This is a genomic window from Bartonella sp. EBT8 (assembly GCF_055796165.1).
On the sequence record NZ_JBTTDJ010000012.1, the window covers coordinates 1 to 46,748 of the forward strand.

Below are 46,748 nucleotides of genomic sequence, written 5' to 3' on the forward strand. Positions count from 1 at the left end.
GTTAACCAGTGCCGGTGTTAACCAGTGCCGGTGTTAACCAGTGCCGGTGTTAACCAGTGCTTGAGATCTGGAAAAAACTTGTGAAGGAAAACGCAAAAGAAGGGATTGAAAAGTTTTATTAAGACTGGTAAACGAATCCTTAATGCATAAAGCTGTCAAATACTTGTGAATGGGCGTTGGCTGTTTTGTTTCATTGGGTGCAAAGAGCCAAGGGGTGCGAAAAGTTAGGGTGTTCGTGCTGAATTGGGTTCATGGCATTTCGTGCTGTTCATTGGTATGTGCGTGTTTTCTTATACATGTTGAATATGGGGGGAAAATCCGTGAAAAAGCTCTAGGCAAGTGTCTCGTAAGAGTTGGTTTGTAAAAAAAATGAAAAAAAGCGGAGTAATGTCAGCATGACAAATGAAAATATACCACCACAAGACAAATCACAAGCACAACGCGAATATGCCAAAACGCAAAAGGGCGCCGCAGCATATGGTAAGGGATCTAAGCTCTTGTCCTTCAAAGGGGATATGGTGCTTTCGATGAAAGATTATAAAATAATCTTGTGCATCGCTCTCGTTTTGTTGATCTTAGGGGCCCTTCGAGCCGTGTATCTGCCTATGTTTTTCTTCGGATTATTTGTTGGAGGAATTTATACTGGGGGCGAGGGCTTTATGGATTTCATAATCTTCTTGCCGACTTTTCTATGGGCGTTGGCTGTCATCTTCTTACCGGTTGTTTTGATCCTCCATTTCATCATTGATCGACGTTTGAAAGCAATGTTTCAGCAATTGGAAAAATCATCTGAACAGCAAAATGAATCTGCTGTTGCACAAACACGATAGGGGGAAAAAATGATTCTTATTACACTATTGTTGGGTATTCTTGCCTTTTTTGGTCTTATCATCATTGCTGTTTTAAATAGTATGGTTCTGGTCGGAATTTATTACTTTTTTGTCAAACGTTTAAGATTGTATCTTAGAATGGATGAAGAACTCAACAAGAAGAGTTAAAAAGTCATAGAAACAAAGATATGCTCGTAGAGTATGCTGATAAAGCGTCTTCTTGTAAAAGGCATGGTGAAAAGACATAATGAGAAGAGAAGGGGGAGAGCTCAAAATTGAAAAAAGAGCTTTGCTCCTTGCCTTCAAAAAAATGCTCCTTTCGGAGAAGAATCTAAGGAAAAGGTCGAAAGCGTCTTTTTCGTCTTTCGTTTTTTTTCTCTGAGGGTTGTAACAAGGGGAGGCGTTTTCAGAAATGCCGTTCTGAAAAGCGGTCATTTTGAAAAGAGATAATAAAGGGCTCTTTTGCACGGTAATCTTGCGCTCCACACGAAAATTGTGCTGCGTAAAGTGTGGTTTATCATACAAAGAAAGGGACTGTTCTTTTTATAAAAAGGATTCGTTTGCTTTGATGTGGGGTGATTGCTCTTAGTGTTGATTTCTTGGGCTTTGTATTGACGATCCAATCGACTGGGTGAAATCAAACTTACTTATGGGTCTAATAAAACTTATGGATGAAATAAAATGATCCTCTGTCTGATAAAGGTGTGAGAGGGCACCCTCTAAAGAGTGCTTGCTTAATTAATACATTGATTTATGAAGAGAATTCATCGTTTGCACCTGGAATGACAGGTTCGAAGAGCGTAAGATTCTTCTCTTTTAAACCCTTTTAATTGAATCCATCAAAACAATCTTCTTGCTCCTTATAAAGGGGATTGTTGTGGGGGGGGTAACTCTGGGCGAAAAGGCGTTGAAATGCCTCTCATGAATCGTCTTGATGCAAGGGCTCTCGCACCATTAGAAGTTGGCAAACAGACCCTTGGAAGCGAGAAAATATCATGATGATGCCGGCTTGTTCCTTGATTAAGTGAGAGATAGAGAGGGGCAAAGGTTTCTTCCTCTCGTTTTACGTTCTCTTTTTAGCAGGATTTAACGCTTTTTAATGCAATACAATTGGAAAAGTAAAGCGCATGGGGGCATCATCCGTGTTGTGGGTGAATGCTGCTTAGAGTATGTTTTGTCAGTGTTTCTCTGATTTGCTGGTCTGCATCCTTCTTGCTTTGTGAGGGAAAAGGGATTCAGCATTGAGAAAAAACAATAAAAATAATCAAAGGCAATTCGATAACAAGATGGCTCGATTATAAGGAGAGAGTCATTTCTCTGTAGAGTGCTAAAAAGGGAAAAGAATAGGAGAGGGGGAAAGTTATCAATGCGTTTCTCTTTTAAGTGTTTTACTTTTCCTATTTGGGGTGTTAAAGGAACTCCTTACTTTGACTGTGTTCGTTTATGTCATGTGATTCTTTTTAAAATGTGTGGCATTGTTCCTCGTTTTGTTGAGAAACTGAAAAGCATGATATGAGAGAAAGTGCATGGTTGTAAGAAGAGTTTTTAGCAGAGGCTTCACTTTGGTGAGCGTCTAAAATCTTTAAGAAGGGGGGAATCTCAGCGTGATGATAGATAAACCACACCAGCAATCTTTACAAAATCGTGGGGGGACGGCTTCTGTCCCTCAGGGAACGTTTGAGAGAGCGCAGCTTTTTGCTTTCAAAAAGAAGATGGCTTTCTCGGCAGAAGATTATATCCTCATCTTTTGTTTGGCTGTGTTAGTCTTGTTGGCTACTGTTGCTACATACTACATCAATCCTCTGGATTATTTTCACGTGATCTCTAATGAACAGCTTCAAGACATGGTTCAGACACAAAAGCAAGGAACGTTTCTGGAAAATCTTAAAGAAATATTCCAAGGACAGTTATCGTCAGATGGAAAGCATACAGAAGAATTGTGGCGTGCTGCGGGATGGAATGGCGTTTGGGCTTTTCTCTGTTTCTTACCACAAGCAATCCTTGGCTGGATTCAAATAATTTTTCCTAGCCTTTTATTCTTATTCATCATTTTAAATCGGAACTTGAAAGAAATGGTTCGGCAATTGGAAAAATCACCAAAATAGCCAAGAAAACCAATTGCTTTATAGAAGACCATAGGGAGAAAAAGGTGGATTTTTTTGTAATATCAACCGCAATAGTGTTCATTGTGTCAATGGGTATCGTTTACCTCATAGCGGGTGTTTGTGCTGTTATGGCAATTCTTGCACTTTATTATTCTTTTGTGAAGCGTGCTATGCGTTTGAGAGCGTTTTCTAAGTTCTTTAAGAAACTACAAAACAGGGAAACACTGGGCTTCAATGGGCATGAAACAGACAAAAGAGTGCAGACTATACTCTGTGATATGCAAACTAATCCCCTTGCATTTAAAGAGTTTTTGGCTCTTTCAGGAAAAGATTATAAAAGAATATTCATTTCCTCTTTGATTGTCTTTCTTATAATGTCTGCGCCCATCATAATCTCAGCTGTGTGGGTTGGGGTGGTGGGATTGATGGGAATGGACGTCAGTCAAGTGATGAAACAGTTTTTTCAAAGTCATCCTGTAGGGTTTTTCGTTTATGGCTTTACAGCTGTATTAATGGCTTTGGTTTGGGCTTTGTTTGCCTTCTCTTTACCGGTGATTCTGATACTCTACGCTATGCTTAATCAGAAAGTGAAAAAAATAATGAAAAGATTAGAACAGTTTTCTTAAGGTGCTGCTAGACTGATTAAGTCTATAGAATACGAGAGGGAAAAAAGTGCTTTTGTTTATCGGATATTGGGGTCTTTTAGGGCTCATCATAATGGCCATTTTATTCTTTATGGTTATCATCGGGCTTCCTTATTTTGTTATTAAACGTGCGAGATTGTATTTCAGTCTACTGAGAGAGATGAAAAAGAAGATGCCGCTAAGTTTTCAGGAGAGAGGAAAAATGAGCCAAAATTCAGCCCTTAATACAGGGTTTGGCTCCTTTTCTTTTATAGAATCTCTAGATTTTGGTCGTAAAAAATATAAAATGCTGTTGTTTATCTCTATTCTCTTTGGAATTTTACAGAGTCTACCCCCTTTCTTGAGCATGATTGGGGAGAGCAGTGATGCGAAGGCTTTTATAACCTTTCTTCCAAATTTTATAGCAGGGTGTCTGATGTTCTTCACACTCATTCTTGGGGTTCTCTGTCTAAGATCTCATGGCAAATTGAGAGAAGTCAATCAACAATTGGAAGAAGCAATTAAACAACGCGATAAAGCTCTCTATATAAAGGGTACGATAGGGGTAAACGATGACCAGTAGTTTTATAGCATTAATGACGTTACGTTTTTTGACTTCGACAATCGCCGGTGTTCTAACTATTATGCCAGCTTTGGTGCTTTTTTCCCTGTTGATCAAGAACGCAAAATTGTCTTGTAAAGCCAAACAGGAGCTCAAGCGCGTGCTGCAAGAACGCGATAGTGTGGTTGCAGAGATCTCAAGAAAAACAAGAGCAAGATAAACAAGATAAAAGAGTCTTCCATGTTTGATAAAGAACAGCTTTCTCTTTCTTGGCAAGATTATAAAAGAATATTTTATATCGCTGCAATCATGACGACGGCTCCGATAGCCATTGTTGTAGGATTTTTGAGTGCGTGGGGCTATGATTCCTTTTCCTTCACAATTTTACAGCCGCTTGCATGGATTCTTGGCTGTGCTGTTTTATGCTCTCCGATTATTTGGGTGCTCCAGCTTATAGTGACGCGTCAATTGCAAAAAATGATTCAGCAGTTAGAAGCAGAGAGCCAGCAGTCAGAAAAATAGGCGCTCTCGTCATCTTGCCCAAGCGGAGACCTGCCAAGTGGGGGACTGTAAGTAGTGGCAAGGGAAGCTTTTAAAATCAAACCTAAAGCGAGACTTGTTTCGTCGTTCTTCATGGCTGTTTTTTCGAGCCATCATTTTTGATTTGGTCGCTCGGGGGCGTTGTTGCGCTCTATGCTTCTTTTTTAAGAGGGAAGATCTATGGGGCAAAATCATTGGCGCAATGACTCCCTGTGATGGGAACCCCGTGAAGCATTTTCTTGCAGGATGCTTTATTGTCTTTTACGATTTTCGCTGTGCTTAGCGATGTTGAGATCCTAGAATTATTTTACCATAAAAGCTTTTTGAGAGGTCATCAACTACTTGATTTTAGTGGGAGTCTCTGTGATGAGAGTATCTTCAATGTCAATATTGTTTGTAGAGTCCTACCGATCTAGTCCTACCGATCTAGTCCTACGGGTATCGTCCTACCGGTGTAGTCCCTTACCAGTATCAATATTGGCTCTGCAAAGGTACCAAAAGCCATCTTGAATGTGTTTTGTGAGGGAAGAAGAGAGGAAAGGACAAAGCAAGTCTGTTACGCTTTGCTTGAAATGAGAAGCAGTCCGAGTGTTTATACAGAGTTGGTTTGCTCTCAGAACTGAGAAAGCCCTGCAATTCGTGTCAATAAAGAGTATATCGTTGAAAGTGAAAAGAACTGACAGTGAAAAGAACAATAAAAAAACAGGAATTTCATGGGGGTGATGAAGGAGCGCTCTTTGGTTTGAAAAACGCAAAAAATCTTGTTTTAATCTTTTCATGACGAAAAATGGGCAATTAAATTTATGGTTAGAAAGGGGGCGGATGCAATTACGTCTTGAGAAAAATAAATAACCCTTCTATAGAGAATAACTCTTTTATAAGAGATGAAAAGAAATTAGAAATTTGAGAATAAAAGATAGAGCGGGGGAAAATGAAGCAAAAAAATTTAGAACTTAAAAAAGAGCCACGCTTTTTTTTCTTCGAGCAAGCGCGTCTCTCAATGAGAGAGTATAAAGTTATCTTCTGCTTTACTGCTATCTCTGTGATGTTTATCGTGCTGCTCTGGTTAGGGTTGGACTTGACAAAGTGGCAAAATACGACTCTTGCTCTTGCTGGGCTTATTTGGGCCATTATAGCGGGATGTGTTGTTAGTCTGATACCAATTATGGTGGTGCTTCGTATTATATTGGGCGTTCTTTTGAAAAAAAATATCAAAAAACTGAAAGAAGCAATTCGGCAACGCGAAAAAATGAGTCAGGAGCAGTAGGGGAAATGGAAAATAATCTTGCAGCGATCATGTCCGTGATACGGCTCGTGGTTGACTTTGTATTTTTCATTAACATGTTCATTTTTGCACTTTATTACTCTGTCTTTAAGCGGGCAAGATTGTATTACCAGGTCAGAAAAGAACTGAAAAAAGTGCTTCATGATATAATGTTTGTGCCGCCCATAGGTGAGGGGAATAATTCAGCAGATGCGTGAAGAAGAAGTCCGCGAAGAGCTTTGTGAATATGATGATATTCTGGCTATGGAAGGTGCGATAGCGCTTTTAAAGAATTTGTGATTGGTGAATGAAATTGAGAAAATGAGAAAAAAGTGATCCTCTGGCACGCATGCATTGATCCGGTCGTGAAGTGTTGTATCTGTGTCATGATGAGAGAATGAAGAATTCTAAGGACGAGAAAAGAGAGGATTGTCGTGATGAGAAAGGGAAAGATAGCTCCAATTTGATTGTGGTTTGTGCGTTATGAGCGGTCTTCTTCTCATGATTTATGACACGCTTGATCCGAACAATTCTAAGATTTTGTCGGGATTTTAATGGGATTTTGTGGTGAAGGAATTGGAAACTTTTCAAGAAAGGTGCGTAGAGGGTGCTTGAAACCGGTGCTTGATGAAGCAAAAAGGGGTGGTGAGAAATTGCTTTTCATGCATTGCTGCGTTACTCATGGGCACCCCTCCCTTGGAAAAGGAGCCTTCTTTTAGGAAATTTCCTTTTTGGAACAAAGGCAAAATCAAGAGAGCCTCTTATGCTTAGTGGTATTTTGGGGGGCTTGCTTTACTTGGTGAGGTGGAGATTTGTGCTCTTACAGACAAAGCTTTGTGCAAAGAGAGCAATTTGGGGAAATTGACTTTGGAACTTGACTTGGAAAATCCGTTTGGGGAAAATCCGTTGGAGACAATCATCTTGGCTTTGAGAAAAAGAATAGAGAAATGCATCTTGAACGTGCTGTAATGGGAAAAGAGAGGGAAAAGACAAAGCAACTCAGTGATGCGTTGCTGGAACAGGTTGAAAATTGTTCCTGAAAGTGAAGTGCACTCAGACTTGCAGAGCGAGAGACTTAAGAGTTGTGCAATCAATAAAGGGGCGTTTACAATAAAAAGAGGGCTTGGCATAAAAAAGTTGTTGAGGAGAAAAACAACAATGAAGAGCACAAGGTTTTATTGTGTATGATGAGAAAATATCTATGAAGTGGATAACAAAGATACTCAGCACGATTGTCTCTTTTTGGGTGCTGATTGCGAAAGCAAAACGTTGAACAATGGGGCTGAGGGGTAACTTCCGCAATAAGGGATGGGGAATTATAATTTATGGAGGGTAAAAAGTGGAGGCTTAAAAAAACAGCTTAAAGCAGTCCAGTGTGGAGAAAAATAACAGCTCTTTTTTAGGCGATCAAGAAGAGGATAAAAACTTTAAGAACAATGAAAGGGTAACAAGTAGGGGAAAACATGAAGAAGAAAAATTCAGCATCTTATAAAAAATTGTCTTCTTTTTCATATAAAAAATTATCGGTTTTTTCTTTTAGAAATTATAAAATAATCTTACGCAGCTTTGTCATCATGTCCTGCGCATTTTCCATCATAATGGCTTTAGAGGTCCAAGCTTGTGCAAAGACTGCCATACAGATATTGCAGGGATGGAGTGGTGTGGGGCATGCTATTTTTCTTCTTCCGGTTTTAATTTGGCTCTGTCTTCTCACATCTTTTTCTATCCTTTGGGGAATTCACAGCATACGAGAGCGGAAATTGAACAAAACAAAACAGCAAGGAGAACAGGCAACGGAGCAAGATGAATCGGTTCAAGGATAAGGGCTATGGGATTAGCAACTCTGCTGCTTACAACACCGTTTACTTTGTGCCTGTTTCTTAATACCGTGGTCTTTGGCATCTTTGTTAATATGGTCATCGTGCTGCCTTATTATGCTTTTTTCAAGCGTTTGAGAGTGTATTGCCGCGTGAAAAAACAAAGGAATGGGGGGAAAGAGTCTCTCCAGTGCTTTTGTCATCTTGAAAGACGTGAAAAAAAGTCAGGGTGCCAAAATTCAATTCTCGAGACAGAGCAAAGGTCCCTTATATTCAAAAAATGGCTGGCGTGTTCTTGGAAAGATACGCTCATTATATCCTCCATTTCTCTTATCATTATAGTTTTTAAGGCGGGGCTTTATAGCGCTTTTTGGTGGGAACTGAATCGTCCTGTCAACAGTAAGGGGTTAGAAGTTTTTAGCTTGCTTTTTTCGCTGTTGTTTTTGATCTCGGCATGTGTTTTGCTAATGGTTCCTGTTATTTTAGTGCTTCGTGCCCTCTTAACATCTGAGTTGAAAAAAAAGATCCTGCAGTTGGAGGAATTAACCCGACAACAAGAGAAAATTCTTTAGCAAGAGAAAGGCTAGGAGGGAAAAAAATGACTCATCTCATGGGGAGGACTATGGTGGAATTAAACTTTCTCTTGCCTTTTGTGGCGATAATCCTTGATGTTTTTTTAACGATAGCCGTGATTGCGCTGTATTATTCTTTTCTCAAGCGTTTGAGGTTGTATTCTAAGGTGACTGGGTTATTAGACAGAGCGGTGAAAAAGCATAGAGAGTGCTTGGAATGTCAATAAAATGGACATGTCCTTAAAAATTGTGCTCTTGTAAAAAGTGTTTTATGGTAAAAAAACGAAGTCAAAAGTGAAAGGGGAATTGCGTTATGGTCAAAAAGAACAGAGGGGAAAGGGCAGGGGAAATGAAGCAGAAAAATCCAACATTTTATCATATACTGCGCTCTTTTTTCGAGGACTTCCCTTTTTCTCCGAGAGAAAATATCGTCATTTGTCTCCTCTCACTCATTATTGTGCTGGGGAGTAGAATCCTCTTTATGCCATCCTTGGCACAAGAGAAATTTATAATGGAGGGGGGATTTACAGCGTGGGAGGAGACTATGCTTCTTTCTCTCCTGATGTACTGGAAAGTTTTTGCCATCTGTGTTCTCGCTTCGATACCGATTATGATCATACTTTGCCTCATCTTATGGGGTGTGTCGAAAAGAAATATGCGGAAATTAAAAGGTGTCAATCAGCAATGGGAGAAAATACCCTGGCTTCAAAACAACGGGTGTAAAAAAAGTAACAGGGAGGATCACTACGAGATTGTTAGCATACTCTTTGCTATCGTGCTTGGATTTGTGACCGTGTATATTTCTCTTTTTACCCTGCTCCTTTTAGAACTTTCTTATGGTGTTTTTAAGCAGGCGAGACTGTATAGCCGCGTGAAAGGAGAACTGAAAGGAGCGTTGCAAGAACAGAAGACAACTTTTGTAAAGTCATGAGAGGGAGAGAGATATGCATGAGCAAAATGGCGGAGAAGAAGGATAAGAAGAGCTTTATGAGGTTGTTGATGATGACGAAGTTGTGACCATGGAAAGGGGGACAGCGCTTTTAAAGAGCTTGGAATGTCCGCAATCAATGTTTCATGGTAAAAAACGGGGTAAAAAAGCGGTAGGGGGAATTGCGTTATGGTCAAAAAGAGCCGAGGGGAAAAGCAGGGGAAATGAAGCAGAAAAATGCAGAATTTTACGACAAAAGGCGCTTTTTTATCGAGAAAGTTCTTCTTTCTCCGAGAGAAATTATCGTCATTTGTTCCCTCTCACTTATCATTGAGCTGTGGAATAGGATTCTCTTTATGCCATCCTTCGCAAAATGGAAATTTACAGTATGGGCGGAGACTACACTTTTTTCTCTCTTAGTGTATTGGCAAGTTTTTGCCGTCTGTGTTCTTGCTTTGATCCCGATTATGATCATACTTTACGTCATCTTATTGGTTTTGTTGGAAAAAAATGTAGGAAAATTAAAAGGAGTCAATCCGCAATGGGAGAAAATACCTTGGCACCAAAATAACCGGTATAAAAAGAGCAATAAGGGGCATAGGTACGAGACTGTTATCGCATTTTTTTCTCTCGTGCTTGTCTGTGCGGTAACGTATATTTCGCCTTTTAGCATGGCTATTTTATATTTTTATTATGGTGTCTTTAAGCAGGCGAGACTGTATAGCCGCGTGAGAGGAGAACTGAAAAAAGTGTTGCAAGAGTAGAATACAATCTTTGTTAAGTCATGAGGGAAAGAGATATGGATGAGCAAAATGGCGGAGAAGAAGGACAAGAAGAGCTTTATGAAGTTGTTGATGATGACGAAGTTCTGACCATGGAAAGTGCGACAGCGCTTTTAAAGAGCTTGGGGTGGTCGGTGGAAATCGAGGGACGAGGGGATCATTTGGCTACCCTCTTCTTGCCCGATCGCGAAGTGCAGTTTCTCTATAATGACGAACATGATGAAAATGACGAACATGACGAAATGAGCAAAGATTGCCCAAATTTTGATCGTGGGCTTTTAGTTATGACCGGTATTTTTGCCGCAGCTTGCCAGACCATTAATCCTGATAATTCTCAAATTTTGCCAGTGGTGCATTTGAGTTTTGTGGCTAGAGGACTAGAAATTTTCGAAGAAAGAGTGACGGGGAAGCGTTTAAAGCAGGAGCTTGATAAAACTTTACAATGGGTGATGGATGATACACGTCTTCAGGAAATGTTTCACTCTCGCTATAGTGCGCCGCCTTGGGAAAACAACACTATAATTTGGTCAACTGATGAATACGTGGATCAGTTAGCTGTTAAAACCAATGGGGCACCTTATGCTCTGGCGCATCTTGCAGCTCTTGCGCTGCTTGGTGATGGGAAGACTTTACGCTCTTATCAAAAACGCTTGGCAGCAGGCAATCGGCTTGGCTTTGAGGCTGAGAGCGAATCGGCAAATCTTGACGAAAGCCATCTTGAACGGGCTATGGTGATAGCACAAGAGGTGGCTAAAACAGAGCAGCTTAGTTACGCTGTTCTTGAACGGGCGGCAGATAAACTGTTCTTGAACGCTCATGAGTATCGGGATTTTAGATTTAGAGACCCAAATTTGTGCAATATAAAACGAGATTTTCAGAGAAAATGCGCCGAACGCAAAAGACAGGAATTAAGGGAACAAGGATTCATTGTGTATGATGAGGAAGCGATCTTTAAAGTTGAAGAGAAGAAGTACGGTTTCGATATCGTTTATATCAAGGATGGTGAACTAGAATTTCTCGATGTCAGCATTGATTAGTTGAGATGCTTCATGAGTGAGGAAAAAAGGCACTTCCTACAATCAAAAATTTTAAGGAAAATAAGAAAACAACACCATGCTTTAAAAAGTGCATTGAAAATTCCTTGAAAAATTTTGCTGGGAAAGAGTTGTAGCAAAGTGATTGCTCTATGGCTTTAAAGAAAAACTCATCCTTCCCTCGTGGAGGAAAAGATGATTGCTGTACAAAGAAAAGCTGTTGGGGCAGGTTTTCATTCTCTCTGTTTCCTTTTTGTTGAGAAGAGAAAACAAAGCAATCTTTTCATTGAGAGAAAGAAGTAAAGTAAAAATAAGGCCCCATCTTTATTGGGGCCTCTTCATTTTTATCTATGACGCTCTATGGGGGGCTTTAGAAAAGACTCCCTATTTTCTTGTAAAAAAGTATTTGTACGCAAACCATGATAGCAGAACGCAAAAAGTCAGTGAGCGCATAGAGTAAATTTTTTCCTGTATGATATAAATCATCTATTCCCCTCTCTTTTTTACAACAGTTACTTTTGTTTTTTAGTATATCCGATGTATCAAATGAGCCACTTGTTGGTTCGAGAAGCTGTAAATCATTTTTATCAACTTCATCAACAGTATAAGGAGAAACAATTGGTGCTTCTTCTTTATTAACTATACGATCAGAGTCTTGGAGTGCAAGAGCTAAGCCACTGGTGATTGCACTTGCTATGAAAAAATATCTTATATTCATAGTTTTTCTCCTATATTTATTTATAGAAATAAATATCAAAATGGATTATATATAAATTTTAGTTAAATACCTATAGTAAAAATGCAACAAACATGAAAAAGAAAGAAGTTTGTCTAGAAATTGACAAAATTAACCCTTAATTGCCTTAATGAATTCTTTCAGAATCTGTTTTATGGATGCATAAAGGTTGTTTTTAAGAGTCTTTACAGAGACTCATACAAAATGGGTGACAAAAAGAGCTGCTGAAAAAACGTCTTTTTGTGCCTATAGCCAAGGTGCTTATAAGCGCTGAGCATCCATAAGCGCTGCAAACACCCCGTAAGGGGTTGGGGTATATTCTATGAGGGGTAGGATACACTCTATGAGGGGCGGGATGCACTTTATGAGGGTCGGTGCATCCCGTAAGATTTGGGGTGCATCTTATGAGGGTTGGATGCACCCTATGAGGGGCGGGATGCACTTTATGAGGGTTGGTGCATCCCGTAAATTGGGGTGCATCTTATGAGGGTTAGATGCACCCCATAGGGATTAGATTTTCTTATCTTATATCGAGTGATTGGCGCAGTTTCTATAGAAACTTTATTCTGTATCCTCAATATTTGCGATGATTATCCTCAATATTGTGATGATTTTATGATAAATTGAGTAAGGTGCTCTCAGAGGAAAAAGCTGAAAAATCTCAAAGAATACGGGTCCTTTGCTGCTCTTATTAGGGCGTTTCTTGATCTTTTTTTTCATACAAGATTTAAGATTTATAAGCGATGTGCTTATAAAATTCTTGCATTAAAATAATAAACATAATGAGATATTAGACAGAAAAAAAAGAGAGCCATATTTGTTCTTTTTCTTTAAGCAATGCAGTAAAATATATTTTTATTCAAACACACATCCTATCAATAGTCTCTGTTATAGATATCGTTCTGTCGTTATAGAAAATACTTTTATTTTAAAATGAAATTTTGAAGAAAAAATAAGTTTGAAAATCTGCTTAGGGGTGAGAGCAGAGGGAAGGCTATAGACTCGATTGATGAGAACATGATCAGATAACAGATGAGAAAATTTGGGTAGAAAAGTCTGAAAAAATTGCAAATTTTTTTTAAAATGGAAAGCCTTCAGTAAGGTTAATTGTTGGTAAAGGAATTTGCGAGAGGATGAAGGATGGGGGGAGTGTGATTGCCAGTGAAGAGGTGTGCGATGGAGGGACTGTTTGGTGCGTGTGATTCCAGCCAAGGGGTACGATGGAGGGGCTGTTTGGTGCGTGTGATTTCCAGCCAAGGTGCGCGATGGAAGGGTGTCGATGGTGCTTGCTGTTGTTTTGATTCGTTTTGCGGGCTTGCGTCCTCTCTCTGATGTTTCGTTCTTTTACAATCTCACTGAGTTTTATTGGCTCACTGGGGTTTATTGGTTGTATGGAGGGATGTCTTCATTTGTTGTTGTGTTCTTTGTGGTGGAAGATGATACAGAGCTCTTTTGGTTTGCGTAGCCCCAATGAAATGCGAGTAAGTCTAAACAGTCTCGTAAATGATCCGCAAGGGAGTTTTGTTTGCGTTTTGAGTCGCTTAATTCTTTGATTGCTTGATCGTAACCAACAACCTTTTCTACAAGTGAATAGCCAAGAACACCAAGCAGAACTTTGACCTTTTGTAAATGCGTGGAGGCTTCTATCTGACGTTCAATAGGGTGTGTGTAACCTTGGCTGTTTGCAACCTTTTCACGTGTATAGTCAGGGCTCATGTGAAGATCTGCTTGAGTTTGACGCCAATAAAGATAAAATCGTTCTGCTGCCCTATATTGCGCTTTGCTCAGATGCCCTTTCGCATATAAAAGGGCAATCGGACGGCTTTTTGCATTGGCAATGGCTTTGATCGTGCGCGGATTGCTGGAGCTTTCTCGATGAGCCGGTTGAAAATAAGGATTGCTTGTTTCAACAGCAATTTCTTGTGTCTTTAGGTGGCCAATGTGCGGTTGCTCTTCGCCGTGGTTGGAGGAAGCAAAAGGGTGTGTGTTGTTTTTGTGGTCCTCTTGGTTGATTCTTTTCTCTTGATGGTTCATGTCATCTCCTCCAAAATCATCATTTTATTTTCTGTTCAAAAAAATCGGCTGTCAGTAGTTGTGGGCGCATGAGGGGGATAAGCTTTGGTTATTGTCTCCTTGGGGAATCCTTGGGAAAGTATTGGGTGTTAGGAAATTGAGGGGCTCTGTTTTGTTTGGATGTTGGCACTGATAGCTCGGTGTTTGAGGGGAATTTTTATGCACGCTTGCTTTTAAGCAGAAGGCGTTCTCAAAGGGGATGGTGTTTTGCCGCATTGTTGGCGGTGTCTTTCGTTTGTGCCTGTAAAGGAGCGGGGGGATCGCTGTTGTGTGGGGATTGTTCTTGCCGGTGCTGGTGGTGTTCGCATGGTTGGAGTTGTCCTTGTTTTTATTTCTGAGAGAGCAAAGCAGAGGTGTGTTTGCTAGCTCTGGTATTCAAATGAGAGGATGTTTCTCTTTATGATGGTGCTTTTCTTTTGTTCTCTTATGAAAAGTGATGTGTGTTGAGGGGCTATGGGCGTGGTTCTTGAAATGGAAGTGTTTTGCTGCATGATTGGAGCTATCCTTGGTTTATCAAGGGGAAGGCATAGAGGGGCGGGCGCATAAGGAGGCAAAGGGTGCGGGGGTACATGGGGTGTTGTTCCTTGAAGGGATTGGCGCTTTATTGCATTGTCGGCGGTGTCTTTCGTTTGTGCGTATAAAGGAGCGGGAATATCGCTGTTGTGTGGGGATTGTTCTTGTCGGTATTGGTGGTGTTTGCATTGTGGGAGTTGTCCTCGGTTTTATTTCTGAGGGAGGAAAGTAGAGAGGGGGATCGTTTGCTTTGGTGCTCAAATGAGTGAATGTTTTTCTGCATGATGGTGCTTTTCTTTTGTTCTCTTATGAAGGCGTGAGGGGTATTGAGGGGCTATGGGCGTGGTTCTTGAAATGGAAGTGTTTTGCTGCATGGTTGGAGTTGTCCTTGGTTTATCAAGGGGAAGGCATATAGAGGACGGGTGCATAAGGAAGCAGAAGATGCGGGGCATATGGTGTGTTGTTTTTGAATTGGTTGGCGTTTTACTGTATTGTTGGTGTTGTTGTTGATAAGGAGTGAGCTATGGCCATTACGTGGGGTGTATTTTTGGAGCGGTTGGCGTTTTGTGGCATTGTCTTTGGTGTCATCTGTGGTGCCTATGCTTTACTTTATAGAGTATCGAGGAGGTTTGGGGTTACGCGGGAATTGTTCTGGGTGTGTGCGGGGGCTAGCTTCATTCTTCCCCCTGTTGACGATTTTATTTGTAGGCAAACAGAGCGAATTGGTTTGGACTGGCTTTGGTTCTCGAATAAGTGGGTGTTTTCCTGCATGATGGGTCTTTTTCTTGGGGGTGCTTATGGGGGCGTGAGGTGGATCGTGTTATATTGGCTTGGTTCTCGAAGGTTGTGATGTTTTGCTGCATTGTTGGCAGTGTTCTTGTTTATAAAGGAGCGGTTTTTTTTGCTTATGACGCAGTGGGGTGAGCGTTGCGTGAAACGTGATTTTAAAAGCGTTGGTGTTTTGCTGTCTTGTGGGGGGCATTGTTGTTGCTTCTGAAGGAGTAGAGGGGTGTTTGATGGCTTTGGTTTTTGAGTGAAGGTGTTTCTCTTTATGATGGCACTTTTCTTTCGTTTTTCTGATGAAAGCATGAGGTGTATTGGGGTTATCGGGGCTCGGTTCTTGAAGGTTGTGATGTTTTGAGGCCGTGTTGGGGGTGTCTTTATTTTTCTTCATGGGGGAAGAAAGAGGCTTGGGGGGCGTGGGAAAGGTTCTGGAAGGTTGTGGGGTTGGCTTCATTCTTAGTGCTGTTAGCAATTTTATTGATGGGAAGCAGAGCGGATCGGTGTGGACTGGCTTTGATTTTTGAGTGTGTGGGTGTTTTTGCTTCATGATGGGCATTGCTCTTGGTGTTATCTCTATCGTTGTTCAAGGGGAGTCAAGCGTTGTGGTGTGATGTGGGGGGTGCATTGTTGGAACTATCCTTGATTTTGCTTCTGTGGGAATGAGGTGCCTTCGTGTCATGGGGGATTGGTTCTTGAAATGAGCAGCGTTTTGAGGCATTGTGCCTAGTGTTGTTTATAAAGGAGCGGGCGTATGGCTGCTATGCGGGGCGTGTTTTTAACGGCAGTGAAGTTTTGTTGTCTTGTCGGTTTTTTTCTTGGTTGGGTTTATGTAACTACGGGGATGCCCGTTGTGACGTGGGAGGTCTTTCTGCAAGGGCTGGTGTTTTGCGGTGTTGTGAGTGCTGTCTTTGTTTTTATCGGGGTGGGGGCAAAGAGCACGACTGTTAAATGGTTGGTGTTTTTGAAGGCGTTGGTGTTTTGCTGCATTTTTGTGGTTGCTCTTGTTTTTGCTTATGAGAAATTAAAGTATTCTGAGGCGATGCGGGATATTTCCTTAATAGTGGCGGGGATCATTGCATTGTTGGAGCTGTTCGTGATTGTGCTTTCAAGGGTGCACAGTGAATGGGCGGCGCGTTGTGTGTGGCTTTTGAAGCTTTTGGTGTTTGCCGGCATTGTTGGAGTGGTCGCGAGTTTGGCGCGTATGGGAGCGAGGAATATGGGGGTTGACTGGTTTGTGATCTCGGATGATGGGGTATATTCCTGCATAGGTGTGTTGATTGTTCTGTTTGCTTATGAGGGTGTGAGGTGTGTGAGAGTTGTATGGGCTTGGTTATTGGAGAGGGGGGGCGTTGGCTTTGCGTTCAAGATAACGCCTTGGCGTGAGGGGCTGTTCATGGGAGCAGCGATAGCGGTAGGTTTTGGGATCAAACCAAAGACCAATTTTGCCTTCAAAATCACCTGAACGTTGTTTGGCGATATTCATAATCACACCAGGGCGTTTGGCTAATTCTGCTTTTTCTTCTTCACCTGACGCGGCAAAAATTTTGTCTTCTAAGGATCGATTGCGCCAAATGGTGATGATGTTAAAGGCATTGGCACCAATTTCTGAGGCCCCTTTAATATCTTCCGTGCCGGGGATCTCTTTATCCAGCCCTCCTTTGCGGGCATGGGCGACAAGGTGAATGTGAACGGCGTTTAAAACAGCCCAATCAACCATCTTATAAACCGCTTGTTCTTGTCCCGCATAGTCATCTGAACAGATACCAAGCCGCATGAGACTGTCGATGATAAATTGATCGCAACCATAGCGCGCACGGCAATAGTCAAAAACATCTAGCAGTGTGTCAACGCTTGATTTACCAACATGCTCGTAGAGAATCAGCCCGTCGTCTAAAAAATGAAGAATCCGTTCAATCATTTCTCTGGTCGGTTGTTCTAAGCCTCCTGTTTGTTTTGTTAAACGGCGTAGCGATTGTTCTCCTTTCATTTCTAGGGAGGCTAAGCAAAGACGACTCTTTTGCGAAATCCAATGGGGAATACAGTCTGATAATAGTTGACTCTTGCCGGCACCACTTGCACCACTCCATAGCGTTAATTCCGCTGGACGGAAATATAATTTCCCATTGAGTTTCGGATAGGGAGCCGTATAGCCTTCATGCTGTTCAGGCGTTGGCCAAAACAGCCCTATCACTTGATCCTTATAGTCTGAGGCGCGGCGTAAACCTTTTGGCGCAAAGCTTTTTGCTGATAAAAAGGCTGCTTTTATGGTGGCTGCATCAATACCAGAAGTTAAACAGTCATTGGCATCCTTACGGGGTAAGCAAACGCGATAGCAACGGTGGCGACCAAGTCGGTTGGCAATTTCATGGGCTGCTTCTTCACCCGGTTTGTCCATATCGGTGGCTAAAAAAATGGTCTCAAAAGGTTCTAAATTGTCAAATTCATTTTCAATCCAGTTGTGTTTTCCACCAACGCCTCCTCCAAACGGGACAGAAACTGCCGGATATCCATAGGCTGCTAAGGAAAGTGCATCAATTTCTCCTTCAGTGATAACAAGAGTTCGATTGGTCGAAGCAAATGTTTGATTTATGGGAGTGGTGTGCGTGGCTGTGGGGGTGGTGTGCGTGGATGCGGGGGTGGTGTGCGTGGCTGTGGGGGTGGTGTGCGTGGCTGCGGGGGTGGTGTGCGTGGCTGTGGGGGTGGTGTGCGTGGATGCGGGGGTGGTGTGCGTGGCTGCGGGGGTGGTGTGCGTGGCTGTGGGGGTGGTGTGCGTGGATGCGGGGGCGGTGTGCGTGGCTGTGGGGGTGGTGTGTATGGATGCGGGGGCTTGTGCTGGGGAGCAAAGAGCTTGCCAGCCAAAGAGAATCGGTTCACACTGTGCTGTTGTTGGTTTCGGTTTTGCACCTGCTTGTGCGAGCCGTTCTTTCACCATGGCAAGGGTGCCATCCGGCTTATAAAAGGGAAAAATGATTTTTTCCCCCTCTTCTCCTATGCGGTAACGCTTTAAAATCTCTAGGGGAATATGGCGCTCTTGATTGAGATAGGTTTTTACTAAATTTTGCGGTGTTCCACCTGTGGGAACTGGTGGGCGACGATAGGAACGATGGGGTGCCATAAAGGGTTTTGGACGCGTCAGATTGAGAGTGGCACGCGCTTCTTCTAGTGCTTGAGAAAGACTTATCCCTTTGACTTCACACCAAAGATCTAAAAGGTCACCGCCTCTGCCTTCCGCAAAATCATACCAAAGACCCGCTTTATTGCCGCTTAAGCACACCGATAAGCTTTTGCCCGTTTCGCCGCGCGTGCTTCCTACAAGCCAATCATTGCCACGTCTGTGCCCTTGTGGAAGAAGCATTTGGGCGATTGTTTCTGCTTGGGCGATAAGTTTTTGTTTGATCTCAAAAATGGTGCTCATGTTGACCTGTGGGGTTGTTGATCGCTTGCGTGAAGGGGGCTGTTGTCATTGCCGTGTTGGTGCCCTTGTGGAAGAAGCATTTCAGCGATTGTCCCAGTTGGTGGGTTCAGTTTTTGTTTGATTGTGAAAATGGTGCTCATGTTGACCTGTGGGGTTGTTGATCACTTGTGTGAAGGGCGTCATTGCCATTGTTGTGCGTGTTGGTGCTAATCTTGCCGTGTCTGCTCTTGTTGCACTTGCCATTGCTGTGTTGGTGCCCTTGTGGGAGAAGCCTTTGGGCGATTGTTCCGGATGGTGGGTTCCGTTTTTACTTGATTGCGAAAAGGGTGCTCGTGTTGACTCGTGGGGTTGTTGATCGCTTGTGTGAAGGGGGTTATAGTCATTGCCGTGTCTGCTTTTGTTGCACTTGCCATGGCTGTGTTGGTGCCTTTGTGGGAGAAGCATTTCAGCGATTGTCCCAGTTGGTGGGTTCAGTTTTTGTTTGATTGTGAAAATGGTGCTCATGTTGACCCATGGGGTTGTTGATCACTTGTGTGAAGGGCGTCATTGCCATTGTTGTGCGTGTTGGTGCTAATCTTGCCGTGTCTGCTCTTGTTGCACTTGCCATTGCTGTGTTGGTGCCCTTGTGGGAGAAGCCTTTGGGCGATTGTTCCGGATGGTGGGTTCCGTTTTTACTTGATTGCGAAAAGGGTGCTCGTGTTGACTCGTGGGGTTGTTGATCGCTTGTGTGAAGGGGGTTATAGTCATTGCCGTGTCTGCTTTTGTTGCACTTGCCATGGCTGTGTTGGTGCCTTTGTGGGAGAAGCATTTCAGCGATTGTCCCAGTTGGTGGGTTCAGTTTTTGTTTGATTGTGAAAATGGTGCTCATGTTGACCCATGGGGTTGTTGATCACTTGTGTGAAGGGCGTCATTGCCATTGTTGTGCGTGTTGGTGCTAATCTTGCCGTGTCTGCTCTTGTTGCACTTGCCATTGCTGTGTTGGTGCCCTTGTGGGAGAAGCCTTTGGGCGATTGTTCCGGATGGTGGGTTCCGTTTTTACTTGATTGCGAAAAGGGTGCTCGTGTTGACTCGTGGGGTTGTTGATCGCTTGTGTGAAGGGGGTTATAGTCATTGCCGTGTCTGCTTTTGTTGCACTTGCCATGGCTGTGTTGGTGCCTTTGTGGGAGAAGCATTTCAGCGATTGTCCCAGTTGGTGGGTTCAGTTTTTGTTTGATTGTGAAAATGGTGCTCATGTTGACCCATGGGGTTGTTGATCACTTGTGTGAAGGGCGTCATTGCCATTGTTGTGCGTGTTGGTGCTAATCTTGCCGTGTCTGCTCTTGTTGCACTTGCCATTGCTGTGTTGGTGCCCTTGTGGGAGAAGCCTTTGGGCGATTGTTCCGGATGGTGGGTTCCGTTTTTACTTGATTGCGAAAAGGGTGCTGGTGTTAACGCGTGTGGTAGTTGATGAGACTGCGGTAAAGAGCATCATTGTCGTTGTAAGGCTGCTTGCTGGAATGTTGGCTAAAAATGGCAAGCCTTTCTTGATGTTCTTTTATGCGTTCAATTTCTCGGCGATACCAATTGCGCCATGTGGCTTGCCAATCGACTTTAAGCGCTTCCTTGCCGCTTTTGGCTTGCCAATAATCGCGAAATTTCTTTTCTTGCCAACGCGCTTGATCTTCACTTAAACCTTCTGAAATCGCTGCGTTAATGTCTGCTTGCCAATCGGTTGGAAGACGGTGGCCCTTCGCTATCGTTCCTTTGGCTGTCCTGCCTTCGCAACTTGTCGGACTGCTTTGCTCCTGCCTGCTCTCGCCCGAGGCGCTTTTTGTGAGAGAGACTACAGGAGTTGAGGAGGGGGAGCTTTTTGTGTTTGTATCACAAGTAACAGAATTTTCTACGGCTCCATCAGAGAGGAGAAAATTTTTTTTGCCTTCTCTCACGTTGAGAGAGTTCTTTGCCGTTTCATGAGAGAATTGTTGGGAAGGGGTGAGAAATTGTTCGCTGGATGGGTGAGGGGGCGCTTTATCAAGTGAGGGGGATGAACAGGGATGCTGTTCCTCATTTGATTCTTCCTCTAATGCTTTTGTGTTCAGTAAAAGAAATTTCTTTTCTGAAACACCGTTAGGTGTTTCCTTTTCTTCTCCCTTTTGAGCTTCTGAGTTTCGTTCAGCATCTCTTGGACTCCCGTTGAGCAGTTGTTGAATCTCTGCATTGATTTTCTTGCGTTTTCTTGCTGAACAGTGCCCCGCAAAGGACTTCTGTTCAAGCAATTTTGCCCGCTCTTGAAAGATGCTTTCACAACGCTTATTCCATAAACCATTGGCTAAATTTAAAATCTTGCCCTCTTGAATGAGCATTTCTAAAACATTTACAAAAGTTCGCTTGTCACAACCACAAAGACGCGCTAAACGTGTTTCCGATAACTCTAGAGGACGGCCACGTGCATACATTTCATTGAGAAGAATCGTATAGATTCCAATCTCGTGGGCGCGCATTCCCCGTACCCCTCCTAGAAAATCATTCTGATACCAACAAACATAAGGAAGCGTAGACGATTCATAGTGAGGAGTTTCTTGGTGATTGGTTTGTTTCATGGTTTAATCCTCTTCCTTCTGTTTTTCTATTTTGGTGGTACAAAACCGAAAACAGCATTTTATGTGTTTTGGAGCGTTCGATGAAAATTGTACGCTTGAGAAATAGGTGCTTCGGTTTTGTGCAGTTTGTTTTGTGAAATGATGACTCTTTTTAGGTGTTTCTTTATGAAGTCTAACAGTCGTTTGCCATGTTTAGATGTATGCAACCTTACCGTTTAAAATACGGAGAGGGCATCGATAAAGAGGAACAATAGTTTTAAACGCAAGAGGCTTTCTGAAGTCTTGTAGGGCTTTGGGAGATGCCTTTTTGCATTTTTTGGAGTGATGAAATGTGCTCTTGATTTGAAAAATGAATGTTTATTCCCCCTTAATAAAGTAAATTTATCTTCTTAATTCTATCCTTTTTGGAGGATATTTCAAGCCCGTTTTACAAAAAGGACGTGTTTTTTTTAAAAGACGCGCTATATGGTGAAACTATGAATATCGATGGTTGGCGACAAAGATTACGTGGCACTCTTGAAAAAAGTGGACGGTCAAAAAGATCTGTCTCCCTCGCCGCTGGTAAAGGTGCAGGGTATCTTCATTCTATTCTCTCTGAGGGAAAAGAGCCAACAATCGAGTCCCTCTCGCGCATTTGCAACGAAATTAATATCAGTATGAATTATATTCTCTATGGTCAGGGGGCAAGCCCTGAAGATAAAGAATTTATCGAACTCATCTCAAAGATTTCTCCTGAAGAGAGGAAGGCAATCTTGACTCTTTTGCGGCGACCAACTGCCGAAGTAACAGAATAAGTTCTTTCTGTGTTTTTGAATCAAGAGTGCGCCAGTATTCTATCAATTTTAAATCACTCATTTTAGCTCTCCTGTCTGTTTGTGGTTGCATTGAGTAAGAACAAATAGAGAACAGTGGAAGGGAGTCAGGTGAACAAAAGAGCACAGAATTTTGCCCATAGCCGGTGGTTGCGCGTCATAAAGACTAAAAATATATCTTTTATTAAGGATAAAATAATTGACTTGTCCCCCATAGAGGATATAAGGGTAACGCTATATTTTGTCTTGTCAAGACAAAGCTGTGCTTTATCAACTATCGAAAGGGGGGAAATTATGAAAAATATTCCATTCGTTAAAGAGGATGAAATTATTGTCATTCTTTGTGAGGAGGAAAAGGGCGAGGCTTATGAAGGACCGCTCGAACAAATCGAAGAAGTGCTCGAAATCATTGAAGAATATGAAACGGTTCAAAGAATCTTGCGTCTCGATCTCATGACGCTGCATGCAGAGGATGTTAGTGAACAACTCGCTGATGCCTATGTCGCAAATTATGAAATTGACGAAGAACAAAATACCCAACTTCAACCTTTCATCCTGAATAGTGAGGCTTATCATATCTGGTTAGAGGAAAAAGTCGCCCGCGATTATGAAGATAATCGCTATGGGTCTTACGAAAAACAACATCGTTTGCGGCCGTGTGATGTCTTGAAGGATTACTGGTGGTAAAAAATTATGGCAAGTTATCTTCAGACTTTTTATCAGGGATTTCCACTCTATTACGCTGGAAATACAAAAAATACAATCAGACTCGAACCACAAAAACACCATGCAATCCTCTTCAGTTCAACAAAGGTTGCAGAGTGTGTCGCGAAAAATTTGGCCGAAACATATCAGCGAGACGATTTTTCCATTGTGCAACACCATGATTGAAAATTTTGTAACAGCATATTGAAAGGAGATCTTGCGCAAAGCCAAGATGCGGGGTGGGGCATTGTACAAGGGTATTCGTGTACAAGGGTATGAGCGCATTGATGCATGGGGGCGGAAGTATGCCTTGTGCTTGGGGGGAGGCATATGCTGTGCTTGGGGAAGGCAGGAGGGGGCAGAAGGGATGGAAGGGGCAGGTATGGGTAGGTATGGGAAGCCTCTGGGGGAAGTGCTTGGGGGGGGCATTTGCGGGAAGATCTTGCCGGCTGCTGAGGGATTGGCGGTATGGGGAGCAGGATGTTTAAAAGCTTCTCAGTTGTTGGGCAAAGGAGGCGATGGGTTCCAAGGAAGGGTGGCGGGGGTAAGCGTGGGGGGATGAGCATGAGTGGGGGTGTCAGCAGAGCGGGTAAAAGATGCGGGGGTCTTTGAAAGGGCTTGGCATAAGATCAAGAGGGGCGTTTTTATAGGAACGTTAGCACATTGGTTATCTATGCGTTGATGCATGGGGGGCAGGAGGGATGGAGGGGGCAGGTATGGGTAGGTATGGGAAGGGAGGGGAAGCCTCTGGGGGAAGTGCTTGGGGGGCATTTGCGGGAAGATCTTGCCGGCTGCTGAGGGATTGGCGGTATGGGAAGCAGGGTGCTTAAAAGGTTGTAAAAAAATGTAGTAAAGTGTGGGGAGAGGGTGATGCCAATACTTATCGAGTGTGTTCAGGGAACAGAGCAATGGCTACAAGCACGCAATGGCTTGATTACCGCTTCTTTGTTTGAAATGGTGATGGCACGAAAAAAACAGGGACAAAAAACTTCAAGATATCATGCTCTTATGATGAAACTGGCTGGGGAAAGAATCACTGGCAAAATCGTCGATGAGGGAACGACATTTTCTATGCGGCGCGGAACAGAGCTAGAACCAAAGGCGCGACAGCTTTATGGAACACTCACCAACACTCAGCCTGAATGTATTGGATTTGTTCTCGCCGATGATCGTATGAAAGGTTTTTCTCCTGATGCTTTTGTTGGAAAAGAAGGAGTGTTGGAAATTAAAACTAAAAAGCCCGAAATCCTTATCCCGCATTTCTATCAAAAGAGTTTTCCCGAAGAACATAAAGCACAATGTCAGGGAGGATTGTGGATCGCTCAACGGGAATGGGTGGATTTAATGCTCTATTGGCCGGATATGCCGCCTTTGATTAAGCGCGCTTATCGTGATGAAGTTTATATTCGAAAACTTGAAAGTGAAATTGACCGTTTTAATGAGGATTTGCAGATCATGGTACAGCACATTAAGTCTGCTGAGACAGGATTTGGTCTGCGAAGGGAAAATGTCTTTGAAAGAGAGACAAGAAAAAAGCATACACGAGAAAGGGGCACAAGGAGAGGAACGAAGTAAGAGTTTTGTAGAGCGGGATGGAGTGTGTTTGCTGGGGAGGGGTGAGAGTTTGGTGGAGGAGTGGAGTGTGTTTGCGGAGTGGGATGAGAGTTTGGTGGAGGAGTGGAGTGTGTTTGCGGAGTGGGATGAGAGTTTGGTGGAAGGGGGAGTGTGTTTGCGCGGAGGGGGATGAGAGTTTTGTGGAGGCGGATGGAGCGTGTTTGTGCGGAGAGGACAGTGTTGAAGAATTAAAAGATGTGAAAAGATCTCATGATCTCGCAAAGAGAGGATCAAAGGGTGGTGAAAATGGGGTGATGGTAAGAGCGATAGCGTGAGACTATACTTTCGGGGAATGGAAGAGCGCAAAATGGGGAAGAAAATACCGTAAAAAAAATGGGCGGAATGCTGGAGAAAATGGTGCTGCGAGAGAGGATTGAACTCTCGACCTCTCCCTTACCAAGGGAGTGCTCTACCACTGAGCTACCGCAGCCCTTTGCAATCTGTGCGCTGTCTTGTGCCATATTGTCATAAAATAGGCAAGAGAACATTTCTGCATTCTTGAAAGAAAACACTTCTTGTGTCATGACAGAGACTGCTTATACAAAAGCCATAAGTTGCTTTAAAAAACCCATAAAAGGTTGCGTAATGATGATGACACAAAGGGATCAGAAACAACAGGAACTTAATCACAAAGATGAAAAACAAAAACGACGCCAAGAAAGATTAGCTCAACAATTGCGCCAAAACTTAAAGCGCCGAAAAGAGCAAAGTCGAAAAAGAGTACAAACAGAAAATTAAAAAATGTCCTTTATGACTTCTTTGCAACCAAAATCCACTCTGATTCGTTCTAACATTGAGGAATCGTCTTAAAGTTGCCGATTCCATTCTAAAATTATAACAAAAATGACTTCTCAAGGGGGTAAAACCTTTGGAAGGGGAAACACAAAGGGAAAAAGGGAAAACACCTATGGATGCTATTCAAATTGTTGGTGGCAAAAAACTTAAAGGAATTATTCCTATCTCAGGGGCAAAAAATGCTGCTTTGCCTCTTATGATTGCATCGCTGCTGACTGAAGAAACGCTCACTTTAGAAAATATTCCACATCTGGCTGATGTCGAATTGCTTATTCGTATTCTCAATAATCATGGAGTGGGATATGCTGTCGATGGGCAAAAAGTCCACAACGATTGTACAGATGCAAGAACAATCCATTTTACCGCACAACAAATCGTTACAACACGCGCCCCATACGAATTGGTGCAAAAAATGCGCGCAAGCTTTTGGGTGATCGGCCCCTTGCTCGCGCGTTGTGGTGAGGCCTATGTCTCATTGCCTGGGGGATGCGCTATCGGGACAAGACCCGTCGATTTTATCCTTGAGGGGCTTAAAGCTTTAGGAGCCCATATTGCTATCGAAAATGGATACGTTCATGCTAAAGCTCCTCGGGGACTAAAAGGTGCACAATATTGTTTTCCTAAGGTCACTGTTGGTGGAACTCATGTCATGCTGATGGCTGCAACGATGGCTAAGGGAACAACCGTTCTTGATAATGCTGCTTGTGAACCTGAAGTGGCTAATCTTATTCGAACCCTCAATGCTATGGGGGCAAAAATAGTCGGGGAAGGAACTAAAACACTCACAATCGAGGGGGTGAAAAAACTTCATGGGGCTAGAGTCAAGGTCATCCCTGACCGTATTGAAGCTGGAACCTATGCTATGGCGGTGGCTATGACAGGCGGCGATGTCTTGCTCAAAAATGCAAACCCTAACCATCTGACCAAAGTGCTCAAAGTCCTTCAAAAAACCGGACTCGATATTCAAATAAAACCTAAAGGAATTCATGTTAAACGAAATCCACTGCAATCAAAAATAATGCCAGTCGATATCAAAACGGGACCTTATCCCGATTTTCCAACCGATCTCCAAGCGCAATTCATGGCACTGATGACAAGAGCTCAGGGAATCGCGCAAATCACTGAAACAATTTTCGAAAATCGCTTTATGCATGTGCAGGAACTCTCCCGTTTGGGCGCTCAGATCAAACTCGATGGGCAAACAGCAACCGTCTATGGAACAGACCAACTACAAGGGGCGCCCGTGATGGCTACCGATTTGCGCGCCTCCGTCTCTCTTGTGATTGCTGCTCTGGCGGCAAAGGGCGAAACTGTCGTTAACCGTGTCTATCATCTTGATCGCGGCTTTGAGAAGCTGGAGCAAAAATTAGCGCAATGTGGTGCTCTCATTCAACGCGTAACAGCTTGAATTCTCTCCGCATGTTTCTTCTCTTTGCGGAGGTCTTTGCTTTAAGAACCTTGAGCTTAAGAACCAAGGTTTGTTGATTTTTTCAATGGCGGATATGAAAGGGCGGAGGATGTTATGCGTTAACTCGTGTTTCTCATCGTAATTGCGGCTTTGGGAAGCTGGAGCAAAAATGAGCGCAATGGGGTGCTCTCCAACGCGTAACAGCTTGAATTCTCTCCGCATGGTTCCTCTCTTTGCGGGGGCCTTTGCTTTAAGAGCCTTGATCTTAAGAACGAAGGTTTGTTGATTTTTTCAATCAATGGGGGGATGAAAGGGCGGAGGATGTTAGGATTTTGGCGAGCAAGAATAAGAGAGCTTAAAGGCACCTGCCTCTTATAAAAAAACCAACAAAGACTCTTTTCATTTTTATTGCTCATCTCCTGAAATTGTCATGTTTTGCTGTAAGGACACTATAGGGCGGTGAGAAAAGCTAGGGATAAATTGAGAGATCAAGTGCTTTTAAGAGTGTGGTGGTCTTCAGGAGAGGGTTTGGCTAATGGAGCCCTTGAGGAAATCACTCATGAGGGGGTGTGATCAGTAAGCGAAACCAATTGAGAGAGGGCGGTCTGTAAATAGGGCGATACTGCTGGAAAGTTTCGTCCTTTAGAGGGGAAAGAGATCAAAAGTTAAGTCTGATGATTTTGTGCGTCGCCGCGATGATTGAGGGGGGAAACAGAGAGCTCAAATCTAGAAGGGAAAGAAGTATACTCTTTCGTATTTTTAGAATGTCGCATAGGGTGCGAAGTGTTACTCTCTCCAAGGGGCATGGAACGAAAAGCAAAAGGCGTATTCGAGGTCTGTGCTTTTTATTCCCAGAAGATCAATGCAAAAAGCGCGCTCGTACCCGGTGGGGAATAAGGTGCGAGCGAGAAGTAAACAGTTTAACGCTATTTCTAGAGACAAAATGGGCTGCGCAAGAGAGGGAAATTGCTCAAAAAATAAGCAAGGCATCCGTGAGAGAGAACCGTTCAAAAGAGATGAAAGACGAAAAAATTCAAACAGAGAGGTGCAAGGCGCGTTTGCAAAAAATGACTGAGAGACTCGATGCCCCTCTTTGCTTTTTTATACCGATCTCTCAATAAAAATGCCTCATGCTTGTGAGACAATCTGGTCCTTGAGACAATAGTGTGGTGAGGCAATATTATGAGGAGTATTTGCCTCCTGAAAAATTTTATAGAGCTTAAATCTAATAATATTAAGGGAAGTTGGTGGTTTATTTTTTATAAAAGTAAAAAAATTTTAAAGAAGCTCTTGCTTAATAAGAAATTATCCGCTATGAGAGCTCTCAGGGAAGAGGTTTTCATGTTTCCCCGCAGGAATATCCCAATGGGACCTCTTTCTCTTCCTTTTGAAAATCATAAAAGTTTTATCATTAACACGAGTGTGTGCGACGCTGAAATGGAAGCGTGTGTAACGCTGGGACGCAAGTGTGTGCGGCATTGACTGCGTGTTGCAACTGTTTTTACAACTGTTTTTTGTTGGCGCTCGTCTTGTTCCCTTGCGCTGGTATTCTCTTCATTGGTGGGGGCAAATTTGGGGCGGGTTTGAAAAATCTGCTTGCCAAAAAGTGTTGCTAAAAACAGTGGAGCGCAGTGATCAAAGGAAGCGCTGAAAGAGGTTACCAAAAATCTGGAATTTCAGGCTTTAAATGAGGACCAATCCGGACGGCTGAAACCTTTTCTGCTAAGCCCGTGCGGTCTGAAAGTTCAACCGCTAAACCACAAAGAGTGGCTGGGCCTTTTGCGGGTTCATAACGATCCTGCTTCTTCTTATAGAGAAAACGGTGGAGAGGTTCTTCCTTATCCATGCCAAGAGAGGAGTTATAATCACCACACATTCCCGCATCCGTTAAGTATGCACTGCCACCTTCTAGAATTTGTGCATCAGCCGTGGGAATATGCGTATGCGTTCCTGCAATGACGCTTACACGACCATCAAGAAAATGGCCGAAACATTGCTTCTCACTCGTCGTTTCTGCGTGAAAGTCAAAAATAATTGCATCGGCTTGTTCCATCAAAGAGCAAGCACATAAAATCTTTTCAGCCGTTTCAAAGGGATCAATGACCTTGCACGGCATAAAAACACTGCCCAAAAGATTCGCAACAAGAACACGGGCGCCATTCTTAGCCGTAAAAATATCAGAACCCTTGCCTGGAGCTTTTTTCATAAAATTGGCTGGACGTAAAAAACGATCGCTCTCATGCGCATATTGAAAGGTTTCTTGACACGAAAAAGCATGATTGCCCGTTGTGACAACGTCAACACCTACCATTAAAAGATCTTGATAGGTCTCTTGGCTGATCCCAAAACCGTGAGAGGCATTCTCACCATTCACCACCACAAAATCAAGGCACCATCTCTTGATCAGTTGCGGAAGCTGTTCAAAAACAACCCTACAACCTGTCATTCCTACAATATCACCTAAAAACAAAAAACGCATAGGCGTTTTAATCACATTTTAACGCTTGAAGGAACCCTTTTCTGTAAAAATTTCTTGCAACACAAGATCATGCTCAGCATGGGGAATGGATTCAACTTCCTGACATGAAAAGCCTAAACCTAATAATTTAATCTGATGCCCCTGTTTTTCAAGAGCGCAAACCGCGCGATCATAATAGCCCCCTCCATAACCAAGACGGTGACATTGTTTGTCAAATGCGGAAAGGGGAACAATAATCACATTCGGTATAACAACCGCATGGTCTTTACCAGGACCGAATGTGCCAAAGCGCATCGGTTCTAACGCCATGTCTTGTGAAAAGGCACGAAAAACCATCGTGGTTTCGTCAAGAACTGCTGGTAAGGCTAAACGCCCACCACGCAATGCAATGGCTTCTAATAAAGGGCGCGGATCACTTTCCGATTTAATCGGCAAATAACCCGCAAGAATCATGCGTGAAAAATCAGCACCCTTTTCTTCAAGACTCTCAAGAATTAAAGAACAGGCACGCTGCGAAAAAACAGTCCGCTCTTTTGGCGCAAGAGCATCACGCTTTGATAAGCCCATTTTGCGTAGCGCGCTGCGAAATTGTGAAGCAGACTCCCGCCCTTTTGTCTCCATTGGTCTCTCTACCCCATTGCCTTAGAAAGGCTTCTTCCCTTATGAAAGCCCATTGCTTTATATAAGCCCATTTCTTTATGAAAGATTTTATGTCTATCGTCTTGTAACAGAATAAAGCCCTAGCCTATAAAACATGCGCAAATTTCTTGAAAAAAGTATCATAATCCGCTTCATCTCTAAAAAGAGGTGATCCGCAACAGCCGATGGAAAAAGTTGACCCCGGGAACCTAAATAAATAGGTGGGCGCCATATGAAAAAGCCCACGGGCCTTCTCAGGGACAGCTCCCTTGGAGATCAATAAGGTCTCAGGAATACGTTATTTCCTGTCGAGAAGTGCAGAACACCCTCTCTTACTATAAAACAGTTTTCAATTTTCAGCTAGAGATAAAATCATCTCAATGCAATCTCTTTAGAGTTGTCCTCAATAAGCTGTTGTTTGGTCGGGGTGGTGGATGACAAAAATCTCTCGCCTGAGGGTTTCTGAGAGCTAGAGCCATCTTGCTTCTAGAAGTTCACAAATTCAAAAAATACCTTTTCAAAAAATGCCCTGTCAATTGCGGGGTTCAAGCTCTAGAGCAGGGGTTAAGATCACGCATGCTTAAAGGTGAGCAGGGTTTAAGGGGCGGGAGGGTAAGTTTGTCACATCGAGGGATGGTAATCCATCTGTATTCCGTAACGCTTTAATGTCAGTGCGGTAAAGGGCAATTGGCAATGTTCTCATCGTGATCGCGGCATTTTCAGAGGGAAGTTTTAAAGGGGGGAAGTTTTAAAGGAGTGGGGCAGTTTGGCTTGGTTAAGTTTAAAGAGGTTGTGCGGTTTGTTCGTCTAACAGGACCTCAAGGCGCTTTTGAAGCTGCTGCATTTGGGGATAATATTCAAGGGCTTTTTCATCAGTCTTGAGAGCAAGTTTGGGACGTTGCGTTGCTTCCATGGTTCTTCCCAAGCTCAAAAAAACCTATGTAATTGCGGGGTTCAAGCTCTAGAGCGTGGTTAAGGTTACGGAGGCTTAAAGGTGAGTAGGGTTTAAGGGGCGGGAGGGTAAGTTTGTCACATCGAGGGATGGTAATCCATCTGTATTCCGTAACGCTTGAGGGGCAGTGCGGTAAAGGGCAATTGGCAATGTTCTTATCGTGATCGCGGCATTTTCAGAGGGAAGTTTTAAAGGGGGGAAGTTTTAAAGGAGTGGGGCAGTTTGGCTTGGTTAAGTTTAAAGAGGTTGTGCGGTTTGTTCGTCTAACAGGACCTCAAGGCGTTTTTGAAGCTGCTGCATTTGCGGATAATATTCAAGGGCTTTTTCATAGGCTTTGAGAGCAAGTTTGGGACGTTGCGTTGCTTCCATGGTAACTCCAAGCTCAAAAAAACCTATGTAATTGCGGGGTTCAAGCTCTAGAGCGTGGTTCAGGTCAAGCATGGCAAGTTTAAAGTCACTCAGTTGAATATGAATCCACGCGCGTCTTATCCAAGCTGCAGCGTAAGTAGGCTCAAGCACTAGGGCATTGTCAATGTAATCAAGAGCAAGACCATAATTGTCAGCATTGATCGCATTTTCAGCCCATGACATCAAAAGGTCAAGGGTCTCACTGCCCGATTGTGACCATAAACGTTGAAGCTGACCGCTTATCTTTTTGGCTTCTTGAATATTCGCACAAAATTTTAATTCTTTCAGAAGACGTGAAACTTCTGCCTCTTTGCGCTGCTTTGCTCTGTCAACAGAGGAAGGGGCATTGACAAAATCTTCTAAAATCATCGCAGATGTATTAGAATCAGAGGGGGCTGGTGCTGAGGGGGAATCACTGGGGATCAATTCATCTAATGGCAAAAACAATTGGGGCGAGGGATGATCTTCAGGAAGTGAAGGAGGTTTCTGCCCATAGCTAGCAGGAATGAAACAAAAAATGCTGAAAACAACAAAAAGAGAATGTGCAAAAGAATGCAAAAAATTACGCCGAAAAAAACAAAAGAAACCTAATGGCAAAGCTCTAAAAAAAATAAAAAAACACATCAAGACAACTTCTCTAAAGAGAAAAGCGTACCGCAACTGAGATGCAAACCGGAATAATCTCACAATTAGTTCTTGAGAAAAAAATATTTTTTGAGAGATATAAAGCTTTAATGCCCGCAAAAAGCAGGCACAAAAACTCTCAACCCTGACGGGCTCTAAAACGCGGGTTTGTTTTATTGAGGATATAAACACGACCTTTACGGCGCACCAAACGATTGTTACGGTGGCGCTCCTTCAATGCTTTAAGCGAATTTTTAATTTTCATGATACTCACCGTCTCACATTCATGTAACGCAATACCATAATGAACCACTCTTTCGACACTTTATGCGCTCCTAACAGAATTGAATTCCATTAGACTCTTGGTAGACTCTACCAAATGACTTCTCATAGTATGTCATACTATCGTGATTGCACTATAACACTTAATTATACACTTTTCTATCGTGATCACAAAATAAAAACGCACCCCATCGGGACGCATCCATCTTCTTATAAACACAATAAATAAGCGAAAATTGCAAAAAAACTGCGCTCCTTCTAACAAAAAGTCTTCTTCTTGTCAAGTATGGATCTCTTATAAATTTCCTCTTAAGGTGAGGAGAGGGAAAGATGCACTGTCTTTGCAAGAAGGGCATGCGGGGGTTGTTTGCGGGGTGAGGCATGTGGGGGAACTGTTCGCTGGTATGGCGCGGGGCGTCCATGGTGTTTGAGAATAAGGAGGGTGGCAAAAAAGGCATGCTCTTCAAAAAGAGGAGATGGACGAGATTTGAAAACAATGCTGCAAACAATAAAGGCTGCGGTGCTTGGGCAAGCTTTAACATTTGTGGTTTTGTAAGGAAGGGGGGTGAGAGGGCGTTGGGGGAGAGGGCATGGAGGGTATGGAGGGTATGGAGGGTATGGAGGGTATGGAGGGTATGGGAAGAGAGTGGTGAGAAGGGGAAGTGTTTGGCAAATGTTCTTTTAAGCGTGGTGGGCAAGAGCCGAGATGATTAGGGGGTGTCCATGGGGTGAGAGAAGCGTTGTGGTGCTATGAAGGGGCAAGCTTTAACATTTGTGGTTTTGTAAGGAAAGAGCTCGAGAGGGCGTTGGGGGAGAGGGCATGGAGGGTATGGGAAGAGAGTGGTGAGAAGGGGAAGTGTTTGGCAAATGTTCTTTTAAGCGTGGTGGGCAAGAGCCGTGATGATTAGGGGGTGTGTCCATGGGGTGAGAGAAGCGTTGTGGTGCTATGAAGGGGCAAGCTTTAACATTTGTGGTTTTGTAAGGAAGGAGCTCGAGAGGGCGTTGGGGAAGAGAATGGTGAGAGAAAGGGGAGGTGTTTTGCAACTGTTCTCTTAAGGGTGGTGGGCAAGAGCTGTGACTGTCAGGAGGGGGCATGGGGTGAGAGGGCGTTGGGGAAGAGGGCATGGAGGGCATGGGAAGTGGGCACTGAAGGACAGGGGGGTGAGAAAATGTTGCTAAAGCGTCTGGTGGCTTCTTCCTTTGCTTCCCTTTGCTTTGTTCTTGTGTGTAGAATCTTGTTGAGAGAGTACTTTTAAAATTTGGTGGCTGGTCCTGTTAATTGGATAACATGCCCCATTTTGCGAAGCGGTTGTACAGTGCTTTTGCCATATAAATGAACCGATGTGTGTTCTTGTCTGAGAAAATATTCAACTTCATGGAGATTGTTGCCAAGAAGATTGGTCATTTTACAATTGCTATGGCGGTATGTACTGCCTAGGGGAAGTCCACAAATAGCACGGATATGCTGTTCAAACTGCGATGTTACACACGCTTTTTGTGTCCAGTGTCCAGAGTTATGAACACGAGGCGCCAATTCATTCACTAAGAGACTGCCATCTATGAGAACAAAAAATTCAATGCATAAAACCCCAACATAATTTAAAGCATCCATCACTGTCACACTTATTTCTTGGGCCGCTTTTTGGACGCTAAGCGGAATGCACGAGGGGGCAAATGATGTGTGAAGGATACCGTTTTTGTGCTGATTTTCAGAGCAATCATAAAAAACATGTTCCCCTTTGCTGGTGCGGGCCGAAATAACCGAAATTTCTGTTAAAAAAGGAACAATTTCTTCCAAAATCGATGGATGCCCCTGAAAAGCCTTTAAAGTTTCCTCAAGCGCTTGTTTTTCGGGATGATCGAGCATTATTTGATTCTTCCCATCATAGCCAAAACGGCGCGTCTTCAAAAGACCACGCCCCTTTAATACCGAAAGGCCGGAAAGGAGAGAAGAAAAATCATCGACAGCATACCAAGACGCTGTAGAGATGTTTTGCTCGCGCAAAAATTGCTTCTCAAAAAGACGATCTTGCGTAATCTCTAACGCTTTCGAAGAGGGATAAACACTTTTGCCTTGCTCTACATATTGAACCATTTGAAGCGAAAGATTTTCAAATTCATAAGTCACGAGATCACACAGAGAAATAAAATGATCTAAGGCTGAAGTATCATCATAGGATGCAATAATATGGTCATTCGCTGTTTGGGCAGCCGGACAATCCGCTTCAGGGCAAAAAACAACCGTTCGAAAGCCTAATTCTGCTGCTGCTATCGCTAACATGCGTGCTAATTGCCCTCCGCCTATTAAACCAATAACCCTTTTCGAAGGTGATCGTGGGAAGGCGCGAGATGCGTTGGGTGTGGGGGATGCGTTGGGTGAGAGAGAGAATTGGGTCATTTTAAACCTCAGTGATTGGGGTTTGCGCGACATTGGCTGTTTGTTGCTGGCGCCAATCTTGCAACCGCTTTGCTAGCTTGTCATCGTAAACTGCCATAACTGCTGCCGCTAAAAGTGCTGCGTTAATAGCACCTGCTTTGCCAATCGCTAAGGTGCCAACAGGGATACCAGCTGGCATTTGCACAATGGAAAGCAATGAATCTTGACCAGATAAAGAGTGTGAATGGACTGGTACGCCAAAAACAGGAAGAGGTGTCAGTGATGCTAACATACCAGGAAGATGCGCTGCCCCTCCCGCTCCGGCTATCAAAATTTTAAAACCCGATGCTTTGGCTCCTTTCGCAAACTGATAAAGGCGTTCAGGAGTGCGGTGGGCTGAGACAATCTGCGAAATATGAGAAATATCAAGACAGGTCAAAATATCCGCACTATGACGCATTGTTTGCCAATCCGATTGACTGCCCATTAAAATCGCTACATCATAGGATTTGTTCGTCATTGATTATCCTCTCTCTAAGAGCATGCTCTCTTTGAAGTGTTCTCTGTCATTCTTTTTACTCTTCTTTTAAGAGTTTTACAGGCTCTTTGCAAAGTTAATTGATAAGAGAACAACAGTTTTTTCAACTCTGCTTTAAGCGCGCATACAGATCTCATAAAGAAAGCTTGATAAAATGGTGAGAGATCTTTCCTTCTCTCTAAATAGTGTTTTCCGTAGAAGTCTTTTTAGAAAAATAAATCTTTATAAAAGATAGGGTGCCCCGGTAAAAAACTCAAGGTGAGAAATGGAAGATAAAAAACGGTAGGTAAAAAGCAATCGCGTTGGCTTGCTCCCAAGAACCGAAGGAATTTGCTCGCGCTCGTGAGAGGGCAAATCTCTGCGGTTTGCAATGTTTCAATTGAGACGCAATGTTGAAAAACTGAAGTTAAAGTGAAGATTTTCTTCCCTCCTGTCCTCTCCTTGAGGGATGTTGGTTTCAAGAGCAGCGGTGCTCCATTGGCTTTGGTCAAATAATAATGTGGATAAGAGAAAAGTCTTTACTCTTTTGGCTTGCAGTCTCTTGGCGTGAAAAGCAGTTCTTTCAAAAGAGCCGTTGCCTCTTGCGGGGGCGGCGGGTGAGAAGAGAGAGGATAAAATTCTCGAAAAATCCCCTTCTTCTAAGTTTCTCAAGGGTTTGGCTGCTTAAAGAGTGTGGACCTTCTTTAAGGGACTCGAAAAAGAGTAATGTAAAATATTGCTGCTTAAAAAAGAAATCTTTATGGCAAAAATACGTTAAAAATAAAACAGATTCCTTGTAAAAAACAAATATAAAAAGCAAAAGTTTCAGCACAGAAAGCTTACTTGCTCGTTTAAATGATTCTTTATTGACAATAGTGCTGGGAAAAAATAAAGAGCCCTTCTATTCTTGGGAATTAAAGGGATCAACGTAAGAAAATCGTTTTGTTGAACTTTACTGTTGATACTCTACATACTCCTTTGCTTTCTCTACTCTTGCTGAAGATAAGAAAAGAGGAGGGTGAGTTGTGTATAATAAATTCATGGTCTCTTTTTTGCCCAATTTTATAATATTTTATGCATTAAAAATAAGAAAGGAGATTTTAAAACCATGTTTGTTCCATTTTTAATCGCTTTGGGTGCAGCAGTGACTACTGTGTGTGGCAAAAAAAACGTTAGTTATGTCTTGTGGGCTCTTTTGTTACTTGTCATTCTTCTCACTTTTAATCACCACGCAACTTCTACTTTAAACTTGTCTTTTTGAGAGAATAATCATGGAAAATGTTGAAAGAAAAAATCCTCATTTCATCATCTTTATGAATACATTAGGACTTATTGGTTTATCCATCGTCTTGGTCGTAGCCTTTTATTATCAACTGGTAAAATTCGAGTTACCTTGTCCACTTTGTCTGTTGCAACGCGTCGGGTTGATGCTGGCCGGATGTGGATTCTTGCTCAATATTCATTATAAGATCAAACATACTCATTATGGAATGGTTATTCTTGGGTGTATGGTGACCAGTATCGTAGCTGTCAGACAAGTGCTCTTGCATATTACACCAGATGATCTTGGATATGGTTCAACGTTCTTTGGATTGCATTTCTATACGTGGGCACTCATTATCTCGCTTCTTTGTATTCTTGCCGTTTCTATCTTCATGATTCTAGGCGAATTGGCACATAAAATTAAAACATTCGCTCCTTTACCAATTTTGAGCCAAACAGCAAGCTTCTTATTTATATTCTTAATTGCGGCAAATTTGATTTCGACAATCCTTGAATGTGGTAGTGGTCAATGTGCTGATGATCCCGTAAGGTACGAGTTGCTCTCAAGCTGGTCCTCTAATGCCCCTTAAAGATTTTCAGAGAGATATCTTAAGCCTTACTTAAAGAGATGGTCATGGAAAAAGGTCCGTCTCTTTGTTTATGCTTCCTTTGCAAAAAAATGCGCGAGAGAAACCTTCTTTACAATCTTGATCTTTGTAAAACAAATCAATGCCTTCTTGCTCTGTCTCCTTGAGCCAATCTTAAATCTTGCCCTTTAACGAAAATTTTTTTCTTGTACTTTTTTAATTCTATGCTACTATAGGTTGTAGTTTAATGTTCACTCTAGTGCTTCAGGGGTAGTGTTAACGCTTCAGGGGTGCTTGTTTAAATCAGAAAAAAATTCTGGCAAGAATAATTTTCTGCGAGAGGTTCGTTTGTTATGAACGGACCTCTCTTTTATTTGTTCTTCGCTCATTCCGCAGCATGGTGTCCCCTCACACTGTCTTGGGGATTTATCTATGTTGGGAGCTTATTGGTGCGTTTATACTTCAGAACGGGTTTGTAAAATGAGAAAAAATACATCCTGCTTCCATTGGATTGTTGCAATTTGCCTCTTACAATTTTAGGGGGAAGGCCTTTGTTGCTGAAAGAGATAAGGATTGTAACTGTAATTCTACAGAAAAAACAGGAAGAATTGGATCTCTTGGCTGTTTTGAAAATTGTGGTTTTAGGGGCAAAACAAGACCACACAAAAACAGCTTGTAAAGGGTAAGACGTTAGGGGCAATTTATTTTTATCTTGTATGCTGTGAGCGTGATTATGGGAAGAGAGTAGGGGAAAAACTCTCTTTTGTGGGCGATTCTGTTCTAAGCTCATCTCAACTCCTGTTGTCGGTGGGGCCCCCTAGGGGCGACGTATGAGAGCTTAAGAAGCTTCTCTCAATGATCGTGTGCGTGTGGGATGTCCGTTCAATGTGTGAGAGTGCTCAAAGAAAGTTGTGGCTGTTTGGTTGGGATGGATCAACTTTTTATTCGTTGGTTGGAGCCAAGACAAAAAAGCCTGAGTAAATTCAAAAATAAAAGTTGACAGATGTGTTGCTCTGAAAAATCAATCATGGGTAAAAATCCTTTGTTGAAAGGATTGTCGTTTAAGAAGAGTGTTAAAGATTTGATGTTTTCTGTAAAAATGTAAAAATGTAAAAGCGTGAAAACGTGAAAGAGCAAAGAGAGAAGCTTTGTAAAGCATGGGCTTTTGTAAACGCAATAACAGAGGGAAGAAGACAGGAGAGAGTTATAGAGGGGAGAGCTCTGTTAGGGAAACAAAAAGGCGCAAAGAGGAAAAATAAACGGGGCTGTAAACAGATGCGTGAGGAAGCCTTCGAACCTGTTCATCAGAAGAAGGACTGAGTATAGAGAGAATGAGTTGGAGAGAAGACGAAAAAATCCGCTAAAAGAGTTTGGAGAAAATGCGAGACACTCCTTGTGTGTCCTTGTTCTCAAAAGAAGAGGTTAACAGAGAGGCGAAAGCTTTTGAAACAAAGAACAAACAGAGAGGAATTGCTTTTTAAGTGTTTCTCAACAGGGGTAAGTTTAAAAGAATTAAAAATATTATCTGTCAATTTATCCTATTGGCGTGCCCCTTGTCTTCCTTCCTTCAAGGAAAGAAAGGAATGCGATAAAGAAAATGAATTTTTAGAAAAAATGCTGACTGGAAATCTCTATAAAAGAGCAGTGCGGGAATTGATTTTTTAAGGATTGCAAAACGCCAGAGAGAAATAGATTGTCATTTTATCAAAATGATTGATGACACACCCCTTTAATGAAAAAACCTTTCCTTTTGTGTTGAATTCTTGTTCACAAAACCAACAAAATAAGCTATGAACGCTGAAAAATATTACGTAATCTTAGAAAAAATAGCATATAATTTTAAATATATATACTGTAAAGGAAATGATTATTTATGTCAAAAGAAGAAGTTTTAGAATTTTCTGGTATCGTAACGGAACTCTTGCCCAATGCAATGTTTCGCGTGAAACTGGAAAATGATCATGAAATTATTGCCCATACTGCCGGAAGAATGCGCAAAAATCGTATTCGTGTGTTAGCCGGTGATAAAATTATGGTCGAAATGACCCCCTATGATTTGACAAAAGGGCGTATTACATATCGCTATAAGTAAGCGATCGGTGGTTTGCATTTTCTGTGAAAATGGCGTTCTTAATCATTTCTAAAAGACCTTTGATGTTTTGTCAAAAGTGACAATCAAAAAAGACAACAGATTAAACTGTTCTTAAAGAATGCATGAAACCATTGAAATATATCAATGGCGTCAAAAGGAGTGGGGTATGACGTCAATTTATCCTTGAGGGGCAAAAATGCAAAATTTAACCAAAACCTTCTTGGGAAAAGCACGGGTAAAAAAAAATCTTTCTCAAGAAATACAGTTGGTGCTCGCTTCTGCTTCACCACGCCGCTTGGCGCTCTTGGCACAAATCGGTCTTGATCCTCATTATGTGCATGCAACAAATATTGATGAGACACCAAAATTAAAAGAACATCCCGCAAATCTCGCTAAACGTTTGGCAAGGGAAAAAGCCCTTAAAGCACAACAAACACTCCTTTGGGGGAAAAAAAACAATAAAACAAATTTATCAGCAGAGAAAAAAGCAGAGTTGTTAGCCGAAAAAACCATGATTTTAGCGGCTGATACTGTCGTGGCCGTGGGAAATGTTATTTTGCCTAAACCAGATAGTGAAGACGAGGCTTATGAATGTTTACGCTACCTTTCGGGGCGCTCTCACAAGGTCTATGGCGGGATTTGTGCCCTCAATGAAAGCGGGAAAATAGCCGTCAAATTGGTTGAAACCCGTGTCCGCTTTAAACGGTTAACGGCCCCCATGATGAGGGCTTATCTTGCTTCTGGGGAATGGCAAGGAAAGGCGGGTGGATACGCTATTCAAGGAAAGGGCGGGGCTTTTGTCGTTAATATCCTTGGATCTTATTCTAATGTGGTCGGCTTGCCATTGGCTGAAACAATGGATCTTTTGTTGGCTTATCGTTATCCAGTTCTGGAAAATTGGAGAGGAGAAATTTGCTAAAAACTGCACAAAGGGGAAAAGCCAAAATGGAAAAAACGAGGCAGAGAACTCTAAAAGCCAATAAAAAATCAGCAGAAAAATCAAAAAAATAAAACAGTGAAAAATCAAGCAAAATGCCCGAAAAAACAACAAAAATACAAAAAACATCAAAAAAGATAAATTTAAGGCAAAGATCATCTTCTCTTCGTCCTGCGCACCCTTGTCCAATTTGTGGGCAAATGGCACAACAAAATGCTTATCCTTTCTGTTCAACACGATGTCGAGCTATAGATCTTAATCGATGGCTTTCTGGGGCTTATATCTTGCCTGCGCCAACGCAAATGAGTGATGATGAAGCTTAAAAAGCTGTTTTAAAATGTTGAAAATGTGATTGAGAGTGTGGGAAAAGGGTGCAAACAGACAAGAGAAGAAGACTGTTCTTTAAAAAATGAGGTATTTGTGCTGAGGGGGAAGACAACGATGTGCTCAAAATGTTTGAAATGCTTGTCTTGAGGGATATGGGCTTTTGAGAACCGTGAAGAGTAAGAATTCGAGTCCTAAAGAAAATGGGCACTTTAACTTTATGGTCATGGGGGGGATAAAGATGGTGAGAGAAGTTGGATGTTTGAAAAAACAAAAGACTTTTTAAAATTAAGCTATTCTTTTATTCAGAATAAAAATTAGATCTGAAAAATCATGAGAAAAGTTAAAAAACAGCCGCAAAGAGGGAACAAACTATTCCTTACGCTCATTTTTTTTAATGAAGGTGAGGAATGTTTCTTCATAAAAAGAAATGGGTTAATTCGTTTTCATAATCTTCCAAGTTTTTCCATCAGACATATACATAATTTTTTGGCCTGTGGTGATTTTTCGTATCTCATGGTGGGTATGAATTGAGGTACTCAAGACTGCTATATTATCTACGAAGATTGATTTCCACATAAAGGAGCTAGGGGATGGAAAAAAGATATTGGGTGCCCAAGCGCCATTTTTTAAACGAATGACAATAAGATCTTCTTTTTTCAATTTATCCGAAATGGTCTGTGCTGAGAGATCTTTCCCGTTGGCAATGGTGATCCCTCGTGCTCCTGGTGAGGCTAATCCCTTAAGATCGCTTATACTATTCATGCACGTGCTGCCCTTACATGCTATTTGGACGACATAAGGATCTTTACAGGGGCCTTTAGCTGAGGCATTCAGAAGTGCTTGGTATGTATAATCAGCTATAGGGCTGAAAAAGGTGGAACTTTGCGGGCTTAATACATAACAGGAAGTAAGATGCCTTTTCCAACGAGAATGGTCTTCAACAAAACTTGAAGATTTATGGAGTTTGCCAAATGATTCTGGAACTTCAATAACACCAACGGTCGTTTCTTTATCGGTTATAAGGTCGATTATTGTTGCTGTAACAAGATTGCCCTTCTTGGAAACATCTAATTGATAGCGACGCCCTATTTGCCACGGAAATGCAATTTCACAGCGTACTCCGGAGCCCTTATGGGTAAAATGTTTACATTGATCATTCTTCCATCCCGTTGCATTCCAGATAGAAAAGTGAACGGTACGGGATCCTCTGTTGAATAAACCAATATAGCCACTCTTGCCGTTTTGAAATTGAAATTGGTTCCCCCAAAAATAGATGGACTGAGGTCCACCATCGTAAGTGATTTGTTGAAAAAAAGAAAATGTATCGAATGATCTATTGTGAGGCCATTCGTGCTCCATCGTAACAACTTTGTCGGCAAAAACAGCGTAACTTGGTTTGCTTATGAGAAAAAAGAAAAGAATGAATAATGTCTTTTTTACACGATAATTCATACTTAATCTCCTTGATTACAAGAAAGATAGTATTTTCATAAATATTAAAAAATATAATCGATGTTTTGTTAAGAAAAAAGAGAAAAATAACTTTATCTTCAATATAAACTGTATAGCCTAAAATACTAATTGTTTACAATAAAAATCCTATTTATACGATTCTTTCTGTTGTTAAAATTTAAATTTTTAAGAGTGGAACGTGAAGGGGAAAGTTCGGTGGAGGCAAAGAGAAAGTACCCATTTTCTTGAAAAATGATATCGTGTTTCTCTCCCTTCTTGTTGTTCGTTATGGGGCTTATAAAAACCAGATTCGTTTTAACATTACGGTTCTTCTTCATGTGGTATCATTTGTGATGCGGAGGAGGATTTGTTTGATCCTTTTAAGAGGACTCTTTTATGGAAGGCTGAGGGGAATAAAAGGGCGGTGGTGGGGTAAGATTAAGGAAAAAATAAACTGGAAAAAATCAAAAATAAAACAGGAATAAAATTAAGAAATACCCGAAAAAACAACAAAAATACAGAAAAGATTAAAAAAAACAACGTGAACGCAAAGGGTATTTTCTCTTCGTCCTCGCGTATCCTTGTTGTCCAATTCGTGGTCAAATGGCACAACAAAATGCCTCCCTTTTTTGTTCAATACGATGCGGAGCCATCGATCTTAATCGCTGGATTTCCGGTGCTTATATTTTGCCTTCGCTAACGCAAGTCACTGATGAGGAAGACGTGAAAATGAGAGGCGCAAAAATACTAAAATTGTGCTTTTAAAAGCAGAAAGAAGGAGAAGTCCAAATCAGTGGAGAGAAATTCGAAAAAAAATTTCAGAAGAAAATGTGAGAAAGAAGACAAAGGGGCGGCTTGAAGAGGCAAAGACTATTGGAGAAAAGCAAGCCTTAGTGGGGGGGGAGTTGTCAAAAATCAATCCTTTCAAATCGAGAGCGTATGAAGCTTTTGCTTTGACGAGCAAAAATAGGGTCGAAGCTGGAAAAAATTTGACTGTTTGAGGTCGAAAAAAGCTGAATGCCTTAGCAAAGAGTTTTTGCAAGCTAAGGCATTCTGTTCCCTCGCATAAAGAAAAAGAATGAGAGGGGGAAAGTAATTGGAAAAGAGAAAAACAAAAGCATTGAGAAAAATAACGCCTAGAAAATCAAGTTTACGCCTTTTTTCTCGTGCTTTTAAAGTGGCGGATTCAGGATTCTTTATCCTTAAGGAAGAATCCTAGAGAAAAAAATCACTTAGTATGTTTGTATCATTTTCCATTTTTTACCATCAGATCTATACATAACTTGCCGCCCTTGGGCTATCTTTTGTGTGTCGTTATCGATATCAAGGAAAGTGTGAGACGTTGCTTGATTGTCTACAAAAATTAATTTCTTCTTTAATGGACCAGCCGGCGGGAAAAAGATCTTTGGGGCCCACTGATCGTCTTGGAGGCGAATAGCAATAAGCTCCTCTTCCTTTAAGGCATTAAAAAGAGTTTGTGCCGAAAGATCTTTCTTATTGGCAATAATCAGTTTTGGAGCCGTGGGCGATGGGACTCCACCAAGATCATTGATATTATTGATGCAACCATGCTTATTGCAAAATGTTTGAACAACATAAGGGTCATTACAGTTTTCCTGAGGAGAGGCTTTTAACGCTGCTTTGATTGTGTTGTTGCCGATCGGGTTCAGAAAAATGGAACTTTGCGCATCTAACGTAAAACACGACTGGTTCCCTTTTTTTCTATGAGAATGATTTTTGATAAAACTTGAAGATTTATGAAATTTGCCAAATGTAGTGGGAATGGCAATGATACCGATCATGGTGGTTTTTTTCGTGATAAGGTCGGTCATTGTTGCTGTAACAAGATTTCTAGATTTGGAAACATCAAGTTGATAACGATGCCCTATTTTCCATGGTAAGGAAACTGTGCAGCGCACTCTTGGACTCTTTTTGGTAATATGCTTACATTTGCCATCTTTCCATCCTAAGGCATTCTCGATAGAAAAGTGAAGGGTATGGATGTCCTTTTTAAAGAAACCAATATATCCATTTTTGCCATTTTGAAACTGAAATTGGTTGCCCCAAAAATAGATCGAACGGGGATCACCACCGTAAGTGATTTGTTGAAAAAAAGAGAGCTTATCAAAAAGGACATTTTTAGGCCATGTGTGCTCCATCGTAACAATCTCACTGGAAGAAAGCGCAAAACTTGGTGCACTGATCAGAAGAAATAAAAATATTAAGAGCACTTTTTTTCCATTACGCTGCATCTTTAACCTCTTTGTGGCTAATCTAGTTACGTCAATCCATAAACATATCTTCAATATTTTGTTAAGACACAAAATGATAAATACCCTTCTTTTTTACGCGAGAAGAGGAGGGGCTAAAGCGGGGTTTTTTAAGGGGCGTTTGTCGGCTCTGCGTGAGCGTTAAGATTGAAACTCTAAGGCGTGCGCTATTAAGGGGTGCTTTGATGTGGGGTGTTTTATGAAAAATTACTGGGTTTGTTGAAAAATGACAGCAGCTTTCTGTTTTGCCTCTTGCTATGGCACTTGTGAGAACCCATATTCATTTTAATACAACAACGCTTCTTCATGCTGCCGCGTTCGTTGTGTTTTACAGGGGTTGATTCGTCCTTGTGGGGTGGGTTGGCGCGTAAAGTGCGGTGGTGGTCTAAAGTAAGGGAAAAAAATGAATTTGGAAAAATATAGCGAACGGTTACAGGGGTTTGTGCAAACAGCGCAACAGAACGCTCTTTCTTCTGATCATCAACAGTTTCTGCCGGAACATTTCCTTAAAGTGTTGTTAGACGACCCGCAAGGATTGGCTGCTTCCCTCATTCAAAGAGCCGGTGGGGATCTTTCCCTCATTCAAAAGACACTCAAAGAATCGTTGGAGGCTTTGCCAAAAGTTCAAGGGGGAAATGGGCAATTGTATTTGTCGCAACCATTGGCAAAGGTTTTCGCTATGGCGGAAGAGGTTGCGCAAAAAGCCGGCGATCAGTTTGTCACCGTGGAGCGTATGCTGCAAGCGCTTCTCATGGAAAAAGCTGCAAAAACTGCCGATATTTTAACAAAGGGCGGGCTAACGCCTCAAGCCCTTAATCAAGTCATCAATGATTTGCGTAAGGGAAAGACGGCAACAAGCCCCCATGCTGAAAGTCAATATGAGGCTTTGAAAAAATATGCCCGCGATTTGACAAAAGATGCAAGCGAAGGAAAATTGGATCCTGTCATTGGTCGAGAAGAAGAAATTCGCCGTACCATTCAGGTGCTTTCTCGTCGGACCAAGAATAATCCCGTGCTGATCGGTGAGCCTGGTGTGGGAAAAACCGCTATCGTTGAAGGTTTGGCTTTGCGCATTGTCAATGGCGATGTGCCGGAAACTTTGCGCGATAAGCAACTCTATGCGCTCGATATGGGGGCGCTTATCGCTGGGGCAAAATATCGCGGCGAATTTGAAGAACGCCTCAAAGCCGTGCTGGCTGAGGTGCAAGCCGAAAATGGACAGATCATTCTGTTTATTGATGAACTGCATAATCTCGTTGGAGCTGGAAAATCTGATGGTCCTATGGATGCTTCTAACTTGCTTAAACCCGCTCTTGCGCGTGGTGAACTCCATTGTGTGGGCGCAACAACACTTGATGAATATCGCAAATATGTTGAAAAAGATGCCGCTCTTGCCCGCCGCTTCCAGCCCGTCTTTGTGCCTGAGCCAAATCTTGAAGATACGATCTCTATTTTGCGCGGTATTAAAGAAAAATACGAACAACATCACAAAGTGCGCTTGGCCGATAGTGCTTTGGTTGCTGCGGCAAGGTTATCTAACCGTTATATTACCGATCGCTTCTTGCCTGATAAAGCTATCGATCTTATTGATGAAGCCGCCGCACGCTTGCGCATGCAGGTCGATTCAAAACCTGAAGAACTCGATGCTCTTGATCGGCGTATTTTACAGTTGAAAATTGAACGTGAAGCTTTGAAAACAGATGTCGAGCCAACGGCAAAAACACGTTTGCAAGCCGTGCAGGACGAACTCAAAATCTTGGAACAGCAGTCTGCTGAAATGACAACCGCTTGGCAAGCTGAAAAACAAAAATTAGGGCATGCCGCCGATTTGAAAAAACAATTGGAAGAAGCACGCAATGCTTTGGCTATTGCTCAGCGTGATGGACAATTTCAACGCGCTGGAGAATTAGCTTATAGCGTTATTCCTCAGCTCGAAAAACAATTGAGTATGGCCGAAAATGATGATCAACAAAATCATCTGGTCGAAGAAACCGTCACTGCTGAACATATCGCGCGGATTGTTTCACGCTGGACAGGAATTCCCGTTGATCGGATGCTCGAAGCTGAACGGGAAGCATTGTTGCGCATGGAAGACGAAATTAGTACCCGCGTGGTGGGACAGGGGGAAGCTGTGCAAGCTATCGCCCGTGCTGTCCGGCGCGCACGCGCAGGGTTGCAAGATCCCAATCGCCCTCTTGGTTCCTTTATGTTCCTTGGACCTACCGGTGTGGGGAAAACCGAATTAACCAAAGCACTTGCTGCTTTTCTTTTCCAAGATGCTAATGCAATGTTGCGCATTGATATGTCTGAATATATGGAAAAGCATGCTGGAGCACGCTTGATTGGCGCACCGCCCGGATATGTCGGATATGAAGAAGGAGGCGTGCTTACCGAAGCCGTACGCAGAAGACCTTATCAGGTCATTCTCTTTGATGAGATTGAAAAAGCGCATCCCGATATTTTTAATCTCTTGCTCCAAGTCTTGGATGAGGGGCGCTTGACCGATAGCCAAGGACGAACAGTGGATTTTCGCAATACCTTGTTGATTATGACCTCAAATCTTGGTGCTGAGTTTTTAACCGCTTTGCCTGAAGGACAATCAACCGATCAGGCGAAAAATGATGTCATGAATGTGGTAAAAGCTGCTTTCCGTCCTGAATTTCTTAACCGTATTGATGAGATTATTCTCTTTCAGAGATTGCAACGCCACGATATGGAAGCAATCGTTGATATTCAGATGCAACATTTGCAAAAGTTACTTGATGAGCGCAAAATAACCTTGCAGATCGATCCAGAAGTGCGAAAATTCCTCGCCAATAAAGGCTATGATCCCCTCTATGGTGCGCGTCCTCTCAAACGCATTATCCAAAAAGAAATACAAGATCCGCTTGCAGAAAATATCTTATTTGGAAAAATTCACGATGAATCAACCGTGAAAATTGTCAAGCAAGGGGACCAGTTGACTTTTTTGCCTGAGGGTTGAAAATATTCTCATAAGAGAATGTTCCTGTTAGGGTGTTCCTGTTAGGGTGTTCCTGTTAGGGTGTTCCTG

At 42.4% G+C, this 46,748-nt stretch carries 57 protein-coding genes, 1 tRNA gene, 1 other RNA gene and 1 pseudogene; 43 read left to right on the forward strand and 17 right to left on the reverse strand.

Annotated elements, in window-relative coordinates; all coding sequences use genetic code 11:
* The first annotated feature begins 395 nt into the window (after window positions 1–395).
* The 13 genes from AC0QT4_RS07085 to AC0QT4_RS07145 all read left to right on the forward strand — a co-directional run bounded on the left by AC0QT4_RS07085 (window position 396) and on the right by AC0QT4_RS07145 (window position 11,060).
* The gene (locus AC0QT4_RS07085) at window positions 396–830 is read left to right on the forward strand and encodes a hypothetical protein (protein ID WP_473201017.1); all 435 of its coding nucleotides are present in this window, start codon (window positions 396–398) and stop codon (window positions 828–830) included.
* Between the two features lie 9 nt (window positions 831–839).
* On the forward strand, window positions 840–998 hold the full coding sequence (locus AC0QT4_RS07090; RefSeq protein ID WP_473201018.1) for a hypothetical protein: 159 nt from the start codon (window positions 840–842) through the stop codon (window positions 996–998).
* A gap of 1,439 nt (window positions 999–2,437) precedes the next feature.
* Window positions 2,438–2,935, forward strand: coding sequence for a hypothetical protein (locus tag AC0QT4_RS07095; RefSeq protein ID WP_473201063.1), 498 nt, complete (start codon window positions 2,438–2,440; stop codon window positions 2,933–2,935).
* A gap of 89 nt (window positions 2,936–3,024) precedes the next feature.
* On the forward strand, window positions 3,025–3,561 hold the full coding sequence (locus tag AC0QT4_RS07100) for a hypothetical protein (RefSeq protein ID WP_473201064.1): 537 nt from the start codon (window positions 3,025–3,027) through the stop codon (window positions 3,559–3,561).
* Window positions 3,562–3,781: 220 nt separating this feature from the next.
* Window positions 3,782–4,141 carry a hypothetical protein gene (locus tag AC0QT4_RS07105; protein ID WP_473201019.1) on the forward strand — a complete coding sequence of 120 codons (360 nt, stop codon included), beginning with the start codon at window positions 3,782–3,784 and terminating at the stop codon, window positions 4,139–4,141.
* Complete coding sequence (locus tag AC0QT4_RS07110; protein ID WP_473201020.1) at window positions 4,131–4,340, forward strand: hypothetical protein; 210 nt, start codon at window positions 4,131–4,133, stop codon at window positions 4,338–4,340. The genes AC0QT4_RS07105 and AC0QT4_RS07110 overlap by 11 nt, the downstream gene beginning before the upstream one ends.
* A 20-nt stretch (window positions 4,341–4,360) precedes the next feature.
* Entirely contained in the window at window positions 4,361–4,642 is a 282-nt protein-coding gene (locus AC0QT4_RS07115; RefSeq protein WP_473201021.1) for a hypothetical protein, read from the forward strand.
* A 949-nt stretch (window positions 4,643–5,591) separates the two neighbouring features.
* Window positions 5,592–5,927: a hypothetical protein gene (locus AC0QT4_RS07120; protein ID WP_473201022.1), complete on the forward strand. Its 336-nt coding sequence runs from the start codon at window positions 5,592–5,594 to the stop codon at window positions 5,925–5,927.
* 1,571 nt (window positions 5,928–7,498) lie between these two features.
* A complete protein-coding gene (locus AC0QT4_RS07125; protein WP_473201023.1) occupies window positions 7,499–7,747 on the forward strand; it encodes a hypothetical protein in 249 nt (82 codons plus the stop codon).
* Between the two features lie 5 nt (window positions 7,748–7,752).
* Window positions 7,753–8,313 (forward strand): hypothetical protein, encoded by a 561-nt coding sequence (locus AC0QT4_RS07130; RefSeq protein WP_473201024.1) that lies wholly within the window; start codon window positions 7,753–7,755, stop codon window positions 8,311–8,313.
* A gap of 313 nt (window positions 8,314–8,626) precedes the next feature.
* Window positions 8,627–9,244, forward strand: a complete 618-nt coding sequence (locus AC0QT4_RS07135; RefSeq protein ID WP_473201025.1) for a hypothetical protein — start codon at window positions 8,627–8,629, stop codon at window positions 9,242–9,244.
* A 221-nt stretch (window positions 9,245–9,465) separates the two neighbouring features.
* Complete coding sequence (locus tag AC0QT4_RS07140) at window positions 9,466–10,005, forward strand: hypothetical protein (RefSeq protein ID WP_473201026.1); 540 nt, start codon at window positions 9,466–9,468, stop codon at window positions 10,003–10,005.
* Window positions 10,006–10,040: 35 nt separating this feature from the next.
* Entirely contained in the window at window positions 10,041–11,060 is a 1,020-nt protein-coding gene (locus tag AC0QT4_RS07145; RefSeq protein ID WP_473201027.1) for a DUF6990 domain-containing protein, read from the forward strand.
* Between the two features lie 367 nt (window positions 11,061–11,427).
* Here AC0QT4_RS07145 and AC0QT4_RS07150 read toward each other — a convergent pair whose 3' ends face one another.
* Window positions 11,428–11,775 carry a hypothetical protein gene (locus tag AC0QT4_RS07150; RefSeq protein ID WP_473201028.1) on the reverse strand — a complete coding sequence of 116 codons (348 nt, stop codon included), beginning with the start codon at window positions 11,773–11,775 and terminating at the stop codon, window positions 11,428–11,430.
* Between the two features lie 1,173 nt (window positions 11,776–12,948).
* Here AC0QT4_RS07150 and AC0QT4_RS07155 point away from each other — a divergent pair.
* Entirely contained in the window at window positions 12,949–13,125 is a 177-nt protein-coding gene (locus AC0QT4_RS07155) for a hypothetical protein (RefSeq protein WP_473201029.1), read from the forward strand.
* 48 nt (window positions 13,126–13,173) lie between these two features.
* Here the strand turns inward: AC0QT4_RS07155 and AC0QT4_RS07160 are convergent, their stop codons facing one another.
* Entirely contained in the window at window positions 13,174–13,827 is a 654-nt protein-coding gene (locus AC0QT4_RS07160; RefSeq protein ID WP_473201030.1) for a hypothetical protein, read from the reverse strand.
* A gap of 246 nt (window positions 13,828–14,073) precedes the next feature.
* Between AC0QT4_RS07160 and AC0QT4_RS07165 the strand changes: the two genes are divergently transcribed.
* The 3 genes from AC0QT4_RS07165 to AC0QT4_RS07175 all read left to right on the forward strand — a co-directional run bounded on the left by AC0QT4_RS07165 (window position 14,074) and on the right by AC0QT4_RS07175 (window position 15,229).
* Window positions 14,074–14,232: a hypothetical protein gene (locus tag AC0QT4_RS07165; RefSeq protein WP_473201031.1), complete on the forward strand. Its 159-nt coding sequence runs from the start codon at window positions 14,074–14,076 to the stop codon at window positions 14,230–14,232.
* A 139-nt stretch (window positions 14,233–14,371) separates the two neighbouring features.
* Window positions 14,372–14,611: a hypothetical protein gene (locus AC0QT4_RS07170; protein WP_473201032.1), complete on the forward strand. Its 240-nt coding sequence runs from the start codon at window positions 14,372–14,374 to the stop codon at window positions 14,609–14,611.
* Window positions 14,612–14,902: 291 nt separating this feature from the next.
* Window positions 14,903–15,229 (forward strand): hypothetical protein, encoded by a 327-nt coding sequence (locus tag AC0QT4_RS07175; RefSeq protein WP_473201033.1) that lies wholly within the window; start codon window positions 14,903–14,905, stop codon window positions 15,227–15,229.
* On the opposite strand, the gene AC0QT4_RS07180 is transcribed toward AC0QT4_RS07175, so the two are convergent.
* Together AC0QT4_RS07180 and AC0QT4_RS07185 are read right to left on the reverse strand one after the other, a co-directional pair.
* Window positions 15,200–15,709 carry a hypothetical protein gene (locus AC0QT4_RS07180; protein WP_473201034.1) on the reverse strand — a complete coding sequence of 170 codons (510 nt, stop codon included), beginning with the start codon at window positions 15,707–15,709 and terminating at the stop codon, window positions 15,200–15,202. The two genes, AC0QT4_RS07175 and AC0QT4_RS07180, sit on opposite strands and share 30 nt — an antisense overlap.
* 783 nt (window positions 15,710–16,492) lie before the next feature.
* Entirely contained in the window at window positions 16,493–18,577 is a 2,085-nt protein-coding gene (locus tag AC0QT4_RS07185; protein ID WP_473201035.1) for a bifunctional DNA primase/helicase, read from the reverse strand.
* Between the two features lie 8 nt (window positions 18,578–18,585).
* Between AC0QT4_RS07185 and AC0QT4_RS07190 the strand changes: the two genes are divergently transcribed.
* Genes AC0QT4_RS07190 through AC0QT4_RS07225 form a run of 8 tightly spaced genes read left to right on the forward strand, consistent with a single transcriptional unit; the run spans window position 18,586 to window position 20,024 of the window.
* The gene (locus AC0QT4_RS07190; protein ID WP_473201036.1) at window positions 18,586–18,738 is read left to right on the forward strand and encodes a hypothetical protein; all 153 of its coding nucleotides are present in this window, start codon (window positions 18,586–18,588) and stop codon (window positions 18,736–18,738) included.
* Window positions 18,726–18,932, forward strand: a complete 207-nt coding sequence (locus AC0QT4_RS07195; protein ID WP_473201037.1) for a hypothetical protein — start codon at window positions 18,726–18,728, stop codon at window positions 18,930–18,932. Before AC0QT4_RS07190 ends, AC0QT4_RS07195 begins: the two co-directional genes overlap by 13 nt.
* A complete protein-coding gene (locus tag AC0QT4_RS07200; protein WP_473201038.1) occupies window positions 18,920–19,102 on the forward strand; it encodes a hypothetical protein in 183 nt (60 codons plus the stop codon). The genes AC0QT4_RS07195 and AC0QT4_RS07200 overlap by 13 nt, the downstream gene beginning before the upstream one ends.
* A complete protein-coding gene (locus tag AC0QT4_RS07205; protein ID WP_473201037.1) occupies window positions 19,090–19,296 on the forward strand; it encodes a hypothetical protein in 207 nt (68 codons plus the stop codon). Before AC0QT4_RS07200 ends, AC0QT4_RS07205 begins: the two co-directional genes overlap by 13 nt.
* Window positions 19,284–19,466, forward strand: coding sequence for a hypothetical protein (locus AC0QT4_RS07210; RefSeq protein WP_473201038.1), 183 nt, complete (start codon window positions 19,284–19,286; stop codon window positions 19,464–19,466). The genes AC0QT4_RS07205 and AC0QT4_RS07210 overlap by 13 nt, the downstream gene beginning before the upstream one ends.
* Window positions 19,454–19,660 carry a hypothetical protein gene (locus AC0QT4_RS07215; RefSeq protein ID WP_473201037.1) on the forward strand — a complete coding sequence of 69 codons (207 nt, stop codon included), beginning with the start codon at window positions 19,454–19,456 and terminating at the stop codon, window positions 19,658–19,660. Before AC0QT4_RS07210 ends, AC0QT4_RS07215 begins: the two co-directional genes overlap by 13 nt.
* The gene (locus AC0QT4_RS07220; protein WP_473201038.1) at window positions 19,648–19,830 is read left to right on the forward strand and encodes a hypothetical protein; all 183 of its coding nucleotides are present in this window, start codon (window positions 19,648–19,650) and stop codon (window positions 19,828–19,830) included. The genes AC0QT4_RS07215 and AC0QT4_RS07220 overlap by 13 nt, the downstream gene beginning before the upstream one ends.
* Window positions 19,818–20,024, forward strand: a complete 207-nt coding sequence (locus AC0QT4_RS07225; RefSeq protein ID WP_473201039.1) for a hypothetical protein — start codon at window positions 19,818–19,820, stop codon at window positions 20,022–20,024. Before AC0QT4_RS07220 ends, AC0QT4_RS07225 begins: the two co-directional genes overlap by 13 nt.
* Here AC0QT4_RS07225 and AC0QT4_RS07230 read toward each other — a convergent pair.
* Window positions 20,005–21,156: a YdaU family protein gene (locus AC0QT4_RS07230; protein WP_473201040.1), complete on the reverse strand. Its 1,152-nt coding sequence runs from the start codon at window positions 21,154–21,156 to the stop codon at window positions 20,005–20,007. The two genes, AC0QT4_RS07225 and AC0QT4_RS07230, sit on opposite strands and share 20 nt — an antisense overlap.
* Window positions 21,157–21,632: 476 nt before the next feature.
* Here AC0QT4_RS07230 and AC0QT4_RS07235 point away from each other — a divergent pair, with 476 nt between their 5' ends.
* From AC0QT4_RS07235 to AC0QT4_RS07265, 7 genes are all read left to right on the forward strand, one after another.
* Window positions 21,633–21,950: an XRE family transcriptional regulator gene (locus AC0QT4_RS07235; protein WP_473201041.1), complete on the forward strand. Its 318-nt coding sequence runs from the start codon at window positions 21,633–21,635 to the stop codon at window positions 21,948–21,950.
* 312 nt (window positions 21,951–22,262) lie between these two features.
* Window positions 22,263–22,655, forward strand: coding sequence for a hypothetical protein (locus tag AC0QT4_RS07240; protein WP_473201042.1), 393 nt, complete (start codon window positions 22,263–22,265; stop codon window positions 22,653–22,655).
* 6 nt (window positions 22,656–22,661) lie between these two features.
* Window positions 22,662–22,859, forward strand: a complete 198-nt coding sequence (locus tag AC0QT4_RS07245) for a hypothetical protein (protein ID WP_473201043.1) — start codon at window positions 22,662–22,664, stop codon at window positions 22,857–22,859.
* A gap of 31 nt (window positions 22,860–22,890) precedes the next feature.
* Window positions 22,891–23,235 (forward strand): hypothetical protein, encoded by a 345-nt coding sequence (locus AC0QT4_RS07250; RefSeq protein ID WP_473201044.1) that lies wholly within the window; start codon window positions 22,891–22,893, stop codon window positions 23,233–23,235.
* 101 nt (window positions 23,236–23,336) lie between these two features.
* Window positions 23,337–23,471: a hypothetical protein gene (locus AC0QT4_RS07255; protein ID WP_473201045.1), complete on the forward strand. Its 135-nt coding sequence runs from the start codon at window positions 23,337–23,339 to the stop codon at window positions 23,469–23,471.
* Between the two features lie 72 nt (window positions 23,472–23,543).
* Complete coding sequence (locus tag AC0QT4_RS07260; RefSeq protein ID WP_473201046.1) at window positions 23,544–24,248, forward strand: lambda exonuclease family protein; 705 nt, start codon at window positions 23,544–23,546, stop codon at window positions 24,246–24,248.
* Window positions 24,249–24,355: 107 nt separating this feature from the next.
* Entirely contained in the window at window positions 24,356–24,562 is a 207-nt protein-coding gene (locus AC0QT4_RS07265) for a hypothetical protein (protein ID WP_473201047.1), read from the forward strand.
* Window positions 24,563–24,642: 80 nt separating this feature from the next.
* Here the strand turns inward: AC0QT4_RS07265 and AC0QT4_RS07270 are convergent.
* A tRNA-Thr gene (locus AC0QT4_RS07270) sits at window positions 24,643–24,717 on the reverse strand.
* A 155-nt stretch (window positions 24,718–24,872) separates the two neighbouring features.
* On the opposite strand from AC0QT4_RS07270, the gene AC0QT4_RS07275 reads away from it, so the two are divergent.
* Together AC0QT4_RS07275 and murA are read left to right on the forward strand one after the other, a co-directional pair.
* Window positions 24,873–25,025: a hypothetical protein gene (locus tag AC0QT4_RS07275; RefSeq protein ID WP_473201067.1), complete on the forward strand. Its 153-nt coding sequence runs from the start codon at window positions 24,873–24,875 to the stop codon at window positions 25,023–25,025.
* Window positions 25,026–25,194: 169 nt separating this feature from the next.
* Window positions 25,195–26,490: a UDP-N-acetylglucosamine 1-carboxyvinyltransferase gene (gene murA, locus AC0QT4_RS07280; RefSeq protein ID WP_473201048.1), complete on the forward strand. Its 1,296-nt coding sequence runs from the start codon at window positions 25,195–25,197 to the stop codon at window positions 26,488–26,490.
* 1,394 nt (window positions 26,491–27,884) lie between these two features.
* On the opposite strand, the gene AC0QT4_RS07285 is transcribed toward murA, so the two are convergent.
* From AC0QT4_RS07285 to ykgO, 7 genes and pseudogenes are all read right to left on the reverse strand, one after another.
* On the reverse strand, window positions 27,885–28,154 hold the full coding sequence (locus tag AC0QT4_RS07285) for a hypothetical protein (protein ID WP_473201049.1): 270 nt from the start codon (window positions 28,152–28,154) through the stop codon (window positions 27,885–27,887).
* Window positions 28,148–28,969, reverse strand: a complete 822-nt coding sequence (locus AC0QT4_RS07290) for a TIGR00282 family metallophosphoesterase (RefSeq protein ID WP_473201065.1) — start codon at window positions 28,967–28,969, stop codon at window positions 28,148–28,150. Before AC0QT4_RS07290 ends, AC0QT4_RS07285 begins: the two co-directional genes overlap by 7 nt.
* A gap of 18 nt (window positions 28,970–28,987) precedes the next feature.
* Entirely contained in the window at window positions 28,988–29,590 is a 603-nt protein-coding gene (locus AC0QT4_RS07295) for a 5-formyltetrahydrofolate cyclo-ligase (protein ID WP_473201050.1), read from the reverse strand.
* 184 nt (window positions 29,591–29,774) lie between these two features.
* Window positions 29,775–29,935, reverse strand: a non-coding RNA gene (gene ssrS, locus AC0QT4_RS07300) — 6S RNA.
* Between the two features lie 454 nt (window positions 29,936–30,389).
* A pseudogene (locus tag AC0QT4_RS07305) lies at window positions 30,390–30,600 on the reverse strand (hypothetical protein); the annotation flags it as partial.
* 197 nt (window positions 30,601–30,797) lie between these two features.
* Window positions 30,798–31,592, reverse strand: coding sequence for a tetratricopeptide repeat protein (locus AC0QT4_RS07310; protein WP_473201051.1), 795 nt, complete (start codon window positions 31,590–31,592; stop codon window positions 30,798–30,800).
* A 139-nt stretch (window positions 31,593–31,731) separates the two neighbouring features.
* Entirely contained in the window at window positions 31,732–31,857 is a 126-nt protein-coding gene (gene ykgO / locus AC0QT4_RS07315; RefSeq protein ID WP_004863016.1) for a type B 50S ribosomal protein L36, read from the reverse strand.
* Window positions 31,858–32,294: 437 nt separating this feature from the next.
* Between ykgO and AC0QT4_RS07320 the strand changes: the two genes are divergently transcribed.
* Window positions 32,295–32,588 carry a hypothetical protein gene (locus AC0QT4_RS07320; protein WP_473201052.1) on the forward strand — a complete coding sequence of 98 codons (294 nt, stop codon included), beginning with the start codon at window positions 32,295–32,297 and terminating at the stop codon, window positions 32,586–32,588.
* A 538-nt stretch (window positions 32,589–33,126) separates the two neighbouring features.
* Here AC0QT4_RS07320 and AC0QT4_RS07325 read toward each other — a convergent pair.
* Both AC0QT4_RS07325 and purE read right to left on the reverse strand, forming a co-directional pair.
* A complete protein-coding gene (locus AC0QT4_RS07325; protein ID WP_473201053.1) occupies window positions 33,127–34,272 on the reverse strand; it encodes a 5-(carboxyamino)imidazole ribonucleotide synthase in 1,146 nt (381 codons plus the stop codon).
* A 1-nt stretch (window position 34,273) separates the two neighbouring features.
* Window positions 34,274–34,771, reverse strand: a complete 498-nt coding sequence (purE, locus tag AC0QT4_RS07330; RefSeq protein WP_473201054.1) for a 5-(carboxyamino)imidazole ribonucleotide mutase — start codon at window positions 34,769–34,771, stop codon at window positions 34,274–34,276.
* A gap of 1,105 nt (window positions 34,772–35,876) precedes the next feature.
* Here purE and AC0QT4_RS07335 point away from each other — a divergent pair.
* From AC0QT4_RS07335 to yacG (AC0QT4_RS07355), 5 genes are all read left to right on the forward strand, one after another.
* Window positions 35,877–36,029, forward strand: coding sequence for a DUF5993 family protein (locus tag AC0QT4_RS07335; RefSeq protein ID WP_473201055.1), 153 nt, complete (start codon window positions 35,877–35,879; stop codon window positions 36,027–36,029).
* A 10-nt stretch (window positions 36,030–36,039) separates the two neighbouring features.
* Window positions 36,040–36,621 (forward strand): disulfide bond formation protein B, encoded by a 582-nt coding sequence (locus tag AC0QT4_RS07340; RefSeq protein WP_473201056.1) that lies wholly within the window; start codon window positions 36,040–36,042, stop codon window positions 36,619–36,621.
* Window positions 36,622–38,491: 1,870 nt separating this feature from the next.
* Window positions 38,492–38,710, forward strand: coding sequence for a translation initiation factor IF-1 (gene infA, locus AC0QT4_RS07345; protein WP_004857577.1), 219 nt, complete (start codon window positions 38,492–38,494; stop codon window positions 38,708–38,710).
* Between the two features lie 196 nt (window positions 38,711–38,906).
* The gene (locus AC0QT4_RS07350) at window positions 38,907–39,629 is read left to right on the forward strand and encodes a Maf family nucleotide pyrophosphatase (protein WP_473201057.1); all 723 of its coding nucleotides are present in this window, start codon (window positions 38,907–38,909) and stop codon (window positions 39,627–39,629) included.
* A 113-nt stretch (window positions 39,630–39,742) separates the two neighbouring features.
* A complete protein-coding gene (gene yacG / locus AC0QT4_RS07355) occupies window positions 39,743–39,970 on the forward strand; it encodes a DNA gyrase inhibitor YacG (RefSeq protein ID WP_473201058.1) in 228 nt (75 codons plus the stop codon).
* Window positions 39,971–40,406: 436 nt separating this feature from the next.
* On the opposite strand, the gene AC0QT4_RS07360 is transcribed toward yacG (AC0QT4_RS07355), so the two are convergent.
* Window positions 40,407–41,426 carry a DUF3472 domain-containing protein gene (locus tag AC0QT4_RS07360; protein ID WP_473201059.1) on the reverse strand — a complete coding sequence of 340 codons (1,020 nt, stop codon included), beginning with the start codon at window positions 41,424–41,426 and terminating at the stop codon, window positions 40,407–40,409.
* 591 nt (window positions 41,427–42,017) lie between these two features.
* Between AC0QT4_RS07360 and yacG (AC0QT4_RS07365) the strand changes: the two genes are divergently transcribed.
* Both yacG (AC0QT4_RS07365) and AC0QT4_RS07370 read left to right on the forward strand, forming a co-directional pair.
* A complete protein-coding gene (gene yacG, locus AC0QT4_RS07365) occupies window positions 42,018–42,191 on the forward strand; it encodes a DNA gyrase inhibitor YacG (protein ID WP_473201066.1) in 174 nt (57 codons plus the stop codon).
* 65 nt (window positions 42,192–42,256) lie between these two features.
* The gene (locus AC0QT4_RS07370) at window positions 42,257–42,427 is read left to right on the forward strand and encodes a hypothetical protein (RefSeq protein ID WP_473201060.1); all 171 of its coding nucleotides are present in this window, start codon (window positions 42,257–42,259) and stop codon (window positions 42,425–42,427) included.
* A gap of 231 nt (window positions 42,428–42,658) precedes the next feature.
* Here the strand turns inward: AC0QT4_RS07370 and AC0QT4_RS07375 are convergent, their stop codons facing one another.
* The gene (locus tag AC0QT4_RS07375; protein ID WP_473201061.1) at window positions 42,659–43,678 is read right to left on the reverse strand and encodes a DUF3472 domain-containing protein; all 1,020 of its coding nucleotides are present in this window, start codon (window positions 43,676–43,678) and stop codon (window positions 42,659–42,661) included.
* A gap of 421 nt (window positions 43,679–44,099) precedes the next feature.
* Here AC0QT4_RS07375 and clpB point away from each other — a divergent pair, with 421 nt between their 5' ends.
* Entirely contained in the window at window positions 44,100–46,679 is a 2,580-nt protein-coding gene (gene clpB / locus AC0QT4_RS07380; RefSeq protein ID WP_473201062.1) for an ATP-dependent chaperone ClpB, read from the forward strand.
* Window positions 46,680–46,748: the final 69 nt, after the last annotated feature.

What these genes read in the sequence shown, in the direction of transcription:
- AC0QT4_RS07105 (WP_473201019.1), top strand. Translation starts at nt 3,782, where the DNA reads ATGAGCCAAAATTCAGCCCTTAATACAGGGTTTGGCTCCTTTTCTTTT.
- AC0QT4_RS07375 (WP_473201061.1), bottom strand. Translation starts at nt 43,678, where the DNA reads ATGCAGCGTAATGGAAAAAAAGTGCTCTTAATATTTTTATTTCTTCTG.
- ykgO (WP_004863016.1), bottom strand. Translation starts at nt 31,857, where the DNA reads ATGAAAATTAAAAATTCGCTTAAAGCATTGAAGGAGCGCCACCGTAAC.
- AC0QT4_RS07180 (WP_473201034.1), bottom strand. Translation starts at nt 15,709, where the DNA reads ATGAAGCAAAAACACCCACACACTCAAAAATCAAAGCCAGTCCACACC.
- AC0QT4_RS07325 (WP_473201053.1), bottom strand. Translation starts at nt 34,272, where the DNA reads ATGACCCAATTCTCTCTCTCACCCAACGCATCCCCCACACCCAACGCA.
- AC0QT4_RS07320 (WP_473201052.1), top strand. Translation starts at nt 32,295, where the DNA reads ATGGTGTTTGAGAATAAGGAGGGTGGCAAAAAAGGCATGCTCTTCAAA.
- AC0QT4_RS07090 (WP_473201018.1), top strand. Translation starts at nt 840, where the DNA reads ATGATTCTTATTACACTATTGTTGGGTATTCTTGCCTTTTTTGGTCTT.
- AC0QT4_RS07160 (WP_473201030.1), bottom strand. Translation starts at nt 13,827, where the DNA reads ATGAACCATCAAGAGAAAAGAATCAACCAAGAGGACCACAAAAACAAC.
- AC0QT4_RS07085 (WP_473201017.1), top strand. Translation starts at nt 396, where the DNA reads ATGACAAATGAAAATATACCACCACAAGACAAATCACAAGCACAACGC.
- AC0QT4_RS07290 (WP_473201065.1), bottom strand. Translation starts at nt 28,969, where the DNA reads ATGCGTTTTTTGTTTTTAGGTGATATTGTAGGAATGACAGGTTGTAGG.
- AC0QT4_RS07230 (WP_473201040.1), bottom strand. Translation starts at nt 21,156, where the DNA reads ATGAAACAAACCAATCACCAAGAAACTCCTCACTATGAATCGTCTACG.
- clpB (WP_473201062.1), top strand. Translation starts at nt 44,100, where the DNA reads ATGAATTTGGAAAAATATAGCGAACGGTTACAGGGGTTTGTGCAAACA.
- AC0QT4_RS07185 (WP_473201035.1), bottom strand. Translation starts at nt 18,577, where the DNA reads ATGAGCACCATTTTTGAGATCAAACAAAAACTTATCGCCCAAGCAGAA.
- AC0QT4_RS07130 (WP_473201024.1), top strand. Translation starts at nt 7,753, where the DNA reads ATGGGATTAGCAACTCTGCTGCTTACAACACCGTTTACTTTGTGCCTG.
- AC0QT4_RS07135 (WP_473201025.1), top strand. Translation starts at nt 8,627, where the DNA reads ATGGTCAAAAAGAACAGAGGGGAAAGGGCAGGGGAAATGAAGCAGAAA.
- AC0QT4_RS07110 (WP_473201020.1), top strand. Translation starts at nt 4,131, where the DNA reads ATGACCAGTAGTTTTATAGCATTAATGACGTTACGTTTTTTGACTTCG.
- AC0QT4_RS07335 (WP_473201055.1), top strand. Translation starts at nt 35,877, where the DNA reads ATGTTTGTTCCATTTTTAATCGCTTTGGGTGCAGCAGTGACTACTGTG.
- infA (WP_004857577.1), top strand. Translation starts at nt 38,492, where the DNA reads ATGTCAAAAGAAGAAGTTTTAGAATTTTCTGGTATCGTAACGGAACTC.
- AC0QT4_RS07360 (WP_473201059.1), bottom strand. Translation starts at nt 41,426, where the DNA reads ATGAATTATCGTGTAAAAAAGACATTATTCATTCTTTTCTTTTTTCTC.
- AC0QT4_RS07145 (WP_473201027.1), top strand. Translation starts at nt 10,041, where the DNA reads ATGGATGAGCAAAATGGCGGAGAAGAAGGACAAGAAGAGCTTTATGAA.
- AC0QT4_RS07215 (WP_473201037.1), top strand. Translation starts at nt 19,454, where the DNA reads ATGGGGTTGTTGATCACTTGTGTGAAGGGCGTCATTGCCATTGTTGTG.
- AC0QT4_RS07140 (WP_473201026.1), top strand. Translation starts at nt 9,466, where the DNA reads ATGAAGCAGAAAAATGCAGAATTTTACGACAAAAGGCGCTTTTTTATC.
- purE (WP_473201054.1), bottom strand. Translation starts at nt 34,771, where the DNA reads ATGACGAACAAATCCTATGATGTAGCGATTTTAATGGGCAGTCAATCG.
- AC0QT4_RS07350 (WP_473201057.1), top strand. Translation starts at nt 38,907, where the DNA reads ATGCAAAATTTAACCAAAACCTTCTTGGGAAAAGCACGGGTAAAAAAA.
- AC0QT4_RS07225 (WP_473201039.1), top strand. Translation starts at nt 19,818, where the DNA reads ATGGGGTTGTTGATCACTTGTGTGAAGGGCGTCATTGCCATTGTTGTG.
- AC0QT4_RS07275 (WP_473201067.1), top strand. Translation starts at nt 24,873, where the DNA reads ATGATGATGACACAAAGGGATCAGAAACAACAGGAACTTAATCACAAA.
- AC0QT4_RS07205 (WP_473201037.1), top strand. Translation starts at nt 19,090, where the DNA reads ATGGGGTTGTTGATCACTTGTGTGAAGGGCGTCATTGCCATTGTTGTG.
- AC0QT4_RS07100 (WP_473201064.1), top strand. Translation starts at nt 3,025, where the DNA reads ATGGGTATCGTTTACCTCATAGCGGGTGTTTGTGCTGTTATGGCAATT.
- AC0QT4_RS07125 (WP_473201023.1), top strand. Translation starts at nt 7,499, where the DNA reads ATGTCCTGCGCATTTTCCATCATAATGGCTTTAGAGGTCCAAGCTTGT.
- AC0QT4_RS07240 (WP_473201042.1), top strand. Translation starts at nt 22,263, where the DNA reads ATGAAAAATATTCCATTCGTTAAAGAGGATGAAATTATTGTCATTCTT.
- yacG (WP_473201058.1), top strand. Translation starts at nt 39,743, where the DNA reads ATGCCCGAAAAAACAACAAAAATACAAAAAACATCAAAAAAGATAAAT.
- AC0QT4_RS07260 (WP_473201046.1), top strand. Translation starts at nt 23,544, where the DNA reads ATGCCAATACTTATCGAGTGTGTTCAGGGAACAGAGCAATGGCTACAA.
- AC0QT4_RS07245 (WP_473201043.1), top strand. Translation starts at nt 22,662, where the DNA reads ATGGCAAGTTATCTTCAGACTTTTTATCAGGGATTTCCACTCTATTAC.
- AC0QT4_RS07295 (WP_473201050.1), bottom strand. Translation starts at nt 29,590, where the DNA reads ATGGAGACAAAAGGGCGGGAGTCTGCTTCACAATTTCGCAGCGCGCTA.
- AC0QT4_RS07120 (WP_473201022.1), top strand. Translation starts at nt 5,592, where the DNA reads ATGAAGCAAAAAAATTTAGAACTTAAAAAAGAGCCACGCTTTTTTTTC.
- AC0QT4_RS07340 (WP_473201056.1), top strand. Translation starts at nt 36,040, where the DNA reads ATGGAAAATGTTGAAAGAAAAAATCCTCATTTCATCATCTTTATGAAT.
- AC0QT4_RS07115 (WP_473201021.1), top strand. Translation starts at nt 4,361, where the DNA reads ATGTTTGATAAAGAACAGCTTTCTCTTTCTTGGCAAGATTATAAAAGA.
- AC0QT4_RS07310 (WP_473201051.1), bottom strand. Translation starts at nt 31,592, where the DNA reads ATGTGTTTTTTTATTTTTTTTAGAGCTTTGCCATTAGGTTTCTTTTGT.
- murA (WP_473201048.1), top strand. Translation starts at nt 25,195, where the DNA reads ATGGATGCTATTCAAATTGTTGGTGGCAAAAAACTTAAAGGAATTATT.
- AC0QT4_RS07235 (WP_473201041.1), top strand. Translation starts at nt 21,633, where the DNA reads ATGAATATCGATGGTTGGCGACAAAGATTACGTGGCACTCTTGAAAAA.
- AC0QT4_RS07150 (WP_473201028.1), bottom strand. Translation starts at nt 11,775, where the DNA reads ATGAATATAAGATATTTTTTCATAGCAAGTGCAATCACCAGTGGCTTA.
- AC0QT4_RS07175 (WP_473201033.1), top strand. Translation starts at nt 14,903, where the DNA reads ATGGCCATTACGTGGGGTGTATTTTTGGAGCGGTTGGCGTTTTGTGGC.
- AC0QT4_RS07095 (WP_473201063.1), top strand. Translation starts at nt 2,438, where the DNA reads ATGATAGATAAACCACACCAGCAATCTTTACAAAATCGTGGGGGGACG.